This window comes from Microbacterium capsulatum (assembly GCF_030865425.1).
Classification (GTDB): domain Bacteria; phylum Actinomycetota; class Actinomycetes; order Actinomycetales; family Microbacteriaceae; genus Microbacterium; species Microbacterium capsulatum.
This window is the reverse complement of sequence record NZ_JAVFCB010000001.1, coordinates 458,702-514,760: the sequence shown is the minus strand read 5'-3', so window position 1 is coordinate 514,760 and position 56,059 is coordinate 458,702. Positions and strand designations below refer to the sequence as shown.

Below are 56,059 nucleotides of genomic sequence, written 5' to 3'. Positions count from 1 at the left end.
AGGCGGGGCTCGCGGAGAGCCTGACCCTCTGGCTCGTGGTCGTGGCGAACCTCGTCGCGATCGGCACGCAGCCGGTGTTCGGACGTCTCGCCGACCGGATCGGACGCAAGCCCGTGTTCGTCTACGGCGCGCTCTCCTCGGCGGTGTTCATGCCGTTCTACATGCTGTCGATGAGCGGTGGGAACACGATCCTGACGTTCGCGCTCGCCGTGCTGACGTTCTCGTGCGGCTATGCGGCGGCGAACGCGGTGTGGCCGTCGTTCTACGCCGAGATGTTCAGCGCGCGGGTGCGCTTCTCCGGCATGGCGATCGGCACCCAGCTCGGGTTCCTCGCCGCCGGTTTCGCGCCGACCATCGTGACCGCCCTCGGCGGCGTGGCCCCGGGCGGCTGGGTGATCATCAGCATCTTCACGGCCGTCGTGGCGCTGGTCGCCGCGCTGAGCGCGCTCACGGCCCGGGAGACCCGCACGGTGCCCACGTCCGAGCTCGGCCGGACGGCGCTGCTGCGCACCGTCTCCGCGGTCTGACACCGCACACTGACACCGCGCACACGCAGAAGGCGCCCTCCCCTCGGGGGGGCGCCTTCTGCGCTTCGGCAGGAACGCGGCGAGCGGCTACTGCTCCGCGATCTCCTGATACGCCGCGAACAGCAGTGACTCGTCCGGCGCCTGCAGCACCGTCGGCCGGGCGATGTCGTCCAGCACGATGAAGCGGAGCATGCCGGCCCGCGACTTCTTGTCGCGCTGCATGGTCGCGAGCAGCTGCGGCCACGCGCCGGCGCGGTACGTCATGGGCAGGCCCAGAGAACCGAGGATGTCGCGATGCCGCTGCACGGCCTCATCGCTCAGCCGGCCCGCCAGCCGGGACAGCTCCGCGGCGAAGACCATGCCGATCGAGATGGCCGCACCGTGCCGCCACTGGTAGCGCTCGGCATGTTCGATCGCGTGGCCGAGGGTGTGCCCGTAATTCAGGATCTCCCGCTGTCCCGCCTCGCGCAGGTCCTCGCCCACCACGCGCGCCTTCATCTCGATCGCAAGCTCGATCGCGCGGCGGAAGCCCGGGGTCGTCGGGTCCACGGCGGCCTCGGGATCCGCTTCGACGATCTCGAGGATCTCGGGCGCCCAGATGAAGCCCGCCTTGACGACCTCGGCGAAGCCCGCGACGCGCTCGTTGCGGCTCAGGCTGTCCAACTGCTCGAGGTCGCACAGCACCGCATGCGGCGGCCAGAAGGCGCCGACGAGGTTCTTGCCCTCGGCGGTGTTCACGCCGGTCTTGCCGCCCACGGCCGCGTCGACCATGCCGAGCACGGTGGTCGGGACCTGCACGATCGCGACGCCGCGCAGCCAGCTCGCCGCGACGAACCCGGCCAGGTCGGTGACCGCACCCCCGCCGAACCCGATGATCGCGTCCGTGCGGGTGAAGTCCGCCTGGCCGAGGATCTGCCAGCAGAAGGCGGCGACCTCGATCCGCTTGCCCGCCTCCGCGTCCGGCACCTCGGCGAGCAGCACCTCGAGCGTCTCCGACATCAGGGAGGTGCGCAGGGCGTCCGCGCGGTCGCGCAGCGTCGGCGGGTGCACGATCAGCACCTTGCGCGCAGCGGCGGGGATGAGCTCCGGCAGCTGTTCGAGGATCCCCCGTCCGATGCGGATGTCGTAGGGGCGCTCCCCCGCGACGGTGATCGTGGTGGTGTCGGTCATCGGTCCTCCTCGGTGCTCTCCTCGCTGCGCGCCCACTCCGCGATCCGCGTTACGATCTCGGAGAGGCGGCCGGACGAGGTGTCCAGCGTCAGGTCGGCGACCGCTCGGTACACGGGCAGCCGTTCGGCGTAGATGCGCTTCCACTCCGCGATCGGATCCTCGCCGGCGAGCAGCGGGCGCGGCGTGCCGAGCACGCGGGACGCGACGATGTGCGGGGCCACGGTGAGCAGCACCACGCGGTGCGCCGCGAGCCGCTCCCGCGTCTGCGCGTCCATGACGGCGCCCCCGCCGAGCGCGACCACCCCGCCGCGCTCGAGCGCCTCCGCGACCGCGTCGCGCTCGATCAGCCGGAAGCGCGGCTCGCCGTGCTCCCGGAACAGCTCGGGGATCGGTCCGTGGTCGCGGACGATCAGCTTGTCGGTGTCGGTGAACGTCGTGCCCAGCGCGCGGGCGACGCGGCGGCCGATGCTGGTCTTGCCGGCCCCCATCGGCCCGACCAGGACGATCGCGGGCTCAGCCGAGCTCATCGTGCAGGATCAGCGCCGCCTCGGAGGCGGGCGTCGTGCGCAGCTCCTCGGGGATCGCCGCGAGGTACGCCTCGAGGTTGCGCCGGGTCTCGGCCACGTTGTCGCCGCCGAACTTCTCCAGCACCGAGTTCGCCAGCTCGATCGCGACCATGGCCTCGGCGACGACGCCCGCCGCGGGCACGGCGCACACGTCGGAGCGCTGGTGGTGCGCGGTGGCCTGCTCGCCAGATGCGACGTCGACCGTGCGCAGCGCGTGCGGGACGGTCGCGATCGGCTTCATGCCCGCGCGAACGCGCAGCACGGTCCCGGTGGACATGCCGCCCTCGATCCCGCCCGCACGGTCGGAGCCGCGGGTGATGCCGTCGTCGGTGGCGAAGAGCTCGTCGTGCGCGGCGGATCCGCGTCGGCGGGTGGTCTCGAAGCCATCGCCGACCTCGACGCCCTTGATCGCCTGGATGCCCATCAGCGCGTACGCGAGTCGCGCGTCGAGACGGCGGTCCCAGTGCACGTGCGAGCCGAGCCCCGGCGGCAGGCCGTAGGCGAGCACCTCGACGATGCCGCCCAGGGTGTCGCCGTCCTTGCGGGCCGCGTCGACCTCGGCGACCATCCGCTCGCTCGTCGCGGGGTCGAAGCAGCGCAGCGGATCCGCGTCCAGCGCGTCGACGTCGTCGGGCGTCGGCAGGGCCGATCCCTCCGGCACCTGCACCGGGCCGATGGACAGCGTGTGGCTGACCAGTCGGATGCCGAGCTCGCCGAGGAACGCGCGGGCGACGGCGCCGAGCGCGACGCGGGCGGCCGTCTCCCGGGCGCTCGCGCGCTCGAGGATCGGGCGGGCCTCGTCGAAGCCGTACTTCTGCATGCCGACGAGGTCGGCGTGGCCCGGGCGGGGGCGGGTCAGCGCGGCGCTGCGGCCGCGCGAGCGCTCGGTGAGCTCGACCGGCTCGGGGCTCATCACCTCGACCCACTTCGGCCACTCGGTGTTGCCGATGCGCAGGGCGATCGGGCTGCCCAGGGAGGAGCCGTGGCGCACGCCGCCGGAGATCGTGAGCTCGTCCTGCTCGAACTTCATCCGCGAGCCGCGGCCGTAGCCGAGCTTCCGACGCTGCAGGTCGGACTGGATCGCCTCGGAGGACAGCGGGACGCCCGCAGGCAGGCCCTCCATGACGGCAATGAGTTCGGGGCCGTGCGATTCGCCGGCCGTGAGCACGCGGAGCATTCGTCTAGTCTCCCATGAGCGCCGCGCGCATGACGCCGACCACGGCGGCCTCGTCCGGCAGCGGCGCGGCGGGGTCGCCCTGCACGAAGATCCGCACCTGCAGCACCGCCTGCTGCAGCAGCATCTCGATGCCGGAGACGATCGTGGCGTCGCTCCAGCCCGCGGCGAGGGCCGAGGGCCAGGGCGCGTAGGCGGCGTCGAACAGCGCCCCGCCGTTCGACGCGAGGGCGGACACGACATGCGGATCCGGCACCGTGCCGCTCGGCAGGGTGGAGACGGTCACGTCGACGGGGGCGACGGCCGTGCCGAACGGCACCGCGACGCAGCGGATCCCGAGCTGCTCGGCCAGGTCGATGAGCGCAGAGGCCTTCGCCGGCGTCCGCGCCACGATCTCGGTGGATCCGGCACCGAGACGTGCCAGCGTGACGAGTGCGGAGCGGGCGGTCGCCCCCGCACCGAGGATCCGCGCGGTCGAGATCTCCCCCAGGCCGTTCTCCCTGAGCGCCTGCACGAGGCCGCCGACGTCCGTGTTGTATCCGCGGCTGGACTCGCCCAGCAGCAGGGTGTTCACGGCGCCGGTGAGTGCGGCGTCGTCGTCGACCGTGTCGGCCCAGGCCCGGGCGCGCTCCTTGAGCGGCATCGTGAGCGAGAGCCCTCGCCAGGTGCCGTCCAGGCTGTTCACCGCGTCGTCGAAGCCGTCCGCGTCGACCCGACGACGGCCGTACTCCCAGTCCAGCCCGAGGGCGGCGTACGCGGCGCCGTGCAGCTGCGGGGAGCGGCTGTGGTCGATCGGGTCGCCCCACACGGCGAGGCGGAAAGCGTCGTTCGTCATGCGGTCAGCAGCCGGAGTCCGGGTGCGCCTTGCACCAGTCCTGCATCTGCGAGACGGCCTTCTGCTGGTCGGCGTAGGTGGTGCTGAAGATCGTCTCCCCGGTGTCCATGTTCACCGTCACGAAGTACAGCCAGGATCCCGCGACGGGATGCATGGCCGCGTCGATCGCCTTGTCCCCGGGGTTCGCGATCGGCGTCTTCGGCAGTCCGTCGATCACGTACGTGTTCCACGGGTTGTCGTTGTGCTGGGCCGCCTCCGAGGTGCTGGCGGTGCCCGCGTTCAGCTCGTGGTAGCCGTACTGGGCGGTCGAATCCATCTGCAGCTTCATGCCCTGCGCGAGCCGGTTCGCGATCACGCGCGACACCTTGTAGAAGTCGGCCTCCTGCCGTGCCTCGCGCTGCACGATCGACGCGATCGTGAGCACGCGCTGCTGGTCCGCAGCGGGCACGTTGGCCGCCGCCAGGGAGTCCCTGGTGCGCTTCACGAGGGTGCCGACGATGTCCTTCGCGGTGGCGCCGGGCCCGAACTCGTACAGCGCGGGGAACAGCCAGCCCTCGAGGGACGGCGCGTTGACGCCGTAGTCGGCCGGGTTCTTGACCGCCGCCTGCAGGTCGGCGAGCGGCACGTCCACGCTCTGCGAGATCCGCTGGATCGTCGCGTCTACCGTGTAGCCCTCGGGGATGAGCGCAGAGTTCTGCATCTTGTTCTTGGGGTCGTTCAGCGCCTTCAGGGCGGCGGCCGCGGTCATCTTGTTCTGCAGGTGGTAGACCCCCGGGTAGAACGTGTTCACGGTGCCGTTCTTGACGAGCATGTTGTAGAACACGTCCTGGGTCTTCGTCACCCCGGCCTTGTAGAGCGCGGTGGAGACCTGCTGCCCGCCGTCGCCCTTGTTGATCGTGACGAGAGCCTGGCCGGTCGCCTGTCCGGCCTCGTAGTCCTTGGACGGGCCCCAGCCCATCGTCTCGCTGATCTTCGCGCCGTAGGTGTTCCACACCCACAGGCCGCCGCCCGCCGCGCCGCCGAGCAGCACGAACACGATGACGAGGGCCGTGAAGCAGCCGCGGCGCCTCTTCCGCCTTGGCTTCGCGGGCGCCGAGGCGTCCGGTGAGTGGTGGAAGAGCGCTTCGAGCGTGGAGTGAACGTCGTGGTGGGGGTGCGCCGGGGCCGGCTCGGGTGCCGGCTCGGTGAGCGCCGCCGCCGCGGCCCCGACCGCGGGGGCGGGATCGGTCGGTGTCGCGGATCCGGCGGGCGAAGCGGGCACGACCGCCGGGGCGGGACCGGCCGGTTGCGGGCTGGTCGTCGGCTGCGGGATCGGCGTCGTCCTCGGGGCGCCCGCCGCCTGCTGGGCCTCAGCGGCCTCGCGCGCGGCACGCCGGGATCCGGGGACCGCGGGGCTCTCCGCCGGGCGCGGGACCTGGACCTGGGGATCGGGCAGCGCACCGAACAGGTCCGGCTTCTCGCCGCCGGCGGACTCTTCCCGGTCGGACATCAGTGGCTCTCCTCGTCGAGAATCAGGGCGGTGCCGGCGGGCGATCCGGTGTTCTTCTCGGTGTCGATCGCCTGCTGCAGCAGCACGACCGCGGCGGCCTGGTCGATCACGCCGCGAGACTCGCGCTGACTGCGCCCCGAGGCGCGCAGCGCCTGATGAGCGGTGACCGTGCTCAGCCGTTCGTCGATGAGCCGCACGGCCAGCCCCGACGCCGCCGCGAGGGCGTGCGCGAACTCACGCGCGTCGGCGGTCGACGGGGTGTCCTCGCCGCGCATGTTGATCGGCAGGCCGACGAGCAGCTCGAGCGGCTCGTACTCCGCGACGAGCTGCAGGATCCGCGAGACGGACTCGTCGCCGCGCGGCACCGTCTCCACCGGCACCGCGAGCATCCCGTCCGGATCGCACCGGGACACGCCGATCCTGGCCCGCCCGACATCGATGCCGAGCCGCACTCCCCGTCGGAACCCGGTCACGCGCGACGCAGCTCCTGCTCGATCGCGGCGAAGGCGGCAGGCAGCGCGGCGACGTCCGAGCCGCCGCCCTGGGCGACGTCGTCACGGCCGCCGCCGCCGCCGCCGAGGACGCCCGCGGCGGTCTTGGCGAGCACGCCGGCCTTGGCGCCCGCGGCGCGGGCGGCGTCGTTCGTCGCGATGACGACCATCGGGCGGCCGTTCGCGACGCCCGAGATCGCGGCGACCGCGGCGGCGGACCCGAACGTGTCGCGCACGCCCGTGGCGATCTCGCGCACCTCGTCCGCACCGCCGACCTCGCCGAGGTCGTGGGCGACGAACTGCAGCGCGCCCAGCGACGTCGCGGTCTGCGCGATCGCCGGCACGCGGCCCGCACGCGCGGCGGCCTCGAACTGGGCGATCCGCTTCTCCGCGGCCTTGAGCTGCGCGGCGAGGTCGGAGATGCGCTCGGTGAGCTGCTCGCGCGGGGTCTTCAGCGCCGACGTCAGCTGCGACACGAGGGCCCGCTCGGCGGCGAACTCGCGGAACGCGTCCTGGCCGACGAGGGCCTCGACGCGGCGGTTGGATGCGCCGACCGAGGATTCGCCGACGAGGTTGATCAGGCCGATCTCGGCGCTCGACGACACGTGCGTGCCTGCGCAGAGCTCGCGCGACCACGGGCCGCCGATGTCGACCATGCGCACGGTCGAGCCGTACTTCTCGCCGAACAGTGCCATGGCGCCCGCGGCCTTCGCGTCGTCGAGCGACATGATCCGGGTGGTGACCTCGAGTCCGTCCTGCACGGCGCGGTTCGCGATCTCCTCGATCTCGGTCTTCGTCTCGCCGGACAGCGCCTGACCCCAGGAGAAGTCGAAGCGCAGGTAGCCGGCACGGTTCAGGGATCCGGCCTGGGTCGCGGTCTTGCCCAGCGTGTCCCGCAGCGCGGCGTGCACGAGGTGCGTGGCGGAGTGCGCCTGGCGGGCGGCGCGGCGGTTGGCGGCGTCGACGCTCGCGGTGGCGGGCGCGTCGACGGAGACCACACCGGTGGTCACCTCGACGGTGTGGCTGATCAGACCCGGCACCGGGCGCTGCACGTCGAGGACCTCGAGGGAGTAGCCCGGCCCGGTGATGACGCCCTTGTCGGCGACCTGGCCGCCGGACTCGGCGTACAGGGTGGTCTCGGCGAGCACGACCTCGGCGACCTGGCCCTCGGCGGCGCTCTGCACCGGCTGTCCGTCGACGAGGATGCCGAGCACGCGCGACGACGTCTCCAGGTCCTCGTAGCCGAGGAACGCGGTCTCGCCGAGCGCGCGCAGGTCGCGGTACACGGAGACGTCCGCGAGCTGCCGCTTGCGGCTCTTCGCGTCGGCCTTGGCGCGGGCGCGCTGCTCCTGCATGAGCGTGTCGAACGCGGCGCGGTCGACGCTGAGGCCGGCCTCCTCCGCGATCTCCAGGGTGAGGTCGATCGGGAAGCCGTAGGTGTCGTGCAGGAGGAACGCCTCGGATCCGTTCAGCGTGGAGGATCCGGCCTTCTTCGTCTCGTCGAGCGCCAGGTCGAGGATCGTGGATCCGGCGTCCAGCGTGCGGCGGAAGGTCTCCTCCTCCGCGAACGCGGCGGAGGACAGCTGCGCCCAGTCCTGCTCGAGGACCGGGTAGGCCGACTTCATCGCGTCCCTGGACGCGGCGAACAGCTCGGGGAACACCGGCTCGTCGACGCCGAGCAGGCGCATCGAGCGGACGCTGCGGCGCATCAGGCGGCGCAGGATGTAGCCGCGGCCCTCGTTCGACGGGCGGACGCCGTCGGAGAGCAGCATGAGCGAGGAGCGGATGTGGTCGGCGACCACGCGGAAGCGCACGTCGTCCTCGTGCACGGCGCCGTAGGTCTTGCCGGACAGCTCGACGGCGCGGTCGAGCACGGGACGGACCTGGTCCGTCTCGTACATGTTCTCGACGCCCTGCTTGAGGAACGCGACGCGCTCCAGGCCCATGCCGGTGTCGATGTTCTTCTGCGGCAGCTCGCCGACGATGTCGAACTCGGTCTTGCCGCGCACATTGTCGATGAAGTCCTGCATGAACACGAGGTTCCAGATCTCCAGGAACCGGGTGTCGTCGGCGGCGGGGCCGCCGTCCTTGCCGTACTTCGCGCCGCGGTCGAAGAAGATCTCCGAGTCAGGTCCGCCAGGGCCGGGCTGTCCGGTGTTCCAGTAGTTGTCGGCGCGGCCGAGCCGCTGGATCCGCTCCGGCTTCAGGCCGATGACGTCGCGCCAGATGGCCTCCGCCTCGTCGTCGGTCTCGAAGACCGTGACCCAGAGGTCCTTCTCGTCGAAGCCCAGGCCGCCGTCGCTCTCGGAGCTGGTCAGCAGCTCCCACGCGTAGCGGATCGCGCCTTCCTTGAAGTAGTCGCCGAAGGACCAGTTGCCCAGCATCTGGAAGAACGTGCCGTGGCGGGCGGTCTTGCCGACCTCCTCGATGTCGTTCGTGCGGATGCACTTCTGCACGTCCGCAATGCGCGGGTGGGGAGCGGGGACCACGCCGGTCAGGTACGGGATGAACGGGACCATGCCGGCCACGGTGAACAGCAGCGAGGGGTCGTCGCTGACCAGAGACGCCGAGGGGACGATCAGGTGATCGTTCTTCTCGAAGTAGCTCAGGTAGCGCTGCGCGATCTCCGCGGTCTTCATGCTCGTCGAGGGGTCCTTGATCTGTGGCGCGCCGGACGGCGCTCGGTTCGGAGAGGGTGAGGGATCCGCGTCAGTCCGCGGTGCTGTCCCGGGTGAGACGTGCCTCCTGCGCGCGGAACGCGTCGCCGAGGATACCGGTGAACTCGTTGATCCGGTTGTCCACCTCGGCGAGGATGTCGTGCCCGCGAGGGTCCTTGTTCAGGAAGTGCGCGGCGACGAAGCCGCCGATCACGCCGATGAGGAACCACGCCAGGCTCTTCATGCCTCCACCTCCGCTTCCGGTGCCGCACGTCACGGCGGGTTCCATCGTATGCGCAAACGCCGAGGAGGCGCCGGGGATACCCCCGACGCCTCCTCGGTGTGTTCGCAGTATCGGCTGTGCTTATCGCGCGGCGTAGTACTCGACGACCAGCTGCACGTCGCAGGTCACGGGGACCTCGGAGCGCTTCGGGCGACGGACCAGACGGGCCTGCAGCTTGTCGAGCTCGACCTCGAGGTAGGCCGGAATGTTCGGCAGGACCTCGGCGTGACCGCCGGCGGCCGCCACCTGGAAGGGCTCGAGAGCCTCGCTCTTGGGCTTGACGTGGATGAGCTGACCCGGCTTCACGCGGAAGGACGGGCGGTCGACGAGCTCACCGTCGACGAGGATGTGACGGTGCACGACGAGCTGGCGGGCCTGCGCCGTGGTGCGGGCGAAGCCGGCGCGGAGCACGAGCGCGTCCAGACGCATCTCGAGCTGCTCGACGAGGTTCTCACCGGTCAGACCATCCTTGCGACGGGCCTCCTTGAACTGGATGACCAGCTGCTTCTCGCGGATGCCGTACTGCTCGCGCAGACGCTGCTTCTCACGCAGACGGACGGCGAAGTCGCTGTCGGCCTTGCGCTTGGTGCGGCCGTGCTCGCCCGGAGCGTAGGGACGCTTCTCGAGGTAGCGGGCGGCCTTGGGGGTGAGCGCCACGCCGAGGGCGCGGCTGAGACGGACCTTGCGGCGGTCCTGGGACTTCGTGACCACGAAGTGTTCCTTCCATGACGCGGCCGTGACGATCACGGCTCGCGGACGTATCGTCTCGGTTCCGCCCCTTTCGAACGCACGCCGGGGCGATCGGAAGGGTGGTGCAGGAATGGAGAGATGCCCGAAAACTCGGTTTCGAGCCGATCCATGCTATCAGACCGCGCCCGAGCGCCCGTCCTCAGGGGCGCGGCCGTCACCCCTCGCCGAGGATGCGTCGGATCCGCTCCAGCCGGGCCTGCACGTCGCGCTCGACGCCGAGCGCCTTGGGGCGGTAGTACTGCCGACCGCGCAGCTCGTCCGGAAGGTACTGCTGCGGCAGGATCCCGGCCTCGCTGTCGTGCGGGTAGCGGTAGCCCTTGCCGTGCCCGAGCCGCTTCGCGCCCGGGTAGTGCGCATCGCGCAGGTGCACCGGGACCCGGCCGAATCCGCCCGCGCGCACGTCGGCGATGGCGGCGTCGATCGCCACGTACGCGGCGTTCGACTTCGCAGTGGTCGCGAGGTACACGGTGGCCTCGGCGAGCGGGATCCGCCCCTCCGGCATCCCGATGAACGCCACGGCGTCGGCGGCCGCGACGGCGATCACGAGCGCCTGCGGATCCGCGAGTCCGATGTCCTCCGCGGCCGAGATCACCAGCCGGCGGGCGATGAACCGGGGATCCTCCCCCGCCTCGATCATCCGGGCGAGGTAATGCACGGCCGCATCGACATCGGATCCGCGGATCGACTTGATGAAGGCGCTGATGACGTCGTAGTGCTCATCGCCCTGCCGGTCATAGCGCAGCAGCGCCCGGTCGACCGCCTGGGCCACGTCGTCGTCGGTGATCGTCGGCGTCTCGTCCTCGGTGAGCCGATCGGGCGAGGCGGCGACCGCCGCGGCGGCCTCGAGTCCGGTCAGCGCGCGCCGCGCGTCGCCCGAGGCCAGGCGGACCAGGGCCGCCCGCGCGGACTCCTCGACCGACGCCCGGCCGTTGAGGCCCCGCGGGTCGGCGACGGCGCGGTCGATGAGCAGTGCGATGTCGTCGTCGGTGAGCGGCTGCAGCGTGAGCAGCAGGGAGCGGGACAGCAGCGGAGAGATGACCGAGAACGACGGGTTCTCGGTGGTGGCCGCGATGAGGATCACCCAGCCGTTCTCGACGCCGGGCAGCAGGGCGTCCTGCTGGGCCTTCGTGAACCGGTGGATCTCGTCGAGGAAGAGGATCGTCGACTGCCCGTACAGATCGCGCTGCGTGAGCGCCTCCTGCATGACCTCGCGCACGTCCTTGACGCCGGCGGTGATCGCGGAGAGCTCGACGAAACGCCGGCCCGAGGACCGGGCGATCGCCTGCGCCAGGGTGGTCTTGCCCGTCCCGGGCGGCCCCCACAGGATCATCGACACGCTCGCGGCGGTCTTCGCCGCCGGATCCGCGAGGGTCACGATCGGCGATCCGGGGCGCAGCAGGTGCTGCTGACCTGCGACCTCGTCCAGTGAGATCGGCCGCATCCGCACCGCGAGCGGCGTCTGGCCGGACATCAGCGGCGCGGAAGGGGTCATGCGTCCAGGCTATCCGGGCGCGCCGACATCCCCTGATCCCTGCGCGGACGGCAGACGTCCGCACGCTAGGCTCGATCCTCGACATCCCAGGAGGATCCATGGCCGGTCGCCGCCCGACGAACGCCCGCGAGCAGCGCGCTCGCGTCGAGCAGGAGCGTCTGCGACTGCACACCGCGCGACGGGACTGGCACACCGGGACCGTGCGCCGCCGGGTCCGCGACAACACGATCGCGGTCGTCGCCGGGTCCCTGATCGTCATCGCGGCGGTCGTCAGCCAGGTGGTGCACGCGCAGGTGACGGCTCCCGCGCCGAAGCCGACGCCCACCGTGACCTCGACCCCGACCGCGCCCGCCCCGTCGGCCGCGCCCGGGACGCCGGCTCCGTCTCCCGCACCCTGACACGAGGGCGCGCCGCCGCAACCGGCCTCTCCCCCGCGCGGCCCGCGTACTAGGCTGGACGATGTCCTTTCCGCCTCCCGCGGCATGCCCGCGCAAGGAGTTCACCGTGTCTGCCGAAGAGCCCACGAACAACGAAGAGCCCACCACCGACGCCGAGTCCGCGAACAGCCCCGAGCCCGCGGCCGACGAGACGCCCGAGCCCGCGGCCGACGAGACGCCCGAGACCGGGTCCGCGCCGACGAGCGACGAAGCTCCGGCCGGCGAGGAGGCGCCCGCGGCGACGCCGGCGCCCGCCGCCGCCGTGCCGGCCCCGCGCCCGCCCGCGATGCCCCGCCCGCCGGCCTCCCCGATCCGCCCCGTCGTGCCCGCGGCCCCGGCCGCACCCGCTCCGGTGAGTTCGGTCGACGCATCCGAGTGGGGCCGCGTCGAGGACGACGGCACCGTGTCGGTCCGCGAGGGCGAGACGTGGCGCGTGGTCGGCCAGTACCCCGACGGGACGCCGGCCGAGGCGCTCGCCTACTTCGCGCGCAAGTACGACGACCTGGCGTTCAAGGTGAACACCCTCGAGCAGCGCAAGGAGTCTGGCGGTGCCACCGCGGGCGACCTCGCCAAGCAGGCGGCGCACCTCGTGGCCGAGGTCACCGACGCCGCCGCCGTGGGCGATCTCGCCGGTCTCCGCGGCCGGCTCGACGCCCTCACCGCCTCGCTCGCCGACGCGTCCGCCGCCGAGGCCGAGGAGGCCAAGGCCGCGGTCGATGCCGCGATCGCCGAGCGCACCGTCCTCGTCGAGCGCTCCGAGGCCATCGCGGCCCAGGACCTCTCCTCCGTGCAGTGGAAGAAGGTCACCGAGGAGATGGGCGCGCTGTTCGACGCGTGGCAGAGCCACCAGCAGAACGGCCCGCGCCTGCCGAAGGGCGCCGCGAACCAGCTCTGGAAGCGCTTCCGTGACGCCCGCGCCACGGTCGATCGTCAGCGCCGCGCGTTCTACGCGGAGCTCGACGAGACCCACAAGGCCGCGCGCGACCGCAAGGCGCGTCTCGTGGAGCGGGCCGAGGCCCTCGCGCCCAAGGGCGTCGACGGGATCCCCGCCTACCGCGGGCTGCTCGACGAGTGGAAGGCCGCGGGCCGCGCCGGCCGCAAGGCCGACGACGCGCTCTGGGCCCGGTTCAAGGCCGCCGGCGACGCACTGTACTCGGCCCGTGCCGAGCAGTCCGCCGCGACCGAGGCGGAGTCCGCCCCGCGCATCGAGGCCCGCACGGCTCTGCTCGATGAGGCGAAGGCCGTCACGGAGGAGGCGAATCTCGCGAAGGCGCGGTCGCTGCTCACCCGGATCCAGCGCCAGTGGGACGAGGTCGGCCGGATCTTCCCGCGTGAGAAGGAGCGTGCGCTCGACGACCGCCTGCGCGCGATCGAGCAGGAGCTCAAGGGCCGCGAGGACGTCGACTGGAAGCGCAACAACCCGGAGACGAAGGCCCGCGCCGGTGCCATGAGCGAGCAGCTCGTGCAGGCCATCGAGAAGCTCGAGGCCGAGCGCGACGCCGCCGAGAAGTCGGGTGACGCGAAGGCGCTGAAGCAGGCGACCGAGGCGCTCGAGGCCCGTCGCGCCTGGTTGAGCGCGCTCGAGGGCTGAAAACCCCGACGCCACCGGCCGCGTTGTCCACAGGGCGGGGATCCTCGGATCCCCGCCCTGTGTCGTCTGCGCCACACTGGACCCGTGCAGCCCGCGTTCCTCCATCTCCCCGGCGACCGGCTGTCCGGCGCCGAGCTCAGTGCCGCGCGCCTGGACGGGCACGTCGTCGAGCTCGGTGAGGCCTACGCCCCCGCCGACCTCGTGGAGACGGGCGCTCTGCGGGCCGCATCGCTGGCACCGCTCATCGCGGCCATGCCCGAGGCCGCGTTCGCGGGGATGAGCGCGGCGTGGATCCACGGCGCGGGCGACGCTCCCCCGCACCTGCACGAGGTGCAGAGCGCCGTCGGTCGCCGGCTCCGCGCACCCGCGAGCCGCCGGATCCTCGTCCACGACCCCGCGCTGGATCCCGAGGATCTCGTCCGGATCGGCGGTGCGGCCGTGACCGCCCCGGAGCGCACGCTCATCGACCTCGTCCGCTGGCCCACGACCGTGCCGGAGCGGTGGGACTGGGCCCGCGCCCTCGTCCTGATGGATCCGGACCTCGCCGCACGCGCAGAGCGCCGGCTCCTCGCCGGACCGCGCGGGCCCGGCTTCCGCCGCGCCGCGCAGTTCCTCGCCGAGGCGACGGCCGCACGGGGGGCGGATGAGCCTCAGGGCGTCAGGACGAGGTGACCCGGTAGACGTCGTACACGGCGTCGATGCGGCGGACGGCGTTCAGCACCCGGTCCAGGTGCACGGTGTCGCCCATCTCGAACACGAAGCGGCTCAGCGCCAGCCGGTCCGACGTGGTCTGCACGGTCGCCGAGAGGATGTTCACGTGGTGCTCGCTGAGCACCCGGGTGACGTCGGAGAGCAGGCCCGCCCGATCGAGCGCCTCGACCTGGATCTGCACGAGGAAGATGCTGCGCGTGGTCGGCGCCCACTCCACGTCGACCATGCGGTCCTTCTCCGCGGACAGCGCCTTGACGTTCACGCAGTCCGCGCGGTGCACGGAGACGCCGCTCCCCCGGGTGACGAACCCGACGATCTCGTCGCCCGGCACGGGCGTGCAGCACTTCGCGAGCTTGACCAGGATGTCCGCCGCACCGCGGACCAGGACGCCCGAATCGCCCTCGCGGGGTGCGCGGCTGCGGCCGTGCGCGGGCAGGTCGATCGTGCCGGTGCTGGTGTCCTCGGTCGCGGAGATGAGCGCCGTGACCTTCTCCAGCACGGACTGGGTGGACACGTGGCCCTCGCCGACCGCTGCGTACAGCGCCGAGACGTCCTCGTAGCGCAGCTGCCGCGCGACCTCGGCGAACGACTCCTGGTTCATCAGGCGCTGCAGGGGCAGGTTCTGCCGGCGCATCGCACGGGCGATCGCCTCCTTGCCCTGCTCGATCGCCTCCTCGCGGCGCTCCTTGGTGAACCACCCGCGGATCTTGTTGCGCGCGCGGGTGCTCTTCACGAACGTCAGCCAGTCCTGGCTGGGCCCGGCGTCCGGGTTCTTCGACGTGAACACCTCGACCACATCGCCGCTGTTCAGCGCGGTCTCCAGCGGCACGAGGCGGCCGTTGACCTTCGCGCCCATCGTGCGGTGGCCGATCTCGGTGTGCACCGCGTACGCGAAGTCGACGGGCGTCGCCCCGGAGGGCAGGCCGATCACGCGGCCCTTCGGCGTGAAGACGTAGACCTCCTTCGCGCCGATCTCGAAGCGCAGCGAGTCGAGGAACTCGCTCGGGTCGGCGGTCTCCGCCTGCCAATCCGAGATGTGCGCCAGCCAGGTCATGTCGGCGTCGGCGGTGGAGGCCTTGCCGCCGTTCATCCGCTCCTTGTACATCCAGTGCGCGGCGACGCCGAACTCGGCCTGCTGGTGCATCTCGTGCGTGCGGATCTGGATCTCGACGGTGCGACCGCCGGGGCCGATCACGGTCGTGTGCAGCGACTGGTACAGGTTGAACTTCGGGGTGGCGATGTAGTCCTTGAACCGGCCGGGCAGCGGGGTCCAGCGGGCGTGGATCGCGCCGAGCACGGCGTAGCAGTCGCGTACGGTGCCGACCAGGACGCGGATCCCGATGAGGTCGTAGATGTCGTCGAACTCGCGACCGCGGACGACCATCTTCTGGTAGACGGAGTAGAGCTGCTTCGGCCGTCCGGCGACCTTGCCGCGCACCCGGAGGTCGCGCAGGTCGCTCTCCACCGCGTCGACGACCTCGCGGATGTACTTCTCGCGCTGCGGGGTGCGCTGCTTGATGAGGCTGTCGATCTCGGCATAGATCTTCGGGTGCAGCACTGCGAAGGAGAGGTCCTCGAGCTCGGACTTGATCGCCTGGATGCCCAGCCGGTGCGCGAGCGGCGCGTAGATCTCGAGCGTCTCGGTGGCCTTCTTCGCGGCCTTCTCCGGCGGGACGAAGCCCCAGGTGCGGGCGTTGTGCAGCCGGTCGGCGAGCTTGATGATGAGCACCCGGATGTCCTTGGACATCGCGACGATCATCTTGCGGACGGTCTCCGCCTGGGCGCTGTCGCCGTACTTGACCTTGTCGAGCTTGGTGACGCCGTCGACGAGCATCGCCACCTCGTCGCCGAACGTCGCGGCGAGCTCGGTGAGCGCGTACCCGGTGTCCTCGACGGTGTCGTGCAGGAGGGCGGCCGCGATCGCCCGGGGGCCGAGGCCGAGGTCCGCGAGGATCTGCGCCACCGCGAGCGGATGCGTGATGTACGGCTCGCCGCTCTGCCGTTTCTGACCCTGGTGCTTCTCGGCCGCGACCGCGTACGCGCGCTCGATGATCGAGAGGTCGCCGCGGGGATGGTTCTGCCGGACGGTGCGGATCAGGTTGTCGAGGTCGTTGATCCGGGGCGCGCGCGAGAAGATCCGAGGGACCAGTCTGCGCAGGCTGGATCCCTGTGTCGTCCCGACCTCGCTCATCCGACCTCCAGGCAGATCATCCTACAAGCGCGGAGGTCGGCGCGGCGCATCGGCGGATCAGACCTCGACGGCGGCGATCGTCGCGCGGTTGCGCGCCTCGATGACCCGCTTGTCGTGATCCGCGATCGACTTCTCGTTCTCGCGGAACAGCGAGTACAGCGGCGCCGCCATGAACAGCGTCGAGTACGTCGCCACGAGGATGCCCACGAAGATCGACAGCGAGATGTCCGTCAGGGTCTGCGCACCGAGCCAGAAGGCGCCGATGAACAGGATGGCGCCGACGGGCAGCGCAGCGATGATCGCCGTGTTGATCGACCGCACGAGGGTCTGGTTCACCGCGAGGTTCACCGATTCACCGAAGGTCCGGGCGGACTTCGAGCCCTCTTCCGTGGTGTTCTCGCGGATCTTGTCGAACACGACCGTGGTGTCGTACAGCGAGTACGCGAGGATCGTGAGGAAACCGATCACCGCCGCCGGCGAGATCTCGAAACCGGCCAGCGCGTAGACGCCGATCGTGATGATCAGCACGTCCAGCAGACCGAGGATCGCCGCCGCGGACATCTTCCAGGTGCGGAAGTAGAACGCGAGGATCAGGAAGGTCAGCGCGAGGAAGATCACGAGGCCCCACAGCGACTGCCGGGTCACGTTCGCGCCCCAGCTCGGGCCGATGAACGAGGCGTTCACCTTGTCGACCGGCACGTTGTAGGCCTTGGCCAGCGCCGCGGCGACCTGCGTGGTCTGCTCCGGCTCCATCTGGCCGGTCTGCACGCGGATGTCGCGGTTGCTGACGGTCGTCACCTTGGTCGTGATCGCGGGGGTGATCGTGTGCACGGCCTGCGTCGCGAGGTTCTGGTTCCGGTCCGCCGGGGCCTCGACGGTGAACTGGGAGCCGCCGGTGAACTCGATCGAGAACTGCACGGGGCGGACCAGCGGGACGAGGACCGATCCCACCACGAGCAGGATCGCGATGATGAACCAGATCCGCCGCTTTCCGACGAACGGGAAGGAGGTCTTTCCGGAGTAGAGGTCGTTGCCGAACTCGTTCATGGAACGCATCAGTCGTTCTCCTCGTTCCCGGAGCGGGACGAACCCGACTCCGCGCTCGCAAGAGCCTCCGCGCGCTTGCGCTCGGCGATGGTCTGGCGGCGCTCGGCCTCGCCCCGGGAACGGGCCGCGCGAGCAGCCTTCCCCTGCGAGGCGGTCGCGACCTCACGGTACTGAGTGCGCGTGCGGTACACGGCCCCCAGGGCCTCCGGATCCATGCCGGACAGCGGGTGGCCGTCGCCGAAGAAGCGGGTGCGGGCCAGGATCTGCATCACGGGGTGCGTGAAGATCACGAAGATCGACACGTCGATGAGTGTGGTGAGGCCGAGCGTGAACGCGAAGCCCTTCACCGTCGCGTCGGCGAGGATGTAGAGCACCACGGCCGCGAGCACGTTGATCGACTTCGAGATGTAGATCGTGCGCTTGGCGCGACCCCAGCCGTCCTCGACCGCGCCGGTGATCGACTTGCCGTCGCGCAGCTCGTCCCGGATGCGTTCGAAGTAGACGATGAACGAGTCGGCGGTGAATCCGATCGACACGATCAGACCGGCGACGCCCGCGAGGGACAGGCGGAAGCCGATCCGCCACGCGAGGATGCTGATGATGATGTACGTGAGCACGGCCATCACCGCGATCGACGCGACGATCACGAAGCCGAGCGCCCGGTAGCTCAGCAGCGAGTAGGCGGCGACCAGCGCGAGGCCGATGAGGCCGGCGATGAGACCGATCTGCAGCTGCTGAGAGCCGAGGGTCGCGGAGATCGTGTCGGAGCTCTCCACCTTGAAGCTGAGCGGCAGCGCGCCGTACTTGAGCTGGTCGGCGAGGGTCTTCGCCGTCTCCTGGGTGAAGGATCCGCTGATCGAGGGCCGGCCGTCGAGGATGATGCCGTTCATGGACGGCGCGGAGACGACCGAGCCGTCCAGCACGAACGCGAACTGGTCGCGGGGGCTGAGGCCCTGACCCTTGTAGGCGTAGAGGCGCTGGCTGACATCGCCGAAGATCTTCGTGCCCTTGGAGTCGAAGGTGAGGTTCACCTCCCACTGGCCGTTCTGCTGGTTCATGCCGCTGATGGCGTCGCTGATGGACGTGCCGTCGAGCGCGACGGGACCGAGCAGGTACTTCGCCTGGCCGTTCTCGTCGCACGCGATGAGCGGCTGGTCCGCCGGCAGTCGCGAGGCGTCGCGCTTGGTCTTGCAGTCGTACGAGAGGAACTGCGCCTGCAGCTTCGGCGTGACCCAGGAGAGGTCGCTGCCGTCGGTCGGCTTGGGCGACGGCGTGGACGCGAGATCCGGCCCGGCCGTCGGGTAGGGCGTCTGCTTGCCGTCCTGTCCGACGAACGAGGTCGCCGGGTCGGTCGCCGCGAGCACCGGGCGCAGCTCGAGCTTTGCGCTGGCCTGGATGCGGTTGCGCGTGGCGTCGTCCGCCTTGCCCGGGATCTGGACCACGATGTTGCGGCCGCCCTCGGTGGTGATGTCGGCCTCGCCGACGCCCGAGGCGTCCACACGCTGGCGGATGATCTGCGCGGCCTGGTCCAGCTGGTCGCTGGTCGGCGCGGATCCGTTCGGCGTCTGCGCGCTGAGGATGATCTGCGTGCCGCCCTGCAGGTCGAGGGCGAGCGCAGGGGTCCAGGAACTCTTGCTGAAGAGCACGCCGCCCGCGTTGATCGCGAACAGCACACCGGTCGCGATGAGCAGACCGAGAAGGACCCGCCAGGCGTGCTTGACGGGGGAAGAAGATGCCACGAAGGTTCGTCGCTTTCTAGGAGGGGCTCTCAGCGAGCATGGGCTTCAGCGAGAGCGGGTCCGAGTCAGTTCTTGTCGTCCGCGTCGCGCTCCAGACGGGCGCGGGTCTCCTCGGCGGTCTCGACCGGGACGTCGTCCTGCGCGGCGGGGCGCTCGTCCAGCGGGGTGCGCTCGTCGAGGGGGGTGTGCTCCTCCTCCGCGGCGGGAGCGGCCTGCTCCTCCTCGACGACGCGCAGGATCGCCTGCGAGTGCACCTCGATGACGACGCCCGGGGCGATCTCCACCTCGGCAGGACGGTCCAGGTTCTGCGGGTCGAACGCGACGATCGTGCCGTACAGGCCGCCCTGCAGCAGCACCTTCGCGCCCGGGACGGTCTCGTTCGCCTTCTTCTCCTGCTCCTGCTTCATCCGGGCGTTGCGCCGGCGGGTGCTGAGCACCATGAAGACGAGGAGGATCGCCAGGACGATGAAGAGACCGTACTGGGAGAGGAAGTTCATGATGTTCATGCGGAAGCAGGGCCTTTCGGGCATGCGCGCCACCGATGGCACGCAAAAGAGGGGGACGGTGGAAGTCTTCAGCGATTATAGGTCATCGAAAAGCGCGGCCCCCTCGGGATGGGCCACTCCCAGGTGGGCGTAAGCCTCCGGCATCGCGATCCGGCCGCGCGGCGTACGCCCCATGAATCCGATCCGCACGAGGTACGGCTCGACGACGCTCTCGATGGTGTCCGGCTCCTCGCCCACCGACACCGCGAGAGTGCTGAGGCCCACCGGTCCGCCGCGGAACCGACGCACGATCGCGTCCAGCACCGCCCGGTCCAGCCGGTCCAAGCCGATGCGGTCGACGTCGTAGAGCTCGAGCGCGGCGCGCACGTCCTCGACGGATGCCGAGGACCCCCCGCCGTGCACGAGGGCGTAGTCGCGCACGCGGCGCAGCAGCCGGTTCGCGATGCGGGGCGTGCCCCGGGAGCGGCGGGCGATCTCGGCGCGGGCGACGGCCGGCACCTCCACGCCGAGGACGATCGCCGAGCGCTCGACGACCCGCTCCAGCTCCTCGGGGTCGTAGTACTCCAGATGGGCGGTGAACCCGAAGCGGTCGCGGAGGGGATTCGGGAGCAGGCCGGAGCGGGTGGTCGCGCCCACGAGGGTGAACGGGGCCAACTCGAGCGGGATGCTCGTCGCACCCGCGCCCTTGCCGACCATGATGTCGATCCGGAAGTCCTCCATGGCGAGGTACAGCATCTCCTCCGCGGAGCGCGCCATGCGGTGGATCTCGTCGATGAACAGGACCTCGCCGGGCGTGAGGCTGGACAGCAGGGCGGCGAGGTCGCCGGCGTGCTGGATCGCGGGGCCGCTGGACATGCGCAGCGCCCGGCCGCTCTCGTGCGCGACGATCATCGCCAGGGTGGTCTTGCCGAGCCCGGGAGGGCCGGACAGCAGGATGTGGTCGGCGGGGCGCTCCTGGATGCGCGCCGCGTCGAGCAGGAGCTTCATCTGCCCGCGGACCTTGTGCTGGCCGACGAACTCGTCGAGGCTGGCCGGGCGCAGGGCGCCCTCGATCGCGAGCTCGACCTCGTCGACGGCCTCGCCGGAATCCCGGAACTCAGCCACGCGCCGGCCCCAGGGTCGCCAGGGTGCGGCGCAGGAGGAGCGCCACGGATCCGCGCTCGGTCTCGGAGGCGTCGGCCGTGCTGCGCTCCGCGGCCTCCGCGGCCACGCGCTCGGTCCAGCCGAGCCCGATGAGCGCGGCCACGAGCTGCGTCGTGACCTCGTCGTCCACGGAGGCCTTGGTCGGCGTCGCGGCGGGCGGCTGCAGCTTGCCGGCGAGCTGGACGACGATGAGCTTGGCGGTCTTCGGGCCGATGCCGGAGACGCGACGGAACGGGGCGTCGTCATCGTCCGCGACGGCGGAGGCGATCTGATCGACGGACAGGTGCGAGAGCACGCCGAGTGCTGACTTCGGACCCACCCCGGTGACCCCGAGCAGGTGCCCGAACACCTCGAGCTCGGTGGGATCGGCGAAACCGTAGAGGGACAGTGCGTCCTCGCGGACGATCAGTGACGTGTGCAGCCGCAGCTCGTGACCGATGCGGGCGGTGTGCGCGACGTCGCCCGGGACCGCCACGGAGAAGCCGACGCCGCCGACCTCGACGATCACGGAGTCAGAGGTCGCGGACAGCACGGTGCCGCGGAGCGAGGAGATCATGGCAGAAGTCTACGCACGTGCTCGTAGATATGTTCGAGCGACACGCTCCGCGTCCGCCCAGGCCTTCTGCGCGGGCGTCTGCGCGCCTCCCGATGCCGCGGTTCCGGCGGTGAGACCCGGACCCCGCCAGGCGTGGCACAGGGCGATCGCCAGGGCGTCGGCGGCATCGGCCGGCTGTGGCGGAGCGTCCAGCCGCAGGATCCGGGCGATCATCGCCTGCACCTGCTTCTTGTCCGCGGATCCGTATCCGGTCACCGCCGCCTTCACCTCGCTCGGCGTGTGCGTGGCGGCGGGCAGTCCGTGCTCGGCGGCGATGAGCAGTGCAACGCCGCTGGCCTGGGCCGTACCCATCACGGTGTGGCTGTTCTGCTGCGCGAAGACGCGCTCGACCGCGACGGCGTCGGGGGCGTGCTCGGCGATCACGGCCCGGATGCCCGCGGCGACGGCGGCGAGGCGCTCACCGATCGGCGCGTCGACGGGCGTGCGGATCACGCCGACGTGCACCAGGGTGCCGCGGCGCATCGGGTCGACGTCCACGACGCCGACGCCGCACCGGGTGAGCCCCGGGTCGATCCCGAGCACCCTTCTCGTCGCCGTCATCATCCCAGGCTAGGCGGGGCTGCACTCCCCCGCGGCGAGGCGCGCGGCCGGAGACGCGGACGGCCGCGCCGGATCGCCGGAGCGATCGCGGCGCGGCCGTCGGGAGCGGTCCGCGGGTGCGGCCTACTCGTCTTCCTCGAGCTCGGCCTGGACCTCGGCGGTGAGGTCGAAGTTCGCGTACACGTTCTGCACGTCGTCGCTGTCCTCGAGGGCGTCGATGAGACGGAAGATCTTGCGCGCCGCGTCGGCGTCGATCTCGACCTTGAGGTTCGGCACGAACTCGACGTCGGCCGATTCGTACTCGATGCCCGCCTCCTGCAGCGCAGTGCGCACCGCGACGAGGTCGGAGGCGTCGGTGATGACCTCGAAGCCCTGCGCGTGCGGCTCGATCTCCTCGGCGCCGGCCTCGAGGGCCGCCATCATGACGTCGTCCTCGGTGGTGCCCTCGCCGTCGACGACGATGACGCCCTTGCGGGTGAAGTTGTAGGCGACGCTGCCGGGATCCGCGAGCGTCCCGCCGTTGCGGCTGAGAGCCGTGCGCACCTCGGCGGCGGCGCGGTTCTTGTTGTCGGTCAGACACTCGATCATGAGCGCCACGCCATTCGCGCCGTAGCCCTCGTACATGATCGAGGCGTACTCGACCGACTCGCCGCCGATGCCGGCGCCGCGCTTGATGGCGCGGTCGATGTTGTCCTTCGGGACGGAGGTCTTCTTGGCCTTCAGGACGGCGTCGAAGAGGGTGGGGTTGCCCGCGAGGTCGGCACCGCCGAGCTTGGCCGCGACCTCGATGTTCTTGATGAGCTTGGCCCAGGACTTGGCACGGCGCGCGTCGATGACGGCCTTCTTGTGCTTGGTCGTGGCCCACTTGGAATGCCCGGACATATGTCTCCCGCTCGTGTTCACCCCGTGGAACGTCCCGCAGGGCATCGTCCATTCTAACGAACCCCGTCGGAGGCGACACCCGTCGTGGGTGGCAGGCCGCTCCGAACGCCGTCAGAGGGTCGCGGGAACGGCCCGGCCGGGGAACAGCTCCGCGTACTGCGCGCGGTAGAGCCGGCGGCCGACGAGCCGGTACGCCATCCGGATCGGGAACGGGATGTCGCGGAAGAACTCCTCCCTCTCCCCCGGCGGATTGGTCGCGAGGATCATGCCGAGGTAGGCGAGCACGACCTTCTTGTCGAACGAGTCCACGCCATGGCTGGCGAGCTCGCCGAGCTCCTTCTCGGTGAGCACCTTCTCGACGGCGGGCGTGACCTCGGTCACCTCGCGACGCAGATGCACCTTGAGCAGCGCCGACAGCGCCTCGTAGCGCTCGGCGAGCTCCTCGCCGACCGACGCGTCCGCGGTCCGCGCCCACCGCTGCCTGACCGGCTCGATGTCGTCGAGGTGCCGCTTGACCTCCTCGTGCTGCCCGATCATCTCCTGAGCGTGCAGGGCGCAGGCGGGGGCGCGCTCCCGCAGCTTCGGGTACATCAGGAGGTCCTCGCCCTCGTGGTGCACGTGCAGCAGCTTGTCGAAGTTGCCGAGGACCTCTGCGACGTAGGCCGCGCGCGCCGTGTCGCCGTCGGACGCGGAGCGGGCGAGGCCCGGCGCCTCGTCGTACGCCCACAGGAAGACGCGGTGGATGCGCCGCATGCCGGCGGATGCGGGGCACAGGACGGGTCCGTCCGGCACCGGTGCCGCGGTCTCTCCGGGCTGCATGGTGAAGAAGTCGGACATCGTCGCCCCCAGTTGCGCTCTCGGATCCGTCTCTGAGCGGAAGGCTAGACCTTCCGCTCAGAGAGCACAACGGATCCGGATCGCTACGCGGCGCGGGCGACGCGGCGGGCGTGCGCGAGGTCGAGCAGCCGCTCGTGCAGGCGCGTCTCGCCGTTCATCTCCGGGTGGAAGCTCGTGCCCAGCAGGTTGCCCTGCTCGACCGCGACGACGCCGCCGTCCGGCAGCGAGGCGATGGCTCGCGCCCGCGGGCCCACCCGGGTGATCAGCGGGGCGCGGATGAACGTCGCCGCCACCGCCCCGTCGATCCCGGCGACCGCGAGCTCGGTCTCGAAGGACTCGACCTGCCCGCCGAACGCGTTCCGCGCGACCGTGACGTCGAGCCCGCCGAAGGTGAGCTGTCCGTCGATCGCTCCCTCGATGTCGTCGGCGAGCAGGATCAGGCCGGCGCAGGTGCCGTACATCGGCATCCCGTCGGCGATCGCGTCGAGGATCGGGCGGCGCAGGTCGAAGATCCGCGACAGCTTGTCGATCACGCTGGACTCGCCGCCGGGCAGAACGAGCCCGTCCAGGCCGAGCATCTGCTCGGGGCGGCGGACGGCGACCGTCTCCGCCCCGAGCGAGGTGAGGATCGCTGCGTGCTCGCGGACATCGCCCTGCAGTGCGAGCACCCCGATCCGGAGGGCGGATGTCACCAGCCGCGCTCCGCGAGACGGTGCGGCGCGGGCAGGTCGGCGACGTTGATGCCGACCATGGCCTCGCCGAGGCCCCGGGAGACCTGCGCGATCACGGCGGGGTCGTCGTAGGCGGCGGTGGCCTTGACGATCGCCGCGGCGCGCGCGACGGGGTCGCCCGACTTGAAGATGCCGGATCCGACGAACACGCCGTCGGCGCCGAGCTGCATCATCATCGCGGCGTCGGCCGGGGTGGCGACGCCGCCCGCGACGAACATGACGACCGGGAGAGCGCCGCGCTCGGCGATCTCGGCGACGAGCTCGTACGGCGCCTGCAGCTCCTTGGCGGCGACGTACAGCTCGTCCTTGGAGAGCGACGTGAGCCGGGCGATCTCGCCGCGGATCGTGCGGATGTGCTTCATCGCCTCGGAGACGTCGCCGGTGCCGGCCTCGCCCTTGGAGCGGATCATCGCCGCGCCCTCGGTGATCCGGCGCAGGGCCTCACCCAGGTTGGTGGCGCCGCAGACGAAGGGGACCTTGAAGCCCCACTTGTCGATGTGGTTGACGTAGTCGGCAGGCGAAAGCACCTCGGACTCGTCGATGTAGTCGACGCCGAGCTCCTGCAGCACCTGCGCCTCGACGAAGTGGCCGATGCGGGCCTTCGCCATCACCGGGATCGAGACAGCGGAGATGATGCCGTCGATCATATCGGGGTCGCTCATCCGGGAGACGCCGCCCTGCGCGCGGATGTCGGCCGGGACCCGCTCGAGCGCCATGACGGCGACGGCGCCCGCGTCCTCGGCGATCTTCGCCTGGTCGGGGGTGACGACGTCCATGATGACGCCGCCCTTCAGCATCTCCGCGAGTCCGCGCTTGACGCGGCCGGTGCCGGTGGTGGAGTCGGGTGCAAGTTCTGTCATAGGCCAAAGCATACGCTGTCTGGCCATGTCTTCGCGGACGGCCCGACACGTCAGGACACCTCCCGGGCGGATGGGAGGATCGAGGCATGAAGATCCTCTCGATCCAGTCCGCCGTCGCGTACGGCCACGTGGGCAACTCCGCCGCGGTGTTCCCGCTGCAGCGCATCGGCGTCGAGGTGCTGCCCGTCTACACGGTGAACTTCTCGAACCACACCGGCTACGGCGCGTGGCGCGGCCCGCTCATCGCCCCCGAGGACGTGCGCGAGGTCATCACCGGCATCGAGGAGCGCGGCGTGCTCGGCCAGGTCGACGCGATCCTCTCCGGCTATCAGGGCGGCGAGGGCATCGCCGACGTCATCATCGACGCCGTCGCGCGGGTCAAGGCCGCAAACCCGAACGCGGTGTACGCGTGCGACCCGGTCATGGGCAACGCGAAGTCGGGCTGCTTCGTCGCGCCGGCGATCCCGGAGCTGCTCCGCGACCGCGTCGTCCCGGTCGCCGACATCATCACGCCGAACCAGTTCGAACTCGGCTACCTGACCGGCACCTCCCCCGACACGCTCGAGTCCACGCTCGCGTCGGTCGACGCGGCGCGGGCGATGGGGCCGCGCACAGTCCTGGTCACCAGCGTCGAGCGCCCGGACCGGCCGGAGGGCACGATCGAGATGCTCGCGGTCGACGACAGCGGCGCCTGGATCGTGCAGACCCCGCAGCTGCCGATGAAGGCGAACGGATCCGGGGACGTCACGGCGGCGCTGTTCACCGCGCACTACGTGCGATCGGGGTCCGCGGCCGAGGCGCTCCGCAAGACGGCGTCGAGCGTGTTCGACCTGCTCGCTGCGACGCTCGAATCGGGCGAACGGGAGCTGCAGCTCGTCGAGTCGCAGGAGGCCTACGCGCACCCGCGCGAGCAGTTCGAGGTCGCGCAGGTCCGCTGACCCTCTTCTTCGGGGTCGTTGAGCGAGCACCGAGCGCAGCGAGGAGGGAGACGAAACGCGGTGATCCGAGAGGAACCGCGTTTCGTCTCGGTCGGCTTCGCCGTCCTCGCTCAACGACCGGGAACGGCGGCTTTCAGAGCGGCCAGGCGTTCGCGATCGTGGTGCGGACGTCGCCGAGCAGCTGCGGCAGGGCGCGGGTCCGGGCGACGATCGGGAAGAAGTTCGCATCCGACGCCCAGCGCGGCACGATGTGCTGGTGCAGGTGCGCGTCGACGCCGGCACCGGCCACGGCGCCCTGGTTCATGCCGAGATTGAAGCCGTCGCAGCGCGCGGTGTCCTTGAGTACGCGCATGGCGGTCTGCGTGAGCGCCCCGATCTCGGCGACCTCCTCCGGGGTCGCCTGGTCGTACGTGGCGATGTGCCGGTACGGGCAGACGAGCAGGTGACCGGAGTTGTACGGGAACAGGTTCAGCAGCACGTAGGACGTGCGACCCCGCGCGACGATCAGCCGCTCCTCGTCCGGGTGCTTGGGCGCGTCGCAGAACGGGCACGCCGCGCGCAGCGGCTCGGGCCCCGCCTGGATGTACGCCATCCGATGCGGGACCCAGAGCCGCTGGAACTCGTCGGGGACGCCGGCGAGGCGCGCGTCGTCGGCGAGCCCGGCGTCGCCGCCGAAGCCGCCGCCCCCGGGAATGGTCATGCCAGATCGCCCGCCGACTGCACGAGCGCGTGCGACTCGATCGCCCGGCGCACCCGCTCCACGGCCTCCGCCAGCGGCACGCCGTTCTCCTGGGATCCGTCGCGGAACCGGAACGAGACGGTGCCCGCGGCACGGTCCTGCTCGCCCGCGATGAGGATGAGCGGCACCTTGCCGGTGGTGTGGTTGCGGATCTTCTTCTGCATGCGCTCGTCGGAGTGGTCGACCTCGGCGCGCACGCCCGCCTCGCGGAGGGCCGCCACCGCGTCGTCGAGGTAGTCCGCGAACGCCTCGGCGACGGGCACGCCGACGACCTGGACCGGCGAGAGCCAGAGCGGGAAGTCCCCGGCGTAGTGCTCGAGGAGGATCGCGAAGAACCGTTCGATCGAGCCGAACAGCGCCCGGTGGATCATGATCGGACGCTTCTTCTGGCCGTCCTTATCGGTGAACTCCAGGCCGAAGCGCTCCGGCAGGTTCGGGTCGACCTGCACGGTGGACAGCTGCCACACCCGGCCGATCGCGTCGGTGGTCTTCAGGTCGATCTTCGGACCGTAGAACGCCGCCTCACCGGGGACCTCGGTGAGCTTGAGTCCGGACGCCAGGGCCACGCTGCGCAGCGCGTCGGTGGAGTAGTCCCAGAACTCGTCGGAGCCGATCCACTTACCCTTCTCGTCGTCGCGCATCGAGAGCTCGAGCTCGAAGTCGCTCAGGCCGAAGTCGCGGAGCATCGACAGGATGAACTCGAGGACCTTGGCGACCTCGGTCTCCAGCTGCTCCGGGGTGACGAACAGGTGCGAGTCGTCCTGGGTGAAGCCGCGCACGCGGGTGAGGCCGTGCAGCGCGCCGGAGAGCTCGTACCGGTAAACGGTGCCGTTCTCGGCGAGACGCAGCGGCAGGTCGCGGTAGCTGCGCGCGCGCTCCTTGTAGATGAGGATGTGCATCGGGCAGTTCATCGGCTTCAGGTAGTAGTCCTGGCCGTGCTTGGTGACGTGCCCGTTCTCGTCGCGCTCCTCATCCATCCGGATCGGCGGGAACATGCCGTCGCGGTAGGTGACGAGGTGGTTCGAGGCGAGGAACAGATCCTCCTTCGAGATGTGCGGGGTGTACACGTAGTTGTACCCGGCAGCGATGTGCCGGCGGCGTGCGTGCTGCTCCATCTCGCCGCGGATGATGCCGCCGCGGGGGTGCCACACCGACAGGCCGGATCCGATCTCGTCCGGGAACGAGAACAGATCGAGCTCCTTGCCGAGGCGCCGGTGGTCGCGCTTGGCGGCCTCCTCGAGGCGCTGCTGGTAGGCGCGCAGCTCGTCCTTCGACGGCCAGGCGGTCCCGTAGATGCGCTGCAGCTGCGGGTTCTTCTCGGATCCGCGCCAGTAGGCGGCGGCGATCCGGGTGAGGTCCCAGCCGTTGCCGATCAGGCGGGTGCTCGGCAGGTGCGGGCCACGGCACAGGTCCTTCCAGGCGACCTCGCCGTCCTTGGTGACGTTGTCGTAGATGGTCAGCTCGCCCTCGCCGACCTCGACGGAGGCGCCCTCGGCCGCCTCCTTGCCGCCCTTGAGCCCGATCAGCTCGAGCTTGAACGGCTCGTCGGCGAGCTCCGCGCGGGCCTCGTCGTCGGTGACGACGCGGCGCACGAACCGCTGCCCCTCGCGCTGGATCCGCTGCATCTCCTTGGAGATCGCCTTGACGTCCTCCGGGGTGAACGGGGTGTCCACGCCGAAGTCGTAGTAGAAGCCGTCGGTGATGGGCGGGCCGATGCCGAGGTTGGCCTGCGGCTTGATGCGCTGCACCGCCTGGGCGAGCACGTGCGCGGTGGAGTGGCGGAGGATCGCGAGGCCCTCCGGGCTGTCGATGGTGATGGGCTCGACGACGTCGTCCTCGGTGATGACGGCGGCGAGGTCCTTCTGCTGCCCGTTGACGAGCATCGCGACGACGGAGCGGTCGCTGAACGGTCCTTCCGGGCCGTAGAGGGCGAAGCCGTCGCAGGGATAGGACGGTGCCTTGAGGGTGGACGCAGGGTTCTCAGACAAAGGAGTTCTCCAGATGTGGCGATGGTCACGGTCTCAGCTTTCGGACGCGGAACCGCGTCCTGCCCGCTCAGGCCTTGAGCGTTCGCGTGCCGGTGACCACGACCGAGGTCGTGCGCGTCTGCCGGGCGAAGTCCATAGGAGAATCCTACGCCGGGTGCGCCAGCGCCTCGTCCAGGTGCCGCTGCGCGAGCCGCCATCCGCCGGCCTCGTACGCGATCACGACGAACACGGGTCCGGCCAGCACGACGAGCAGGCAGGCCCACAGCGGCACCCCGGCGAAGGCGAGCACGATCCCGGTCACGGGCAGGATCATCGCGAGCGCATGCAACGGCAGGCCCCGCATCACCGAGTGCACGAGGTAGGAGTGCAGCAGCGAGATCGACACCATGAAGACGATCACCGGCACCGCGATGAGCAGGATCACCGCCGGGGCCGGCAGCGGATCCTCGGCCCGGTACGCGAATCCGATCGCGTGCAGCCCCGCGCCGACGGCCGCGATGCTCGCGAAGATCACGGCGTGCCCGTAGCCCCAGACGAACGACCGGTCGCGATGACGGGCCAGGATCGGGCCGGACGGCATCATCGTGTACGACCACCACAGCGCGAAGGTCATCGCCACGCCGGCGCCGATGACGACGGCGGCGTCGCCGGTCCAGCCCTGCACCTGGGCGATCTCCTGCGCCGCCGCGAGAGTTCCGACGACCGTCTCGCCGAGGGCGATGATCGTCAGCAGCGCGTAGCGCTCGGCGATGTGATGCGCATGCCAGGGCGTGCCGCGGCGCTCCCCCTCGCCCTTGCGCTCGGCCATGATCGGCCCGCCGAGCTCGATCAGCCAGCAGGCGGCGGCCGCCGCGATCGCGGTGTCGATCGGCAGCGGCGCCCAGGCCACGACGACCCAGCCCACCTGCGCGACGGAGATGAACGTCACGTACGCGAACGCCTGAGGGCGGTAGTCCGCGTCGCGGGCGGCTCTCAGCCACTGCGCGAGCAGTCCGACCCGCATCACGATGTACCCGGACACCATGATCTGGTTGGCGAAGACGCCGTGATCCTCCAGGGAGGCGAACATCGGCGGGAGCCCGATCGCCAGGACGATCACGCCGGCCATCTGCACCAGGGTGAACAGGCGGAACAGCCAGTCGTCGGTGTCGAAGGCCGAGGCGAACCAGGAGAAGTTGATCCACGCCCAGATGATCGCGGCGACCGCGAACGCGAACGCGCCGACGGCCGCCCCGGCATGCCCGGCCGCGACGCCCTCGGCGAGCTGCACCCCTGCCACCCCGAACGCGGCCGCGAAGACGAGGTCGTAGAGGGCCTCCAGCGGCGTCGCCGCCCGGTGCGGCTCGTGCCGCGCCCGCCCGCGCATCGGTCTCAGCCCGTGCCGGTACCGTTCGATCGTGTCCGTCATGGCGCTCCCCATCCGCGTCGGGAATCGTGCAGCGTCCAACCTAGCGCGGGTCGAGGACCGTCCCGTCGGCGCGGCTCCGGCGCCGTTCCACGAGTGCGATGGCGGCGGCCAGCGCCTTGATCACGGGCACCTCGCCGAAACGGTACTCGTCCGCGCGGATCAGGCGCGCGGCGAGGTCCGCACGCTCTCGCCGCAGCAGACCACGGGCCTTCTCCGCGTGCAGCGAGTTCGACACGATGGCGATCTCCTCGGCGCCCTCGAGGAGCGGGATCGTGTTGCGGATGTTCTCCGCGGTCGACCGGCTCTCGGTCTCGATCAGGAGCGTCCCGGTGAAGCCGCGGTGCCGGGCGTAGGCCGCGAGGACCTGCCCTTCGGGCACCGGTCCGCGCACGGATCCGCCCGAGACGATGAGCACGTCCGCCGTCCCGCGCAGGGTGCGCAGCGCGGCACGGACGCGGTAGCGGTTCACCGCGTTCGCACGGTCGGTGCGGTTGCCGAAGCCGAGCACCAGCACTGTCCGTCGTGCACCGGAGCGTCCTTCAGGAAGACCGCGTGTGCTCGCCCGAGCACTGATGACCTCGCCCCAGAGCAGGAACGCACCCGCCGCCGCGACGGGCAGCATCGCCAGGAGCCGCAGATTCCTCCTCATCGCTCCAGGCTCGCACGCCTCGCCCGGTCGTTCCAGCCGCCGGCCCGCATCGGATCGTCAGAGGTGCGGCGGCTTCGGCGGATGCGGCCGGACGAGTCCGTCCGTCGGAGCGGGCAGGACGCTGCCGTCCCGCGTGACGAGCGCAGGCATCGCCGCGCCGACCGGACCGTTCCACGGCTGCGGTGCCACGGGCGCCGGGGCGGGCTGCGGTGGTGTCGGCTGCACGATCGTCGTCCCGGGCTGCGGAGGGGCCGGGCGGGTGAGGCTCGGGTCGACCAGGTGCGCGAGCGACGGAGCGGTGTCGACCCGCGGGACACCCATCGCCGGCAGCCCGAGCAGGTCCATGATCGTCTTCGGGATCGACGCGTGCGAGTGCCATTCGGGGTCGATGCGCTGCGGCACCATCCCACCGAACATGAGCAGCGGGATCCGGGATCCGCCGATCGCCTGGAACCCGTTCGGGTGCAGCGCGTCCGGGACCGTCTCGATGTCGGGCGTCGGCACCGAGTCGGCGTAGCCGCCCCAGTCGTCCCAGGTGAGGATGAACGTCGTCTGCTCCCACCCGCCGCCGTCGATCACCGCCTGCACACGGTCCCAGACGAGGTTCTGACCGTTCGTCACGTAGGCCGGGTTGCTCGTCATCGGGGGGTGCTCGTCGAAGCCGGCGGGGCTCCACACGTAGCAGACCTGCGGCAGGTCGCCCGCCTTCGCCATCGGGATGAAGTCCTTCGGCGGGTGCACGTTCGCGGATCCCGGCGTCTCGTTCAGGGTCTTGTAGAACTTGGTCGGATAGCCGCTCTGGTCGGGGAACGCACCCCAGGACACGCCCGCCGCCTCGGCGACGGAGAAGATCGACGGGAGGTCCCACACCGGATGCGCGCCGACGAACGGCGGGTTCTTCATGGTCGGCATCTGGCCGCCGACCGCGAGCATGTGCCCGGGTGTGGAGTTGGATCCGGATCCGAAGTGGTGGTCGCTGAAGACGAACTGCTTGGCCAGCCAGCTGTAGTACGGGATCACGGTGTCGTTGTCGACCTGCGCCGCGAGTGCCGGGTAGTCCCCCATCGCGAAGTGCACCCACGCGTTGCGATCGTGCGGCTGGTCGAAGTTCGGCGGAGCCGCGAGGAGGCTGCCGTGGTTCGCCACGGCCGCTCCCCACGCCGCCATCGTCGGGAAATAGAAGTCCGTGGTCTTGTTCTCCTGAAGGAAAACGACCACCCGATGCCCTGCCGGTGCCTGCGCCATCGTCGTCACTCTCTCGAATGAACTCCCCTAGGCCAGCCAAGCACGCCGGGCGGGCGACGCGCCAGAGGACAGTGACGGATCGCCTCCCGGCCGCAGGATACCGCGGTCCCGCCCGGTGCGCGCGGTCGGCGCGGAATCTCGCCGGATACGACAAAACCCCCGGCTCACCGGGGGTTTCTGTTGTGCGCGATACTGGGATCGAACCAGTGACCTCTTCCGTGTCAGGGAAGCGCGCTACCGCTGCGCCAATCGCGCCCGTTCGGGCTATTCAGTTGTGCAGAGAGGTGGCGACGGGATTCGAACCCGTGTAAACGGCTTTGCAGGCCGGTGCCTAGCCGCTCGGCCACGCCACCAGGAGGTGGATTCGAACCCACATGCCGAAGCCCCCGAAGGGGCTCCTGCACTCGAGCGGATGACGAGACTCGAACTCGCGACCCCAACCTTGGCAAGGTTGTGCGCTACCAACTGCGCTACATCCGCATTTCGTGTTCTTCCCGGTGTCCCGGGCACTTGAAATACATTAGCCCAGGTTCGAGCCTCTGCCAAACCGGGGCCCGTTCTCGGGCGTGTCCCCCGGGATTCCGCGCGAGAACGGGGATGACCGCTCCCCTGCGCCGCGGATCGCGCCACGCCCGGGAGCGAGGGCGGTCGTCGGCTCCTCCGGGGATCCGGTATGCTCTTTACCTGTGCCCAGCGCACGAAAAACTACACATGGGCGATTGGCGCAGTTGGTAGCGCGCTTCCTTCACACGGAAGAGGTCGTCGGTTCGAGTCCGGCATCGCCCACAGGCAAGAGGCCCGGAATCACGCGGAAGTCGCGGATTCCGGGTCTTTTTCGTTGCCCGCTCAGGCCTCGTGCGTGTGCATCGTGTGCGCGGAGGCGTTCGCTGGAACAGCGGGTCGTGGCGAGCGCGCCGAGAGCGGCCATCCCTCCCGAAGTGTCGCCCCGGCGGGACCGCGGCCGACGTCTGCGATGCACGCATGCGGCTGCGCTCCTCCCTGATCCTGGCCTCCGTCTTGACGCTCGCTCTGGCAGGGTGCGCAACCCCGAAGAGCGGCGTGGGCGCGGCGCCGCCACCGTCGGTCGTTCCCACCCCTGTGGTCAGCGAGTCGCCGTCGGCCGTCGTGACGTCGGGGAGCACGGATGCGCAGGCGCAGGCACAAGCGCGCGCCTGGCTGGCCGAGGCATCGTTGCCGCCGGGCGCGGCGCAGGCCGACGCGGGCGTCACGTCCTTCGGCTCCTTCACGGGCTGGCCTTGCGGTCCGGTCGCAGAGTTGCACGCGTATTGGAGGATTCCGGGGATGGGCGTGCCCGAGGCCGCGAACTGGCTTAGGGAGCACCCGACCGGCAGGCTCATCACGACCAGGCACTCGGCCGTGGCGGACGACCCGAGGATCACGTCGGTGACGGTGGGCTACATCCCTGCGCAGGGTGCGCAGCAGGGGATCGTCTTCACCGTCGAGAAGCTGCCGGATGGCGTCGCTGTGCGTGCCGAGATCGCCGCGCAGACCTCCACGGCCTCCGGCCCTCCCCTACCGGGCGGCGGCCAGTACGGCGCGCCAGGTCAGGGATAGCGTTCTTCCCATCGGGGCGGGTGCCGACGCCGTCAGGGCGTCGGGCTGAACGCCGTCAGCAGGCGGTCCCGGAACGCGTCCATCGGCCAGACCGGGGACGTGTCGCCAGGCTGCAGGCCGGGCGACCAGTTCCAGTCGGTTGTCGCGGCGAGAACGGCCGGGTCGCGCGCGATGATGCTGATCGGGACGTCGTGGGAGGCGCCGGAACCGCTGACGATCTCCGCCGGCTGGTGGTCGCCGAGCACGATGACGACCAGATTCGGATCGTCGACGTTCTGCAGGAACGAGAACAGCGAGCCCAGCGAGTACTGCACCGACTGACCGTAGAACCGCTGCACCGTCTGCGGGTTCTGCCACACCGTCGTCGCCGACGGGCTGAGCGCCGGCTGCGGGTCGTAGATCGACCCGTCGCCGATCTTGTCCCAGGGCACGAGCTGCGACAGCGGCGTCCACGGCGTGTGCGAGGACGCGAGGTCGATCTCGGCCATGACGGGCGTGTGCGGTCCGGTGAGTTGGGTGTCGGCGAAGTGCTTGAGGGTGTACTGATCGGGGATGAGCGCGTACCCGAAGGCCGGGCCGCGATAGCCGACGTTCGTGGCGTCGAGCAGACTGCCGTAGTGGTAGAAGGACCGGCCGACGCCCCAGCGCTGGTTGTCGGACGGCACGTCCGAGACGGTGCGCCAGCCCGCGCGCCCGAAGGCGAGCGCCAGGGACAGGCGGTTGCTCGCGACGATCTGGTTGTACGCCGACTGCGTGGGCGCCCACACGCCTGTCTGCAGCGTCGCGTGGGCGAGCCAGCTGAGCCCGCCGAACGTGGGCGACGTGAGCCAGGCACTGCGGGCCGAGTATCCCTCGGCGGCGAGGGAGGCGTCGCCCGCCTGGAGCACCCCGGTGACGCCGCCCTCGATGCCGTCCCCCTCGAGTGCGACGCGACCATAGCTCTCGACGAACGCGATGATGACGTCCTTGCCGCGCAGACCCGTGAGCAGCCGATCGGCGGGAACGCCGGCGAACGGATCGCGGGCGATCTCCCGCGCGATGGTCGGCTGCGCCCCGAGCACCGTCTCGGTGCGCGCCACCGCGGATCCCACGGATCCGATCGAGGCCGCGGCGGCGATCGGATCCCCGACCCGCAACGGCGCGACGAGTGCGGAGACCAGCCACACCGCGGTCGCCGCGGCGAGCACGATCCGCCCGGCGGCGCGCCTGCACACGACGTCGGCGACACGCAGCGCCGCCCAGGCGAGCACCACCGTGCACGCCAGGATCCCGCCGATGAGCGCGACGAGGAGCAGGCCGGCGAGGAACGCGCCGAGCGAGTCGACCAGGACGCCGTAAGCCGCGCCGAGCTGCGACCAGTCCGAGAGGGCGAACGGGGCACCGACGGCGGCCCGGAAGCCGTGATCGATTCCGGCGAGGAGCAGTGCTCCGGTGACGAACAGGCCGAACAGCCCGGCCAGCACGCGGCGCGGGATCCGCCACGGGGCGATCACGAGCAGCAACAGGATCAGGAGGGACTCGACCGGGATCCCGAGAAGCGCTGCCGGCCCGGTGGGGAGGCGCTCCGACGCGAGCAGCCCCGGCGCGAGCGGAAGCACGACGAGCGCCACGATCGCACCGGCCGTCGCGACGGCACCGCCCCGGCGCGATGACGGGACGGCGGGCGCACCCATCGCGACCCCATTCCGGCGCGGCATGGTCACGACCTGTCGGCGGTGACCGCGGCGGCGCCGCTGTCGAGCACGTCGCAGTGATCCGCAGGACTGTCGCAGCGGTCGGAGAGGGCGTAGCGGAGCAGCACGACGTCCCCGATCTGCTGGGTGCCGGCCAGGCGCGCCCGGCGCGAAGCGGTCCAGGGGAACCGACCCGCCCCGACGGCACGAGGTGCCCGGGGCTCGCCGACGAAGAACGGCGCGATCACGAGCTGCAGCTCGTCGACGAGATCCGCCTCGAGGAACTGGGTGAGCACGCGGCCACCGCCTTCGACCATGAGTCGGCGGACGCCCCGCCGTTCGCCGAGATCCTGCAGCAGGGCGGCCATCGTGACATGCTCGCCGAGCCCCACGACCGTGGCGCGCTCGCCGAGCCGGGCGCGCAGGCCGCGGACGCCCTCGGACGGGCAGTAGACGAGCCGCGGTGAATCGCCGGCCGTGAAGAACGCCGCATCCGGCGACAGATCGCCCGACGCGGTCACGGTCACCTTCGTCGGCGACTCGGGGCGGCCGTACGACAGACGGCGCGCCCGGCGCACGGCGTCGCGCACGAGCAGGCGGGGATTGTCCCGCCGCACCGTCGACGCGCCGACCATGATCGCGTCGCTGCGGGAGCGCACCTCGTCGACCCGGTCGAAGTCGGCGGCGTTCGACATCGCGAGACGCCGCGGTGCGGACCCGTCGAGGTAGCCGTCGATCGACATCGCGCAGCTGAGGGTCACATAGGGACGCTCGTTCATGGTCTCCTCCTCCATCCGGCGAGCAGCACGACCGCCCCGGGCGCGACGGCGACGAGCGCCAGCACGCCGAACGCCGTCGACGTGGCCACGCCCGCCGCAGCGCCGAGACCGACGAGCCCGAACGCCGCACCCGCCGCCGCTTCCCGCGGGCCCCAGCCGCCGACGTTGACCGGGATCGCGGATGCCGCGAGCACGACGAGCCCCGCGGCCGCGAGTCCACTGCGGAGGGGCAGTCCGACGGCCAGACCGGCCACGACGAACAGCGTGACGTGCGCCGCGACGACGACGATCGACGTCAGAACGATCGCGAGCAGCGCCCCGGGTCGAGCCAGGACGGGGCGCAGCAGGGCGTACTCCCGCTGCAGCAGCCGGCGCGGGCGCGGCAGGATCGCAGCGATCGCGACAGCGGCTGCGAGGAGGGCTGTGAGCGCGCCCGCGCCCCACACGACGGGTTCCAGCGGCGAGCCGAGCCCGAGCGGCAGCAGGACCGCCAGCGTCAGTGCGATCTGGACCACCTGCCCGAGTGCCCGCTCGACGACGACCGCGCGGGCGGCAGCGCCGAGGCGTGCGTGGGCCTGTCCGTGCGCCCACGCGCGGTGGACATCGCCGAGGATCCCGGCGGGCAGCACGGCGTTGAGGAACTGGGACCGGTAGCAGGCGGCGAAAGCGGCGTGCCGGGTGAGCGGCAGTCCGTACCCGGTGGCGACCGTCCGCCAGCGCCACGCCGCCGCCGCGGTCGCGATCGCCGAGAGGATCAGGGCGGCGAGGATCGACGGCGGCGAGATCGCGGCGATCCCGCGCAGGAACGGGCCGAACCCGACGACCAGGGCCGTCGCGACGACGATCGCTCCCCCGGCGGCGAGGCGGACGACGAGGCGGATCCGGCGCCGAGCGCTCGCCGGATCCGCCGTCGTGGCGATCCGCCCTGCCGCGTGGCGCTCCGAGACGGGATTCAGCGCGGCCATGCCAGCACATCCTGGTGCGAGACGGTGACGTGCAGCGCTCCGGCCGCGAGCTGAACGCGACGGCGGGCGAGGTAGTCCTCGGCCGCCGGCTCGAACTCGGGGCGCTGCTCGAGCGCGGCGCCGACCCAGCCGTCGAGCCAGGCGGCGGTGAGCGCCGCGTCGGCGGGGCCGAGATGCCACGGCGTCGAGGCCGAGCGCACGCGCCACCCGGCGCCGGTGAACAGCCGGATGAGGAGCGGAGCCGCGTCGGGTCCCAGCATCCGCCGGCCGTCGGCGTCCCGGCGCTGATGATCGTTGAAGGCGCGCCCGATCGCGGCGTCGAGGGCGTCGGGCGGATCGAGGATCACGACGCCGGTCACCGAGAGGCTGAACAGCGCCGGAACGCCCGCCTCGAGGCACGCGGCCACGATGCGCCCGGCCTCCTCGCGCGTGACGACGTCCAGCAGGGCGGACCCGGTCACGGCGGATGCGCCCGCGAACGCCCCCGTCGACAGATCCTCGAGATCCTCCACGACGACGGAGACGCCGACCCGGCGTCCGGCATCGTCGGCGACGGTCTCGAGGTCGAGATGGTCGAGGATCTCCGCATCGCCGTCGTGCAGCACCCACTGCTGCGGCCCGGGCAGGCGCGGGGCGAGCCACCGGGTCATGCCGCCCGTGCCGGCCCCGAGATCGTGCAGCACGACCGGCCCGGGAGGCAGCAGACGAGCGAGTACCGAGGCGAGCTCCGTCGCGCGCGCCGTGTCGTCCGCGGCCGCCCGCAGCGCGAGCCAGTCGGGCGTCGCCGTCGAGATGGCGCTCATGATGCCTCCAGGGCGCGGGCCACCGCGCTCACGCTGCCGGCCCAGGTCGGCAGCCCGACGCGGGCCGCGCGCACCTCGGTGCGCAGTCGCGTGCGCAGCGCGGGATCGGTCATCCACGCGCCGAGCGCGACGGCGAGGGCCTCGGGATCGCCCGGCGGAACCAGGACGGCACCTCCTCCGGCGACCGTGTCCGGGATGCCGCCGACCGCCGCGGCGACGACCGGTACGCCGTGCCCCCGGGCCTCGGCGATCGCCATGCCCGAGCTCTCCACGCGCGACGGCGCGACCAGCAGCGCGCCTCGCCGGTACTCCGCCGCGAGCTCCGGCCCGTGGAGCACGCCCGTCATCCGCACTCGCCCGGAGAACCTCTGCGCGTCGCGCGCGACCGAGGAGGCGAAGTCGCCGAACGGTCGGGAGGATCCGACGATCCGGCACGTCCAGCCCTGCTCCGGGATCCGCGCGAGCGCGTCCAGCAGCACGTCCTGACCCTTGTGCGGAGCGACGACGCCGACGCAGAGCAGGTCGAGGCGGTTCTTCGGGCCCTCCCCCGGCGCCTCCGCGACGTCGACTCCCGGCACCGCGACGGCGATCCGCTCGGATGTCACCAGACCTCGCCGCGAGAGTTCCTTCGCGGTCCACGAGCTCGTCACGACGACCCTGTCGGCAGCAGCGAACATCCGGCGTTCGGCGGCCATCGTCGCATCGGTCGCCCCGGGGAACGCCGCGGCGACCATGTGCGCCAGTACGACGATCCGCAGCCGCCCGGCGGCTGCCGCGATCCCCTCCGCCGCCCACAGCCCGACGAGCCCGTCCACGAGCACCGTGGCTCCCCCCGGCAGCCCCCGGAGCGTCGACGTCGCGCCGGCGGCATCCGGCGCCTCGACGGTCGAGACCCGCCACCCCTGTCCGCCGAGGCCGTCGCGGATGCGCCGGTCGTACAGATTGCCGCCGCTCACCCGGGCGGGATCGTCGATCCCCTCCGGGACGAGGAAGGTCACCGCGCGGTCGATCACAGCGGCACCTCGTACGACGCCCACGCGATGTGCGACTCGTGCAGGGTCACCGCGATGCCGGTCAGCCGGGTGTCGCCCAGGCCGCCGTCCTGAGCACGCGCGGCGAGCCGGTCGCCGATGATCTGGCACAGCCGCTCGGTCGTGGTGTTGATGCCGTGCAGATCGGGCTCGTCGTCGAGGTTGCGGTAGGACAGAGCGCCGACGATCTCGTGCAGGGCCTCCGACGCGCGGCCGATGTCGACGACGATGCCGTTCGCATCGAGATCCTCCGCCCGGAACGAGGCGTCCACGACGAACGTCGCCCCGTGCAGCCGCTGCGCCGGACCGAACACCTCGCCCTGCAGGCTGTGAGCGACCATCAGATGGTCGCGGACCGTCACCGAGAAGCTCATGCCGCGCTCCAGTCGATCGTCTCGCAGAGCCCGCCGGCTGTGCCGTCGGCCAGAGCGGCCGTGATCTCGGGCATCCGACGCCAGGACGAGGTCGTGCCGAGCAGGAGGTCGAACGCCGGATCCGCGAGCAGCCGGAGGGCGAGGGCGAGCCGGTCCCGCGTGCTGCGCCGCCCACGACGACTCGCCGCGACCGCCCCGACCTGACTCGACCGGATCGTCAGGCGGCGTGAGTGGAAGTCGGCACCGAGTTCGAGCGGCACGGTCTCCGCGCCGTACCAGCTGGCGACCATGACCTCCCCGTCCGTGGGCGCGGCCCGCAGCGCGAACTGCAGCCCGGCACCGGATCCGCTCGCCTCGATCACGACGTCCGCTGCATGCGGAGGCTCCGCGGCGAGGGCGAATCGCGCGCCCAGCGCCGTGACGACCGCCTGCTGCGACTGGTCGACGTCCACCACGGTGACCTCGACGCCGGGGATGCCGCACGCGAGCCGGGCGACGGCGCAGCCGATCATCCCCGCCCCGACGATCAGGACGCGGTCGCCGACGGCCGGCGCCGCATCCCACAGCACGTTGACCGCGGTCTCGACCGCGCCCGCGAGCACCGCCCGCCGGGCCGGCACGTCGTCGGGAACGGGCAGAAGCGCATCCACCGGCACGACGTACCGCGACTGATGCGGGAACAGCGCGAACACCGCGCGCCCGCGGAGCGTCGCAGGGCCTTCCTCGACGACGCCGACGTTGAGATAGCCATACTTCACGGGGAACGGGAAGTCCCCGTCCTGGAACGGCGCGCGCATGCGCTCGCGCTCCGTCACGGGGACCGATCCCCTCGCGACGAGCGACTCCGTGCCTCGGCTGATCCCGGTCCACAGGGTGCGCACCGACGCCTCACCCGCGGCCGGTGCGGGCAGCGGTTCGTCGCGGAACTCGCCGCGACCGGGGCCGGTCGTCCACCACGCGGCCGCGGCCTCCGCGCGATCCGGGTGAACCTCGACCGTGGTCTGCGTCGTGTCACTCATGACTGCCATGCAAGTGACACGGAGGCCGGATGCGAAAGGTTCAGCTCACGCCCTGGCTCTGGGCGGCCGCGGGGGTCGTCGCCCTGGCGGCGATCGCGCGCGCCGTGCCGTTGTCGCCGGCCGGCTGGGTGGCGGCGCTGGGCTACCTGACCGTCTCGTCCGCGCTCGTCTCGCGCGGGCTCCGTCAGCGCTGCAGCACCCGCTTCGGGCCGGCCAACGCCGTCACCGCCACCCGATCGATGCTCGTCGGTGTGGCGACGGGCCTCGTCGTGACGGCGCTCACGACCCCGGCCTCGTCCGTCCCGCTCGTGCCGATCGTGGTCATTGCGCTCGCGCTGGACGGCGTCGACGGCTACGTCGCACGGCGCACGGGCAGCGTGAGCGAGCTCGGGGCGCGCTTCGACATGGAGGTCGACGCGTTCCTGCTGCTCGTGCTGAGCGTCCACGACGTGCGGTTCGTCGGCGGATGGGTGCTCGCGATCGGGCTCATGCGGTACGCGTTCGTGGCCGCGGCCCTGGTGCTCCCCTTCATGAATCGGACGCTGCCGTACCGGTACTGGCGCAAGGTGGTCGCCGCCGCGTGCGGCGTCGTGCTCGCCGTCGTCGCCGCGCAGATCCTGCCTCCGCCGGCGAACGTCCTCTTGGCCCTCGGTGCCCTTCTTCTGCTCGTCGAGTCGTTCGGCCGGGACGTCGTGTGGCTGATCCGGATGAACCGTGCAGACGCGCGTCTCGTGTCCTCCCCGAAGGCATCGGCTCGAGACGGAAGCAGGTAGCACCATGACGTCGTCCACACCGGCGCTGCGGGTCATGCGGATCCTCAGCACGCTCGTCCTGCTCGTGACGGGTGGGATCCACCTCTTCCTCGTCTTCGACGGGGTCGGCGGCGTCCTCGGCATCTTGTTCGTGCTCAACGCCGTCTCGGCGCTCGTGCTCGCGGTCGGGGTTACTTTCCTCCGCGGCCGGCTCCTGCAGGCGGCGACGGTGCTGGCGCTGCTCTTCCTGATCGCGACGCTCGGCTCGCTCCTGCTCGCGCTCACGGTCGGGCTGTTCGGCATCAGGGAGGTCTGGACGTTCACCCTCGTGCCGCAGACCATCGTGGTGGAGTCGATCGGCATCGTGATCCTCGCCGTGACGGCGGCGCTGGTGCTCCGGGTGCCGACGATGACACGGCGCTGACCGGCGGCGCTCGCGGTTCGTCCACACCGCCACCCCGGCCGTGCTCGTCGTCCGCCGAGAGGCGCAGGATCCGGCGCTCAGGAGGTGAGCACGTACCCCTCTTCACCGTGCACCACGATGTCGACGCCCGCGATCTCGTCCTCGCTGGTCACCCGGAATCCGATGGTCTTCTCGATCGCGAAGCCGATGACCAGCGCGACCAGGAAGGAGTAGACGAGTACGCCGCCCGAGGCGAGGATCTGCACGACGAGCAGGCGGGCGTCGCCGCCGACGAGCAGGCCCTGTCCGGTGGCGAAGAATCCGAGGAAGATCGTGCCGAGGAAGCCGCCGACCAGGTGCAGTCCGACCACGTCCAGCGAGTCGTCGAAGCCGAGCCGGAACTTCAGCTCCACGGCGAGGGCGCACACGCCGCCGGCGAGGGCGCCGAGCAGCAGCGACCAGCCCGGCGTGAGGTTGGCGCAGGCCGGGGTGATCGCCACGAGCCCGGCCACGGCACCCGAGGCCGCGCCGATCGAGGTGGCCTTCCCGCCGCGGACCCGCTCCACCAGGATCCAGCCGAGGATGCCCGCGGCCGCCGCGCCGAACGTGTTGATGACGATGAGGCCGACCCCGTCCATGCCCTTGGTCGCCCACTGCGCCCCGGCGTTGAAGCCGAACCAGCCGAACCAGAGCAGGGCCGCGCCGAGCAGCGTCAGGGGGACGTTGTGCGGCTTCTGGATCCCCTTCTGGAACCCGATCCGCTTGCCGAGCACGAGCGCGAGGGCCAGGGCCGCGGCACCGGCGTTGATGTGCACCGCGGTGCCGCCCGCGTAGTCGATGACCTCGATGCCGCTCTTCGCGCCGAACAGGGTGTCCCCGAGATGCATGATCCAGCCGCCGCCCCAGACCCAGGCGGAGATCGGGAAGTAGCCGAGCGTCGCGAACACGCCGACGAAGATGAGCCACGGCCCGAACTTCGCCCGGTCCGCGATCGCCCCGGAGATCAGCGCCACGGTGATGATCGCGAATGTCGCGCCGTACCCGACCGTGAGCAGCGCGACGTTGGCGCCCTTGCCGCTCGCGGCCGCGGCCAGGCCGAAGTCGGCGAACGGGTCACCGGCGAACTGACCGGGCGACGCCACAGTGCTCATCGAGGAGCCGTAGAGGATCCACAGCACCGCGACGAGCCCGATCGCGCCGAAGCTCATCATCATCATGCTGACGACGCTCTTCGCCTTCACCAGGCCGCCGTAGAAGAACGCCACCCCCGGCGTCATCAGCAGCACCAGCGCCGTCGCCGTCACTCCCCAGGAGATGTTGCCCGTCGCGTCCATGTCTTCCTCGCCTCCGCTAGACCGCGTTGTGCGAATCAGTGTGACGAGGAAGTGTTTCCGCCGACGGCGGCGTCTGTTGCGCGGGTGTTACAGGATCGGCCCGCGTGTGAACAGCGTGTTACCGGACCGGCTCCCGCTCGGCGTGCGAGAGCGCGTTCAGGCGGGAGATCGCGCGCAGGTACTTCTTCCGGTAGCCGCCGCCGAGCATCTCCTCGCTGAACACCTCGTCGAGCGGGCGCCCGGTGGCGAGGATCGGGATCTGCGCGTCGTACGCGCGATCCACGAACGCCACGAACCGCAGCGCCTCGGACTGGTCGGTGAGCTGACGCACGTCGCGGATGCCGAGGGCGTCCAGCCCCGCCAGCAGCCGGATGTAGCGCGACGGGTGCACCTGCGCGAGGTGCTTGACGATGTCGTCGAACGCGTCGTCCGATACGAGGCCCGCCGCGCCGAGCCCCGTGAGATCCTGCGCGTACTCGTCGGCGGAGAGGGAGACGGCGTGGCCGTCCAGCGCGCGCTGGCGGAAGTCGACGCCGTCGATCCGGATCGTCTCGAAGCTGTCGGACATCGCATGGATCTCGCGGAGGAAGTCCTGCGCGGCGAACCGACCCTCGCCGAGCGCGTTCGGCGGGGTGTTCGAGGTCGCCGCGAGACGGGTCCCCGATCCGACCAGCTCGCCGAGGAGCCGCGTCATCACCATCGTGTCGCCCGGGTCGTCGAGCTCGAACTCGTCGATGCAGAGCAGGTCGGATCCGCGCAGCAGGTCGACCGTGTTCCGGTAGCCGAGAGCGCCGACGAGCGCGGTGTACTCGATGAAGGATCCGAAGTACTTCCGGCGGGCGGGCATCGCGTGGTAGATCGAGGCGAGCAGGTGCGTCTTGCCGACGCCGAAGCCGCCGTCGAGGTACACGCCGGGCTTCGTCTCCGGCACCTTGGGCGCGCGGCGGAACAGGCCGCCGCGCTTGACCGGCTGCGCGCCCGTGGCGAACGTGACGAGCCGCTGCTTCGCGTCCTCCTGGGAGGGGTACGCGCTGTCGGAGCGGTAGCTGTCGAAGGTCGCGCCGTCGAACTGCGGGGGCGGCACGAGACCCGTCAGCAGCTCGGTGCCGGTCATCTGCGGCTGGCGGTCGATGAGATGGACGACGCCGGAGAGGGCGGCCTGATCGGTCATGCGGATCCTGTGTCGAAGTCTTACCCCTCGGATGCGCGAGCGCGCCCAGGGTCTTAGTGTCGTGTTCTAGGGTCGAGGGGGGGACGGATACACCCTACGCCGTCCCCGTCATCGCCTTCTGCCGCCCGCATCCGTGACCACCCTCAGGAGCCTGAAGTGACCGTCGAATTCGACACCTCGTCCGCATCGTTCGCCGAGTACGCGGAGCCCGGCCGCCTGGTCACCGCGGACTGGCTCGCCGCCCGCCTCGGCGACGAGGGCCTGGTCGTGGTGGAGTCCGACGAGGATGTCCTCCTGTACGAGACCGGGCACATCCCCGGCGCGGTCAAGGTCGACTGGCACACCGAGCTCAACGACCCGGTCATCCGCGACTACGTCGACGGCGCCGGCTTCGCCGAGCTGCTCAGCCGCAAGGGCATCTCCCGCGACGACACCGTCGTGATCTACGGCGACAAGAACAACTGGTGGGCCGCCTACGCCCTGTGGGTGTTCTCCCTGTTCGGGCACGAGGACGTCCGCCTCCTCGACGGCGGCCGCGACCGCTGGATCGCCGAGGGCCGCGAGATCACCACCGACCTGCCGAACCGCGCGGCGACCGAGTACCCGGTCATCGAGCGTGACGACTCCCTGCTCCGCGCCTACAAGGACGATGTGCTCGCCCACCTGGGCAACCCGCTCATCGATGTGCGCTCTCCGGAGGAGTACAACGGCTCGCGCACCTCGGCACCGGCCTACCCCGAGGAGGGCGCCCTGCGCGCCGGTCACATCCCGACCGCGCAGAACGTGCCGTGGGGCCGCGCGGTGGCCGAGGACGGCGGCTTCAAGCCGCGCGCCGAGCTCGAGGCGATCTACCTGGACGGCGCCGGCCTGCACGCCGGCGACGTCGTCGTCGCCTACTGCCGGATCGGGGAGCGCTCGGCGCACACCTGGTTCGTGCTGAAGCACCTGCTCGGCTTCGAGAACGTGCGCAACTACGACGGATCCTGGACCGAGTGGGGCAGCGCCGTGCGCGTCCCGATCGTCACCGGCGAGGAGCCCGGCAGCCTCTGATCATGGGAGAATGGCGGGGATGACTGACGCCCACGCCTTCGTGCTGCCCGACTCGCTGGCCGAGATCCGGGACGAGTTCCTGGAACTGCCCGAATCGGATCGCCTGCAGCTGCTTCTCGAGTTCTCCAACGAGCTGCCCGCCGTCTCCGACGAGGTCGCCGCGCACCCGGAGATGACCGAGCGCGTGGCCGAGTGCCAGTCTCCCGTGTACATCTACCTCGAGCTCACCGGCGGTGCGGTCACGATGCACGCGACGGCTCCCGCGGAGGCGCCGACGACCCGCGGGTTCGCCAGCATCCTCGCCCAGGGCATCGCCGGCCTGTCCCCCGAGGCGGTCCTCGCGATCCCGGACGACTTCCCGCAGTCGATCGGGCTCACCCGCGTGGTCTCGCCGCTGCGCATCTCCGGCATGACCGGCATGCTCATGCGCGCCAAGCGCCAGGTCCGCGAGCGCCTCGCCGCCTGAACCCTTCATCCGGTCGTCGAGCGAGGCCGGAGCGCAGCGACGACCGGAACCACACCGGTCGTTGAGCGAGGACGGAGCGCAGCGACGACCGAGACGAAACGCGGCTTGCCCGGCGGGATGGTCCTCAGTCCGCGAAGCCCTGGTCGCCGAGCCAGTCGGTGATCGCGTCGGTCCAGCGGTTCTGGTCGTAGTTCCAGAGCTTGGTGTGCCGCGCGCCGGTGAACACCGGCATCGTGACGAGATCCGGCCGCGCCTTCGCGAGGGCGTGCGAGGCCACCGAGGGCACGAACCCGTCGTCATCGCTGTGCAGCAGCAGGATCGGCACGCCCAGCTCGGAGGAGCGCGCGACCATGTCCAGGTCGTCGAACGAGATGGTGTGGTCGGATCCGCTGAGACGCGCCGTCCACGGCTGCCCGAGGGCGTCCATAGCGAGCTGCGGCAGCGGATCCGGCAGCCGCAGCTCCCTCGCCTGCGCCCGCAGCACGGTCCGCCAGTCCACGACCGGAGAGTCCAGGATCACGCCGGCGATCCGGTCGTCGTGCGCCGACGAGACCAGGGTCTGCAGGGCGATCGCGCCGCCCATCGACCAGCCCATCAGCAGGATCCGCTCGGCGCCGTGACGGAGGGCGTAGCCGATCGCCTCATCCACATCGCGCCACTCGGTCGTGCCCAGGCCGTACGAGCCCGCGCGGGTGCGCGGACCCTCCCCGTCGTTGCGGTACGACACGACGAGCACCGGCAGGCCCGCGGCGTGCAGCACCGGCACCGCGCGCAGGCACTCCGCCCGCGTCGCACCCCGGCCGTGCACCTGGATGACCCAGGTCGTCGACGCCGCCGGGAACAGCCACGCCGGGCACGGGCCCGCGGACGTGCCGATCAGCACCGGCTCGTACGGCAGGTGCAGCTCCCCGGGGGCGATGTAGTAGTAGCCGCTGAACGCACCCCGGCGCGCGACCTGCGCGCCCGGCTCGATCTGCGTGAGGAGCTTGCGGCGCACGCGGTGCGCGTCTGCCTGCAGCACCGCGCCGAGCTTGACGTATCCGGGGGTGCCGTCGACGAACAGGCCGTACCGCCCGGGCAGCTCCGTGTCGGGGGTGCGGCCGAGCTCGATCGTCTGCGCGCCGGTGTCCACGGCGAGGATGTCGGTGTCCGCCAGCCGCGGCTGCGGGGTGACCACCCTGCGCGCGATCTTCAGCACCAAGGCGCTGCCGATCGCCGTGCCGAGAGCTGCGGCCCCGGCCAGCGCGATCGCGCCGATCGTCGCGGCGTGCCTGAGACTCTTCATCGCCTCCTGACTCTAGTCTGTCCGCGTGAGCGCACATCCCGGATCCGACGGCGTCTTCGAACACGCCGCCGAGGAGCTGCGGGCGCTGCGGTTCCGCTCCGACATCGTGGTCCGGGAGATCCCTGCGCCGTCCGGTCTCGCCCCCGACGCGCTCGCGTTCGCGGCCGACATCCGTCCGGACGAGAACGGCGATTCGCTGTACGGCACCGGCCGGTTCGTGCTGCTGCACGACCCCGCCGCTCCGGACGCCTGGGGCGGGGAATGGCGGATCGTGGCGTTCGCTCAGGCCCCTCTCGAGCCAGAAATCGGTACGGATCCGCTGCTCGCGGATGTAGCGTGGTCCTGGCTGATCGATGCGCTGGAATCCCGCCGGGCGGAGCACCACTCGGCTTCGGGCACGTCCACCAAGACCCTCTCGAAGGGGTTCGGCGGACTGGCCGCGGAGGGCGACGGCGCGCAGATCGAGCTCCGCGCCTCGTGGTCCCCCGAAGGACCGCTCGCCCCGCATGCGGAGGCGTGGGCGGAGCTGGTCGGAATGCTCGCGGGACTGCCGCCGGGCTCAGAGGACATCGCCGTGTTCGGCGCCAGGAGAACCATCCGTGACTGACTACGTCGTCATCGACAACGACGAGGCCTTCGTCGACGCCTGCCGGATCCTGTCCGGCGGATCCGGTCCCGTCGCCGTCGACGTCGAGCGGGCCTCGGGCTTCCGGTACTCGCAGCGGGCCTACCTCGTGCAGGTGTTCCGCCGCGGTGCCGGCGCCTTCCTTTTCGACCCGATCACGATCTCCTCCTTCGCGCCCCTGCAGGAGGCGATCGGCGATGAGGAGTGGGTGTTCCACGCCGCCAGCCAGGATCTGCCTTCGCTGCACGAGCTGGGCCTCGATCCGACACGGGTCTTCGACACCGAGCTCGCGGCGCGCCTGCTCGGGTACGAGCGGGTCGGCCTCGCCGCAGTCGTCGAGCGCGCGCTCGGCATCACGCTCGCGAAGGAGCACTCCGCCGCCGACTGGTCGACGCGTCCGTTGCCCGCCGCCTGGCTGGAGTACGCGGGGCTCGACGTTCTGCACCTCCTCGACGTGCGCGACTTCATCGCCGCCGAGCTCGCCGAGTCGGGCAAGGCCGAGTTCGCCGCCGAGGAGTTCGAGGCCGTGCGCACCCGCGCGCCGAAGCCCGCCCGCGAAGAGCCCTGGCGGCGCCTCAGCGGGCTGCACCAGGTGCGCGGCGCGAAGAACCTCGCCGTGGCGCGCGAGCTGTGGCAGGCGCGCGAGGACTTCGCCCGTGAGTCCGACGTCTCCCCCGGAAGGCTCGTTCCGGACCGCGCCCTCGTGGCCGCGGTCCTCGCCGCTCCGCAGAGCAAGGGCGCGCTGGCCGCCGTGTCCGCCTTCACAGGGCGCGCGAGCCGGAGCCAGCTGGACCGCTGGTGGGCGGCGATCGAGCGCGGACGCGAACGCGAGGACCTCCCGCGGGAGAGGGTGCCCAGCGACACCCCGCCGCCCCCGCGCGCCTGGGCCGACCGCAACCCGGAGGCCGACGCCAGACTCAAGGCCGCCCGGCCGATCGTCGAGGCGCGCGCCGAGGAGCTCGGCATGCCCACCGAGAACCTGCTGACGCCCGAGACGCTGCGCCGCGTCGCCTGGGAGCCGCCGGCCGTGATCGACGCGGAATCCATCGGCGCGGCCCTCGCGGCCCGCGACGCGCGGCGCTGGCAGATTGAGGAGACCGCACAGCGGATCGCCGATGCTTTTGTGGAATCCGCGCAAGCGGCTTCCGAGCCCTCCGGCGCCGCTTCGTAGGTTCGGCCCAACCGATTCGTCCGTGCATCCTGGGCCGCTCGTAGGCTGACATCACTACCCTGAAGCGTGGGATCGTGATGACACTCGGTCTCACAAGAACAGGAACCGCGTTCCTTCGGAACGTGCGAGACTGGAAGCCCGGCCCGCAGACGCGGCGGGAAGAGTGGAGGCCCGCATCGGCGGTGATCTCCGATAACTGGAGGCCCTGTCCGCGGAGCGGGCCGGACAAGTGGAGGCAGAGTGGCCGAGATCTCGGACGTCTTCTTCGTCGATGGAGTGCGCACCCCCTTCGGGCGCGCCGGCGAGAAGGGCATGTACTGGAACACCCGCGCGGACGATCTGGCCGTCAAGGCCACGATCGGCCTGATGGAGCGCAACGCGAACGTTCCGCTGGACCGGATCGACGACGTCGCGATCGCCGCGACCTCGCAGACCGGCGACCAGGGTCTGACGCTCGGCCGTTCCGTCGCGATCCTCGCCGGCCTCCCGCAGACCGTCCCCGGTCTGGCGGTCGAGCGGATGTGCGCGGGAGCCATGACGAGCGTCACCACGATGGGTGCCTCGATCGGGGTCGGCATGTACGACCTCGCCCTCGCCGGCGGCGTCGAGCACATGGGCCACCACCCGATCGGCGGCAACGCCGACCCGAACCCGCGCTTCGTCGCGGAGCGCATGGTCGACCCGGGCGCGCTGAACATGGGCGTGACCGCGGAGCGCATCTTCGACCGCTTCCCGCACCTCACCAAGGAGCGCTCCGACCGCTTCGGCATGCTCAGCCAGCACAAGGTGCAGGCCGCGTACGACGCCGGCAAGATCCAGCCCGACCTCGTGCCGGTCGCGATCAAGGGCGCCGACGGCGCCTGGGGCCTCGCCACCGAGGACGAGGGCCGCCGCCCGCAGACCACGATGGAGGACCTGGCGGCGCTGAAGACCCCGTTCCGCCCGCACGGCCGCGTCACCGCGGGCACGTCCTCCCCCCTCACCGACGGCGCGACGATGTCGCTGCTCGCGGGGAAGAGCGCCGTGAAGGAGCTCGGACTCGCCCCGAAGATGCGCATGGTGTCGTTCGCGTTCGCGGGCGTGCAGCCGGAGATCATGGGCATCGGCCCGATCCCGTCCACCGAGAAGGCGCTCAAGAAGGCCGGCCTCGACATCTCCGACATCGGCCTGTTCGAACTGAACGAGGCGTTCGCCATCCAGGTGATCTCCCTGCTCGACCACTTCGGCATCGCCGACGACGATCCGCGGGTCAACGCGTGGGGCGGTGCGATCGCGGTCGGCCACCCGCTCGCCGCCAGCGGCGTGCGCCTGATGATCCAGCTCGCGGCCCAGTTCGCCGAGCGCCCCGACGTCCGCTACGGTCTCACCGCGATGTGCGTGGGCCTCGGCCAGGGCGGTTCGGTCATCTGGGAGAACCCGTTCTTCGACGGCAAGAAGCGCAAGTAAGGATCCGCGGAATGACGAACTACGACGCTATCGACTTCTCGCCCATCCAGGCCCTCACCGAGGGCGAGGTCGTCACGCACTCCCCCGTGCGCGACGTGCGCCTCGCCTCGGGCAAGGTCCTCGCCCTGATCACGCTGGACAACGGTCGCGACCACACGCGGCCGAACACCCTCGGCCCGGCCACGCTCACCGAGCTCGGCGAGACCCTCGCCGGCCTCACCGCGCGCGCCGCGGCGGGCGAGATCCAGGCCGTCGGCATCACCGGCAAGCAGTACATCCTCGCCGCCGGCGCCGACCTGTCCGACATCTCCCGCGTCGGCTCCCGTGACAACGCCCGCCTCATCGCGCAGCTCGGGCACAAGGTGCTCGGTTCGCTGAGCGATCTGGGCGTGCCGTCGTTCGCGTTCGTGAACGGCCTCGCGCTCGGCGGCGGCATGGAGATCGCACTGAACTCCAGCTACCGCACGGTCGACGCCTCGGCCGCCGCTCTGGCGCTGCCCGAGGTGTTCCTCGGCATCATCCCCGGCTGGGGCGGCGCGTACCTGCTGCCGAACCTCATCGGCATCGAGAACGCCCTCGAGGTCGTCATCTCCAACCCGCTCAAGCAGAACCGCATGCTCAAGCCGCAGCAGGCGTTCGAGCTCGGCATCATGGACGCGATCTTCCCGGCGGCGAACTTCCTCGAGGACTCGCTGCGCTGGGCCGACGCGGTGCTCGGCGGCAAGAAGGTCGAACGCAGGAACGAGCCGGGCAGGATCGAGCGGCTCACCAAGTGGCCGATCGCGATCAAGATGGCCCGCGGCATGCTCGAGTCGAAGATCGGCACGGTGCCGCGCTCCCCGTACGTCGCCCTCGACCTGCTCGACAAGGCGAAGAGCGGATCCAAGGCCGACGGCTTCGCCCGCGAGGACGAGGCGCTCGCCGACCTCGTGACCGGCGACCAGTTCGCCGCGTCGATGTACGCGTTCGACCTCGTGCAGAAGCGCGCCAAGCGCCCCGTCGGCGCCCCCGACAAGGCCCTGGCCAAGAAGGTCACCAAAGTCGGCATCATCGGCGCCGGCCTCATGGCCAGCCAGTTCGCGCTGCTGTTCGTGCGCAAGCTCCAGGTGCCCGTGCTCATCACCGACCTCGACCAGGCCCGTGTGGACAAGGGCGTGGCGTACATCCACGACGAGATCGGCAAGCTCGAGGCGAAGGGACGGCTCGACGCGGACACCGCCAACAGGCTGCGCGCGCTCGTCACCGGGACCACCGACAAGAGCCTCTATGCGGACTGCGACTTCGTCATCGAGGCCGTGTTCGAGGAGGTCGGCGTGAAGCAGGCCGTCTTCGGCGAGATCGAGCGGATCGTCGCCGAGGACGCGATCCTCGCGACGAACACCTCGTCGCTCTCGGTCGAGGAGATCGGCGCGAAGCTCGCCCACCCCGAGCGCCTCGTCGGCTTCCACTTCTTCAACCCGGTCGCGGTCATGCCGCTCATCGAGATCGTGAAGACGCCGCACACGACCGACGCCGCTCTGTCGACCGCGTTCGTCGTCGCGAAGGGTCTGGGCAAGAACGCGGTGCTCACCGCCGACGCCCCCGGCTTCGTCGTGAACCGCCTGCTCGCCAAGGTCATGGGCGAGGCCGCGCGTGCCGTCTACGAGGGCACCCCGGTGGCCGACGTCGAGAAGGCGTTCGCGCCACTCGGACTGCCCATGGGGCCGTTCCAGCTCATCGACCTCGTCGGCTGGAAGGTCGCCGCGCACGTGCAGGACACCATGGTGCACGCGTTCCCGGAGCGCTTCTACGCGAACGAGAACTTCCACGCACTGGCGGAGCTGCCCGAGGTCGTCGAGAAGGACAAGGGCGGCCGCGTGACCGGCTTCACCAAGGCGGCGGAGAAGCTCGTCAAGGAGGCGGCGGGATCCAGCCCGACGCCGGCCGCGGAGATCCTCCGCCGCGTGCAGGACGGCCTCGCGCAGGAGATCCGACTCATGCTCGACGAGGGCGTGGTGCCGGAGGTCGAAGACATCGACCTGTGCCTGATCCTCGGCGCGGGCTGGCCGTTCATCGACGGCGGAGCCTCGCCGTACCTCGACCGCGAGGGCGCATCGGAGCGCGTGTTCGGCGCGACCTTCCACATCCCCGCGATCCGCGGGATCGCGTCGGCCTGAGCCGATCCACGAACGCGGCCGCTCTCCTCTACGAGGCGGGCGGCCGCGTTCGTCGTGTGGTCTCGGCGCGGTCAGCGCAGTTCCGTCTGCGCCGGGCGCTGGTCCGCTTCCCCGTGCTCCGGCCAGAACGACAGCGCCCGCTCGGCGAGGGCGGTGATCGTGAGCGACGGATTCACGCCGGGGTTCGCGGGCACCGCCGCGCCGTCCACTACGTGCAGCCCCGGGTGCCCCCAGACCCGCTGGAAGGGATCGACCACGCCCCGCGCCGGATCGCCGGAGATCACCGCGCCGCCCAGGAAGTGCGCGGTCAGCGGGATCCCGAAGACCTCCGGCCAGGAACCGCGGGCGTCGGCCGGCACGCCCGTCTCCGCCGTGAGCCGGGCCGCGATCGCCTCCGCCGCCCGGTGAGCCTGCGGAAGGTGGCTCGGATTCGGCTCACCGTGGCCCTGCCGGCTCGTGAGCACCTGCCGCCCGAACCGGTTGCGCAGCGACAGTGTGAGCGAGTTGTCCGCGTTCTGCATGACGAGCGCGATGATGCCGCGTTCGCTCCAGCGGTGCAGGGACCCGAGCCGCGCCTGCCGGATCGGTGAGCGGACCGCCCGGCCGAGGACCGTCGCGAGGCGGCGCGGCAGTGAGCGTTCGCCCGGCACCAGCACCGTCGCGAGGATCCCCATCGCGTTGGATCCCACGCCGTATCGCACGTTCTCCACGTGGGTGCGCTCGTCGACATGGAAGGAGGTGGTGATGGCGACGCCGTGCGTCAGATCCGTCCCCGCCGGCACGCGCGTCGCGATCGCGCCGTCGAGCGCCTCGGAGTTCGTGCGTGTCAGGGTGCCGAGGGCGTCGGAGAGACCCGGGAGCGCACCGGACGCCTTCATCCGGTGCAGTAGCTGCTGCGTGCCCCAGGTGCCTGCGGCGACCACGACCTGTCCGGCGCGCACGGTGCGCCTGCCCCGCCCGCGGAGGATCCCCGTCCGCTCCGTCGTGACGAGGTAACCGCCGGACGGATCCTCGCGCACCTCCACCACCGTGCGCAGCGGCTCGATGACGGCGCCGCGGCGCTCCGCGAGGGCCAGGTAGTTCTTCACGAGCGTGTTCTTCGCGCCGACGCGGCATCCGACCATGCAGTTGCCGCAGAGCGTGCAGCCGGTTCGGTCCGGGCCCTCGCCGTCGAAGTACGGATCCGGGACCCGCACGCCCGGCATGCCGAGGAAGACGCCGATCGGCGCGTGCCGGAAGGTGTCGCCCACCCCGAGGTCCTCAGCAGCCCCCGCCATGATCCGTTCCACCGGCCCGGTGTGCGGATAACGGTCGACGACGCCGAGCATGCGGGAGGCGGTGGCGTAGTACGGCGTCAGCTCGGCCTGCCAGTCGATGCCGCCGGGCCACTGCGGGTCCGCGAAGAACGCCGCTTCCGGCTCGTACAGGGTGTTGGCGTAGTTGAGGGATCCGCCGCCGACGCCCGCCCCGGCGAGGATCATCACGTGCGGCAGCCGGTGGATCCGCTGCACCCCGAAGCAGCCGAGCCGGGGCGCCCACAGATAGCGGCGCAGGTTCCAGCTGGTGCGCGCGAAGTCCTCGTCGGCGAACCGCCGGCCCGCCTCGTACACGCGGACCCGGTAGCCCTTCTCGCTCAACCGCAGCGCGGCGACGGACCCGCCGAACCCCGATCCGATGATGACGACGTCCTCGTCGTATCCGGTCATGGGCTGTTCCTCTCCTCCGGTACGAGCAGCGTGAGCGCGGCCGGGCGGACGCGGATCGTGCAGGCACCCGCCGCGACGCGCTCCCCGTCGGCGTAGACGACCAGATCGGGCGCCGCGATCTCGACCCGGTCGATGCGGCGGTGGACCACTTCGGCGCGGCGCAGATGCTCCCCGCGCAGCAGCAGCGGGAACAGTCGGATCAGGCGCAGCCGCCCGAGCGGTGCGACGTGCACGACGTCGAGCAGACCGTCGGCCGGGTCGGCGCCCGCGCACACGGGCATCCCGCCGCCGTAGCTCGAGGTGTTGCCGACGGCGACGAGGGTGCCCGGACGCGCGCTCTCCACCTCGTCCGCGACGCGGATCCGGAACGGAGTGGGACGAAGCCGGACCAGCTCGACGAGCAGCGCGAGGTAGTAGCGGGCCTTGCCGCGCGGGAACCGGAGCCGGTTCGTGCGTTCGCTCACCCTGGCGTCGAATCCGAGCGCCGCGACGGTGAGGAAGGGCGTCGTGCGACCGTCGCTCTCGATCTCGCCGAGATCGATCGTCCGCGCGGATCCGGTGAGCGCTGCCTCCGCCGCCGCGTCGGGGGCGTGCACCGGGATGCCGAGAGCCCGCGCGAGGTCGTTGCCCGTACCGGCGGGGACGAGGACGAGAGGCACCGCCGCATCGGCCAGCAGGTCCACGATGCCGGACAGGGTGCCGTCGCCGCCCACGACGACGAGGGCGCCCGGCTCCGTCGCAATCGCGTCCCGGGCCAGCCGGCGCGTGTCGCCGGCGGTGTCTCCGGCGAAGGCGAGGACCTCGGCTCCGCGCTCGCGCAGATGGGCGATCGCCGCCTCGGCGATGCGCGCCCCTCTGCCTTTGCCCGAGCGCGGGTTGGCGATGACCGCGATCCGCGGCACCGGCTCAGTCATCCTGTGCGCCGCCCGCCTCGAACGGGATCAGTGCGCCCGGGTTCATGATCCCCTGCGGATCGAGTTCGCGCTTGACGGCCCGGAGGATCCGGATCCCGGTCTCGCCGATCTCGTCGACCAGCCACGGCGCATGGTCGCGCCCGATCGCGTGGTGGTGGGTGATCGTGCCGCCGGCGGCCACGATGGCGTCGCCGGCCCGGTGCTTGACGGCTTCCCACACGGCGAGGGGATCGCTCTTGATGCCGGCGAGCACGGTGAAGTACAGCGAGGCGCCGGTCGGATAGACGTGCGAGACGTGGCACATCACGAAGCTCTTCGCCCCCGCTGCGGCGAGGCCGGAGCGGAGCGCGTCGGTGACGGCCGCGCGCAGGCGGTTCAGGTTCGTCCAGGTGGTGGCGGTCTCGAGCGTCTCGCAGAACACGCCGGCGTCGAGCAGCGCGTCTCGCAGGTAGGGGCCGTCGAAGCGCGTCTCGGCCCAGTCCCCGGCCGCATCCGGCCCGGAGCTGCTGCCCCCGGCGGCGGCGAGGATCGACGCCGTGCGGGAGCGGCGCTCCTCCGCGTCGTCTCCCTCGAACACGGTGACCGCGCTCGCGCCCTTGGCGAGGGCCCGGCCGATGCGGCCCACCTGCGCGAGGCTCACCCCGGTCTCCGCCTCGTCGGAGAGCCGGATGACGGTGGGCCCGCCCCCGTGCTGGACCACCCGGCGGAGGGCGTCGGCACCCGTGGCGAAGTCGGGGAAGCTCCAGGCCTCTACGACGCGCTCGCGCGGCAGCGGATGCACCCGCACGCGCACGTGCGTGATGACGCCCAGGGCGCCCTCGGAGCCGAGGAGGAGCCGCATCAGATCCGGGCCCGCGGCGGAACCCGGAGCGCGCCCGAGGTCGAGCTCTCCGGTCGGCGTCGCCACCCGGAGCCCGGTGACCATCGTGTCGAATCGGCCGTATCCCGCCGAGTTCTGCCCGGACGATCGCGCTGCGGCGAACCCGCCGATCGTGGCGTACCGGAAGCTCTGCGGGTAGTGCCCCAGCTCGAACCCGCGCTCCGCGAGCAGCCGTTCCGCGTCGGGTCCGCGCGTGCCTGCGAGCAGTTCGGCCTCACCGCTCACCTCGTCGAGGCCCACCAGCCCGGA

General features: G+C 71.3%; 53 protein-coding genes and 4 tRNA genes (2 of these 57 cut by a window edge). 15 read left to right on the top strand and 42 right to left on the bottom strand.

The window, feature by feature from the left end:
• A protein-coding gene (locus tag RBR11_RS02450) for an MFS transporter (RefSeq protein ID WP_308487695.1) crosses the window boundary here: on the top strand, positions 1-527 show its 3' portion. 793 nt of this gene lie to the left of the window's left edge; 527 of the gene's 1,320 nt are visible here — the last part of the coding sequence; its start codon lies off the left edge, out of view; it ends in the stop codon at positions 525-527.
• 87 nt (positions 528-614) lie between these two features.
• Here RBR11_RS02450 and aroB read toward each other — a convergent pair whose 3' ends face one another.
• The 10 genes from aroB to RBR11_RS02400 form a co-directional block, all read right to left on the bottom strand.
• Positions 615-1,697, bottom strand: a complete 1,083-nt coding sequence (gene aroB / locus RBR11_RS02445; RefSeq protein WP_308487694.1) for a 3-dehydroquinate synthase — start codon at positions 1,695-1,697, stop codon at positions 615-617.
• Positions 1,694-2,224 (bottom strand): shikimate kinase, encoded by a 531-nt coding sequence (locus RBR11_RS02440; RefSeq protein WP_308487693.1) that lies wholly within the window; start codon positions 2,222-2,224, stop codon positions 1,694-1,696. Before RBR11_RS02440 ends, aroB begins: the two co-directional genes overlap by 4 nt.
• Positions 2,211-3,440 carry a chorismate synthase gene (gene aroC, locus RBR11_RS02435; RefSeq protein WP_308487692.1) on the bottom strand — a complete coding sequence of 410 codons (1,230 nt, stop codon included), beginning with the start codon at positions 3,438-3,440 and terminating at the stop codon, positions 2,211-2,213. The genes RBR11_RS02440 and aroC overlap by 14 nt, the downstream gene beginning before the upstream one ends.
• 4 nt (positions 3,441-3,444) lie before the next feature.
• A complete protein-coding gene (locus RBR11_RS02430; protein WP_308487691.1) occupies positions 3,445-4,272 on the bottom strand; it encodes a shikimate dehydrogenase in 828 nt (275 codons plus the stop codon).
• Between the two features lie 4 nt (positions 4,273-4,276).
• The gene (gene mltG, locus RBR11_RS02425; protein ID WP_308487690.1) at positions 4,277-5,761 is read right to left on the bottom strand and encodes an endolytic transglycosylase MltG; all 1,485 of its coding nucleotides are present in this window, start codon (positions 5,759-5,761) and stop codon (positions 4,277-4,279) included.
• Positions 5,761-6,234: a Holliday junction resolvase RuvX gene (ruvX, locus tag RBR11_RS02420; protein ID WP_308487689.1), complete on the bottom strand. Its 474-nt coding sequence runs from the start codon at positions 6,232-6,234 to the stop codon at positions 5,761-5,763. Before ruvX ends, mltG begins: the two co-directional genes overlap by 1 nt.
• The gene (gene alaS, locus RBR11_RS02415; RefSeq protein WP_308487688.1) at positions 6,231-8,891 is read right to left on the bottom strand and encodes an alanine--tRNA ligase; all 2,661 of its coding nucleotides are present in this window, start codon (positions 8,889-8,891) and stop codon (positions 6,231-6,233) included. Before alaS ends, ruvX begins: the two co-directional genes overlap by 4 nt.
• 70 nt (positions 8,892-8,961) lie before the next feature.
• Complete coding sequence (locus tag RBR11_RS02410) at positions 8,962-9,153, bottom strand: hypothetical protein (RefSeq protein WP_308487687.1); 192 nt, start codon at positions 9,151-9,153, stop codon at positions 8,962-8,964.
• 120 nt (positions 9,154-9,273) lie between these two features.
• Positions 9,274-9,903 (bottom strand): 30S ribosomal protein S4, encoded by a 630-nt coding sequence (gene rpsD, locus RBR11_RS02405; protein WP_308487686.1) that lies wholly within the window; start codon positions 9,901-9,903, stop codon positions 9,274-9,276.
• A gap of 193 nt (positions 9,904-10,096) precedes the next feature.
• On the bottom strand, positions 10,097-11,434 hold the full coding sequence (locus RBR11_RS02400) for a replication-associated recombination protein A (RefSeq protein ID WP_308487685.1): 1,338 nt from the start codon (positions 11,432-11,434) through the stop codon (positions 10,097-10,099).
• A 98-nt stretch (positions 11,435-11,532) separates the two neighbouring features.
• Between RBR11_RS02400 and RBR11_RS02395 the strand changes: the two genes are divergently transcribed.
• The 3 genes from RBR11_RS02395 to RBR11_RS02385 all read left to right on the top strand — a co-directional run bounded on the left by RBR11_RS02395 (position 11,533) and on the right by RBR11_RS02385 (position 14,134).
• The gene (locus RBR11_RS02395; protein WP_308487684.1) at positions 11,533-11,832 is read left to right on the top strand and encodes a hypothetical protein; all 300 of its coding nucleotides are present in this window, start codon (positions 11,533-11,535) and stop codon (positions 11,830-11,832) included.
• A 325-nt stretch (positions 11,833-12,157) separates the two neighbouring features.
• On the top strand, positions 12,158-13,462 hold the full coding sequence (locus RBR11_RS02390; protein WP_308487798.1) for a DUF349 domain-containing protein: 1,305 nt from the start codon (positions 12,158-12,160) through the stop codon (positions 13,460-13,462).
• Positions 13,463-13,546: 84 nt separating this feature from the next.
• Positions 13,547-14,134 carry a type IV toxin-antitoxin system AbiEi family antitoxin gene (locus RBR11_RS02385; protein WP_308487683.1) on the top strand — a complete coding sequence of 196 codons (588 nt, stop codon included), beginning with the start codon at positions 13,547-13,549 and terminating at the stop codon, positions 14,132-14,134.
• Here RBR11_RS02385 and RBR11_RS02380 read toward each other — a convergent pair.
• From RBR11_RS02380 to pdxS, 11 genes are all read right to left on the bottom strand, one after another.
• Positions 14,121-16,364: a RelA/SpoT family protein gene (locus tag RBR11_RS02380; RefSeq protein ID WP_308487682.1), complete on the bottom strand. Its 2,244-nt coding sequence runs from the start codon at positions 16,362-16,364 to the stop codon at positions 14,121-14,123. The genes RBR11_RS02385 and RBR11_RS02380 overlap by 14 nt on opposite strands.
• A 57-nt stretch (positions 16,365-16,421) precedes the next feature.
• On the bottom strand, positions 16,422-17,420 hold the full coding sequence (gene secF / locus RBR11_RS02375) for a protein translocase subunit SecF (RefSeq protein WP_308487681.1): 999 nt from the start codon (positions 17,418-17,420) through the stop codon (positions 16,422-16,424).
• Positions 17,420-19,150 (bottom strand): protein translocase subunit SecD, encoded by a 1,731-nt coding sequence (gene secD / locus RBR11_RS02370; protein WP_308487680.1) that lies wholly within the window; start codon positions 19,148-19,150, stop codon positions 17,420-17,422. Before secD ends, secF begins: the two co-directional genes overlap by 1 nt.
• 65 nt (positions 19,151-19,215) lie before the next feature.
• The gene (locus RBR11_RS02365) at positions 19,216-19,656 is read right to left on the bottom strand and encodes a preprotein translocase subunit YajC (protein ID WP_308487679.1); all 441 of its coding nucleotides are present in this window, start codon (positions 19,654-19,656) and stop codon (positions 19,216-19,218) included.
• A 75-nt stretch (positions 19,657-19,731) separates the two neighbouring features.
• Positions 19,732-20,760, bottom strand: a complete 1,029-nt coding sequence (gene ruvB, locus RBR11_RS02360) for a Holliday junction branch migration DNA helicase RuvB (RefSeq protein WP_308487678.1) — start codon at positions 20,758-20,760, stop codon at positions 19,732-19,734.
• Entirely contained in the window at positions 20,753-21,355 is a 603-nt protein-coding gene (ruvA, locus tag RBR11_RS02355; RefSeq protein ID WP_308487677.1) for a Holliday junction branch migration protein RuvA, read from the bottom strand. Before ruvA ends, ruvB begins: the two co-directional genes overlap by 8 nt.
• Before the next feature lie 9 nt (positions 21,356-21,364).
• A complete protein-coding gene (ruvC, locus tag RBR11_RS02350; RefSeq protein ID WP_308487676.1) occupies positions 21,365-21,955 on the bottom strand; it encodes a crossover junction endodeoxyribonuclease RuvC in 591 nt (196 codons plus the stop codon).
• A gap of 123 nt (positions 21,956-22,078) precedes the next feature.
• A complete protein-coding gene (locus tag RBR11_RS02345; RefSeq protein ID WP_308487675.1) occupies positions 22,079-22,837 on the bottom strand; it encodes a YebC/PmpR family DNA-binding transcriptional regulator in 759 nt (252 codons plus the stop codon).
• Between the two features lie 111 nt (positions 22,838-22,948).
• Positions 22,949-23,674, bottom strand: a complete 726-nt coding sequence (locus RBR11_RS02340) for a hemerythrin domain-containing protein (RefSeq protein WP_308487674.1) — start codon at positions 23,672-23,674, stop codon at positions 22,949-22,951.
• 83 nt (positions 23,675-23,757) lie between these two features.
• The gene (pdxT, locus tag RBR11_RS02335; RefSeq protein WP_308487797.1) at positions 23,758-24,369 is read right to left on the bottom strand and encodes a pyridoxal 5'-phosphate synthase glutaminase subunit PdxT; all 612 of its coding nucleotides are present in this window, start codon (positions 24,367-24,369) and stop codon (positions 23,758-23,760) included.
• Positions 24,363-25,265, bottom strand: a complete 903-nt coding sequence (gene pdxS, locus RBR11_RS02330) for a pyridoxal 5'-phosphate synthase lyase subunit PdxS (protein ID WP_308487673.1) — start codon at positions 25,263-25,265, stop codon at positions 24,363-24,365. The genes pdxT and pdxS overlap by 7 nt, the downstream gene beginning before the upstream one ends.
• Positions 25,266-25,351: 86 nt before the next feature.
• Between pdxS and pdxY the strand changes: the two genes are divergently transcribed.
• Positions 25,352-26,203 (top strand): pyridoxal kinase PdxY, encoded by an 852-nt coding sequence (gene pdxY / locus RBR11_RS02325; RefSeq protein ID WP_308487672.1) that lies wholly within the window; start codon positions 25,352-25,354, stop codon positions 26,201-26,203.
• Positions 26,204-26,336: 133 nt separating this feature from the next.
• Here the strand turns inward: pdxY and RBR11_RS02320 are convergent, their stop codons facing one another.
• From RBR11_RS02320 to RBR11_RS02285, 8 genes are all read right to left on the bottom strand, one after another.
• The gene (locus RBR11_RS02320) at positions 26,337-26,903 is read right to left on the bottom strand and encodes an HIT family protein (RefSeq protein ID WP_308487671.1); all 567 of its coding nucleotides are present in this window, start codon (positions 26,901-26,903) and stop codon (positions 26,337-26,339) included.
• Positions 26,900-28,825 carry a threonine--tRNA ligase gene (gene thrS, locus RBR11_RS02315; protein ID WP_308487796.1) on the bottom strand — a complete coding sequence of 642 codons (1,926 nt, stop codon included), beginning with the start codon at positions 28,823-28,825 and terminating at the stop codon, positions 26,900-26,902. Before thrS ends, RBR11_RS02320 begins: the two co-directional genes overlap by 4 nt.
• A gap of 250 nt (positions 28,826-29,075) precedes the next feature.
• Complete coding sequence (locus RBR11_RS02310) at positions 29,076-30,338, bottom strand: low temperature requirement protein A (RefSeq protein ID WP_308487670.1); 1,263 nt, start codon at positions 30,336-30,338, stop codon at positions 29,076-29,078.
• Positions 30,339-30,378: 40 nt separating this feature from the next.
• Entirely contained in the window at positions 30,379-30,987 is a 609-nt protein-coding gene (locus tag RBR11_RS02305) for a YdcF family protein (RefSeq protein ID WP_308487669.1), read from the bottom strand.
• Between the two features lie 57 nt (positions 30,988-31,044).
• Positions 31,045-32,232, bottom strand: coding sequence for an alkaline phosphatase family protein (locus RBR11_RS02300; protein ID WP_308487668.1), 1,188 nt, complete (start codon positions 32,230-32,232; stop codon positions 31,045-31,047).
• Positions 32,233-32,415: 183 nt separating this feature from the next.
• A tRNA-Val gene (locus RBR11_RS02295) sits at positions 32,416-32,487 on the bottom strand.
• A 27-nt stretch (positions 32,488-32,514) separates the two neighbouring features.
• A tRNA-Cys gene (locus RBR11_RS02290) sits at positions 32,515-32,585 on the bottom strand.
• A gap of 54 nt (positions 32,586-32,639) precedes the next feature.
• Positions 32,640-32,712 (bottom strand) — tRNA-Gly (locus tag RBR11_RS02285).
• 233 nt (positions 32,713-32,945) lie between these two features.
• Here RBR11_RS02285 and RBR11_RS02280 point away from each other — a divergent pair.
• Together RBR11_RS02280 and RBR11_RS02275 are read left to right on the top strand one after the other, a co-directional pair.
• Positions 32,946-33,018 (top strand) — tRNA-Val (locus RBR11_RS02280).
• 195 nt (positions 33,019-33,213) lie between these two features.
• Positions 33,214-33,807, top strand: a complete 594-nt coding sequence (locus tag RBR11_RS02275; protein WP_308487667.1) for a hypothetical protein — start codon at positions 33,214-33,216, stop codon at positions 33,805-33,807.
• 32 nt (positions 33,808-33,839) lie between these two features.
• On the opposite strand, the gene RBR11_RS02270 is transcribed toward RBR11_RS02275, so the two are convergent.
• The 7 genes from RBR11_RS02270 to RBR11_RS02240 are packed head-to-tail and all read right to left on the bottom strand — an operon-like array spanning position 33,840 to position 40,451.
• Positions 33,840-35,480 carry an LTA synthase family protein gene (locus RBR11_RS02270; RefSeq protein WP_308487666.1) on the bottom strand — a complete coding sequence of 547 codons (1,641 nt, stop codon included), beginning with the start codon at positions 35,478-35,480 and terminating at the stop codon, positions 33,840-33,842.
• Positions 35,481-35,506: 26 nt separating this feature from the next.
• Positions 35,507-36,259 (bottom strand): RibD family protein, encoded by a 753-nt coding sequence (locus tag RBR11_RS02265; protein WP_308487665.1) that lies wholly within the window; start codon positions 36,257-36,259, stop codon positions 35,507-35,509.
• Complete coding sequence (locus RBR11_RS02260; protein ID WP_308487664.1) at positions 36,256-37,224, bottom strand: lysylphosphatidylglycerol synthase transmembrane domain-containing protein; 969 nt, start codon at positions 37,222-37,224, stop codon at positions 36,256-36,258. Before RBR11_RS02260 ends, RBR11_RS02265 begins: the two co-directional genes overlap by 4 nt.
• The gene (locus RBR11_RS02255; protein WP_308487663.1) at positions 37,212-38,027 is read right to left on the bottom strand and encodes an SAM-dependent methyltransferase; all 816 of its coding nucleotides are present in this window, start codon (positions 38,025-38,027) and stop codon (positions 37,212-37,214) included. The genes RBR11_RS02260 and RBR11_RS02255 overlap by 13 nt, the downstream gene beginning before the upstream one ends.
• A complete protein-coding gene (locus RBR11_RS02250; protein WP_308487662.1) occupies positions 38,024-39,040 on the bottom strand; it encodes a glycosyltransferase family 4 protein in 1,017 nt (338 codons plus the stop codon). Before RBR11_RS02250 ends, RBR11_RS02255 begins: the two co-directional genes overlap by 4 nt.
• A complete protein-coding gene (locus RBR11_RS02245; protein ID WP_308487661.1) occupies positions 39,037-39,432 on the bottom strand; it encodes a 6-pyruvoyl trahydropterin synthase family protein in 396 nt (131 codons plus the stop codon). The genes RBR11_RS02250 and RBR11_RS02245 overlap by 4 nt, the downstream gene beginning before the upstream one ends.
• The gene (locus RBR11_RS02240; protein ID WP_308487660.1) at positions 39,429-40,451 is read right to left on the bottom strand and encodes a zinc-dependent alcohol dehydrogenase; all 1,023 of its coding nucleotides are present in this window, start codon (positions 40,449-40,451) and stop codon (positions 39,429-39,431) included. The genes RBR11_RS02245 and RBR11_RS02240 overlap by 4 nt, the downstream gene beginning before the upstream one ends.
• Positions 40,452-40,480: 29 nt before the next feature.
• Between RBR11_RS02240 and RBR11_RS02235 the strand changes: the two genes are divergently transcribed.
• A complete protein-coding gene (locus RBR11_RS02235) occupies positions 40,481-41,224 on the top strand; it encodes a CDP-alcohol phosphatidyltransferase family protein (protein ID WP_308487659.1) in 744 nt (247 codons plus the stop codon).
• Between the two features lie 4 nt (positions 41,225-41,228).
• Positions 41,229-41,627, top strand: a complete 399-nt coding sequence (locus tag RBR11_RS02230; RefSeq protein ID WP_308487658.1) for a hypothetical protein — start codon at positions 41,229-41,231, stop codon at positions 41,625-41,627.
• A 77-nt stretch (positions 41,628-41,704) separates the two neighbouring features.
• Here RBR11_RS02230 and RBR11_RS02225 read toward each other — a convergent pair whose 3' ends face one another.
• Positions 41,705-42,940 carry an ammonium transporter gene (locus RBR11_RS02225; RefSeq protein WP_308487657.1) on the bottom strand — a complete coding sequence of 412 codons (1,236 nt, stop codon included), beginning with the start codon at positions 42,938-42,940 and terminating at the stop codon, positions 41,705-41,707.
• A gap of 118 nt (positions 42,941-43,058) precedes the next feature.
• Positions 43,059-44,111, bottom strand: coding sequence for a cell division protein ZapE (zapE, locus tag RBR11_RS02220; RefSeq protein ID WP_308487656.1), 1,053 nt, complete (start codon positions 44,109-44,111; stop codon positions 43,059-43,061).
• Between the two features lie 156 nt (positions 44,112-44,267).
• On the opposite strand from zapE, the gene RBR11_RS02215 reads away from it, so the two are divergent.
• Positions 44,268-45,161, top strand: a complete 894-nt coding sequence (locus tag RBR11_RS02215) for a sulfurtransferase (RefSeq protein ID WP_308487655.1) — start codon at positions 44,268-44,270, stop codon at positions 45,159-45,161.
• A gap of 19 nt (positions 45,162-45,180) precedes the next feature.
• Positions 45,181-45,627: a SufE family protein gene (locus tag RBR11_RS02210; RefSeq protein ID WP_308487654.1), complete on the top strand. Its 447-nt coding sequence runs from the start codon at positions 45,181-45,183 to the stop codon at positions 45,625-45,627.
• 124 nt (positions 45,628-45,751) lie between these two features.
• Here the strand turns inward: RBR11_RS02210 and RBR11_RS02205 are convergent, their stop codons facing one another.
• Positions 45,752-46,912, bottom strand: coding sequence for an alpha/beta hydrolase family protein (locus RBR11_RS02205; protein ID WP_308487653.1), 1,161 nt, complete (start codon positions 46,910-46,912; stop codon positions 45,752-45,754).
• Between the two features lie 25 nt (positions 46,913-46,937).
• Between RBR11_RS02205 and RBR11_RS02200 the strand changes: the two genes are divergently transcribed.
• The 4 genes from RBR11_RS02200 (at position 46,938) to RBR11_RS02185 (ending at position 52,310) form a co-directional block, all read left to right on the top strand.
• Complete coding sequence (locus RBR11_RS02200) at positions 46,938-47,519, top strand: DUF3000 domain-containing protein (protein ID WP_308487652.1); 582 nt, start codon at positions 46,938-46,940, stop codon at positions 47,517-47,519.
• Positions 47,512-48,708 carry an HRDC domain-containing protein gene (locus RBR11_RS02195; RefSeq protein ID WP_308487651.1) on the top strand — a complete coding sequence of 399 codons (1,197 nt, stop codon included), beginning with the start codon at positions 47,512-47,514 and terminating at the stop codon, positions 48,706-48,708. Before RBR11_RS02200 ends, RBR11_RS02195 begins: the two co-directional genes overlap by 8 nt.
• Positions 48,709-48,948: 240 nt before the next feature.
• Positions 48,949-50,154: a thiolase family protein gene (locus RBR11_RS02190; RefSeq protein ID WP_308487650.1), complete on the top strand. Its 1,206-nt coding sequence runs from the start codon at positions 48,949-48,951 to the stop codon at positions 50,152-50,154.
• A gap of 11 nt (positions 50,155-50,165) precedes the next feature.
• Positions 50,166-52,310: a 3-hydroxyacyl-CoA dehydrogenase NAD-binding domain-containing protein gene (locus RBR11_RS02185; protein WP_308487649.1), complete on the top strand. Its 2,145-nt coding sequence runs from the start codon at positions 50,166-50,168 to the stop codon at positions 52,308-52,310.
• Positions 52,311-52,381: 71 nt separating this feature from the next.
• Here the strand turns inward: RBR11_RS02185 and RBR11_RS02180 are convergent, their stop codons facing one another.
• The 3 genes in view from RBR11_RS02180 to RBR11_RS02170 are tightly spaced (each overlapping or abutting the next) and all read right to left on the bottom strand, a layout consistent with a single transcriptional unit that may run on beyond the window.
• On the bottom strand, positions 52,382-54,016 hold the full coding sequence (locus RBR11_RS02180) for a GMC oxidoreductase (RefSeq protein ID WP_308487648.1): 1,635 nt from the start codon (positions 54,014-54,016) through the stop codon (positions 52,382-52,384).
• Positions 54,013-54,930, bottom strand: a complete 918-nt coding sequence (locus RBR11_RS02175) for a diacylglycerol/lipid kinase family protein (RefSeq protein WP_308487647.1) — start codon at positions 54,928-54,930, stop codon at positions 54,013-54,015. The genes RBR11_RS02180 and RBR11_RS02175 overlap by 4 nt, the downstream gene beginning before the upstream one ends.
• Positions 54,923-56,059 carry the 3' portion of an FAD-binding oxidoreductase gene (locus RBR11_RS02170; RefSeq protein WP_308487646.1) on the bottom strand. The gene runs 504 nt beyond the window's last position, so only the last 1,137 of its 1,641 coding nucleotides appear in the window; the start codon falls outside the window, past its right edge; the stop codon is at positions 54,923-54,925. The genes RBR11_RS02175 and RBR11_RS02170 overlap by 8 nt, the downstream gene beginning before the upstream one ends.

Coding starts and splice junctions, on each gene's coding strand:
- aroB (WP_308487694.1), bottom strand. CDS start 1,697: ATGACCGACACCACCACGATCACCGTCGCGGGGGAGCGCCCCTACGAC.
- RBR11_RS02440 (WP_308487693.1), bottom strand. CDS start 2,224: ATGAGCTCGGCTGAGCCCGCGATCGTCCTGGTCGGGCCGATGGGGGCC.
- aroC (WP_308487692.1), bottom strand. CDS start 3,440: ATGCTCCGCGTGCTCACGGCCGGCGAATCGCACGGCCCCGAACTCATT.
- RBR11_RS02430 (WP_308487691.1), bottom strand. CDS start 4,272: ATGACGAACGACGCTTTCCGCCTCGCCGTGTGGGGCGACCCGATCGAC.
- mltG (WP_308487690.1), bottom strand. CDS start 5,761: ATGTCCGACCGGGAAGAGTCCGCCGGCGGCGAGAAGCCGGACCTGTTC.
- alaS (WP_308487688.1), bottom strand. CDS start 8,891: ATGAAGACCGCGGAGATCGCGCAGCGCTACCTGAGCTACTTCGAGAAG.
- RBR11_RS02410 (WP_308487687.1), bottom strand. CDS start 9,153: ATGAAGAGCCTGGCGTGGTTCCTCATCGGCGTGATCGGCGGCTTCGTC.
- RBR11_RS02400 (WP_308487685.1), bottom strand. CDS start 11,434: ATGACCCCTTCCGCGCCGCTGATGTCCGGCCAGACGCCGCTCGCGGTG.
- RBR11_RS02395 (WP_308487684.1), top strand. CDS start 11,533: ATGGCCGGTCGCCGCCCGACGAACGCCCGCGAGCAGCGCGCTCGCGTC.
- RBR11_RS02390 (WP_308487798.1), top strand. CDS start 12,158: ATGCCCCGCCCGCCGGCCTCCCCGATCCGCCCCGTCGTGCCCGCGGCC.
- RBR11_RS02380 (WP_308487682.1), bottom strand. CDS start 16,364: ATGAGCGAGGTCGGGACGACACAGGGATCCAGCCTGCGCAGACTGGTC.
- secF (WP_308487681.1), bottom strand. CDS start 17,420: ATGCGTTCCATGAACGAGTTCGGCAACGACCTCTACTCCGGAAAGACC.
- RBR11_RS02365 (WP_308487679.1), bottom strand. CDS start 19,656: ATGAACATCATGAACTTCCTCTCCCAGTACGGTCTCTTCATCGTCCTG.
- ruvA (WP_308487677.1), bottom strand. CDS start 21,355: ATGATCTCCTCGCTCCGCGGCACCGTGCTGTCCGCGACCTCTGACTCC.
- ruvC (WP_308487676.1), bottom strand. CDS start 21,955: ATGACGGCGACGAGAAGGGTGCTCGGGATCGACCCGGGGCTCACCCGG.
- RBR11_RS02345 (WP_308487675.1), bottom strand. CDS start 22,837: ATGTCCGGGCATTCCAAGTGGGCCACGACCAAGCACAAGAAGGCCGTC.
- RBR11_RS02340 (WP_308487674.1), bottom strand. CDS start 23,674: ATGTCCGACTTCTTCACCATGCAGCCCGGAGAGACCGCGGCACCGGTG.
- pdxS (WP_308487673.1), bottom strand. CDS start 25,265: ATGACAGAACTTGCACCCGACTCCACCACCGGCACCGGCCGCGTCAAG.
- pdxY (WP_308487672.1), top strand. CDS start 25,352: ATGAAGATCCTCTCGATCCAGTCCGCCGTCGCGTACGGCCACGTGGGC.
- RBR11_RS02320 (WP_308487671.1), bottom strand. CDS start 26,903: ATGACCATTCCCGGGGGCGGCGGCTTCGGCGGCGACGCCGGGCTCGCC.
- thrS (WP_308487796.1), bottom strand. CDS start 28,825: ATGCTCGTCAACGGGCAGCAGAAGGACCTCGCCGCCGTCATCACCGAG.
- RBR11_RS02310 (WP_308487670.1), bottom strand. CDS start 30,338: ATGACGGACACGATCGAACGGTACCGGCACGGGCTGAGACCGATGCGC.
- RBR11_RS02305 (WP_308487669.1), bottom strand. CDS start 30,987: ATGAGGAGGAATCTGCGGCTCCTGGCGATGCTGCCCGTCGCGGCGGCG.
- RBR11_RS02300 (WP_308487668.1), bottom strand. CDS start 32,232: ATGGCGCAGGCACCGGCAGGGCATCGGGTGGTCGTTTTCCTTCAGGAG.
- RBR11_RS02275 (WP_308487667.1), top strand. CDS start 33,214: ATGCGGCTGCGCTCCTCCCTGATCCTGGCCTCCGTCTTGACGCTCGCT.
- RBR11_RS02270 (WP_308487666.1), bottom strand. CDS start 35,480: ATGGGTGCGCCCGCCGTCCCGTCATCGCGCCGGGGCGGTGCCGTCGCG.
- RBR11_RS02265 (WP_308487665.1), bottom strand. CDS start 36,259: ATGAACGAGCGTCCCTATGTGACCCTCAGCTGCGCGATGTCGATCGAC.
- RBR11_RS02260 (WP_308487664.1), bottom strand. CDS start 37,224: ATGGCCGCGCTGAATCCCGTCTCGGAGCGCCACGCGGCAGGGCGGATC.
- RBR11_RS02255 (WP_308487663.1), bottom strand. CDS start 38,027: ATGAGCGCCATCTCGACGGCGACGCCCGACTGGCTCGCGCTGCGGGCG.
- RBR11_RS02245 (WP_308487661.1), bottom strand. CDS start 39,432: ATGAGCTTCTCGGTGACGGTCCGCGACCATCTGATGGTCGCTCACAGC.
- RBR11_RS02240 (WP_308487660.1), bottom strand. CDS start 40,451: ATGAGTGACACGACGCAGACCACGGTCGAGGTTCACCCGGATCGCGCG.
- RBR11_RS02235 (WP_308487659.1), top strand. CDS start 40,481: ATGCGAAAGGTTCAGCTCACGCCCTGGCTCTGGGCGGCCGCGGGGGTC.
- RBR11_RS02230 (WP_308487658.1), top strand. CDS start 41,229: ATGACGTCGTCCACACCGGCGCTGCGGGTCATGCGGATCCTCAGCACG.
- RBR11_RS02225 (WP_308487657.1), bottom strand. CDS start 42,940: ATGGACGCGACGGGCAACATCTCCTGGGGAGTGACGGCGACGGCGCTG.
- zapE (WP_308487656.1), bottom strand. CDS start 44,111: ATGACCGATCAGGCCGCCCTCTCCGGCGTCGTCCATCTCATCGACCGC.
- RBR11_RS02210 (WP_308487654.1), top strand. CDS start 45,181: ATGACTGACGCCCACGCCTTCGTGCTGCCCGACTCGCTGGCCGAGATC.
- RBR11_RS02205 (WP_308487653.1), bottom strand. CDS start 46,912: ATGAAGAGTCTCAGGCACGCCGCGACGATCGGCGCGATCGCGCTGGCC.
- RBR11_RS02185 (WP_308487649.1), top strand. CDS start 50,166: ATGACGAACTACGACGCTATCGACTTCTCGCCCATCCAGGCCCTCACC.
- RBR11_RS02180 (WP_308487648.1), bottom strand. CDS start 54,016: ATGACCGGATACGACGAGGACGTCGTCATCATCGGATCGGGGTTCGGC.
- RBR11_RS02175 (WP_308487647.1), bottom strand. CDS start 54,930: ATGACTGAGCCGGTGCCGCGGATCGCGGTCATCGCCAACCCGCGCTCG.